Here is a 57,671-nt window from a genome sequence, read left to right as displayed (position 1 = left end):
CGTTTGGCCCTGTAATCAAAACACGTGCATCGGTAGGGGCCACTTTTTCGATAGCCTGCTTTACGCGGCCAAGCGCAGGAGAAGAGCCAACCATTTCGTAGGTTTTGGAGATCTTCTTCTTCAGTATCTTGGTCTCCGTCACCAGGTTCGATTTATCCAGCGCGTTGCGCACCGTTACCAGCAGGCGGTTCAGGTCCGGGGGTTTCTGCAGGAAATCGTAGGCGCCTTTTTTAGTGGCCTCCACGGCGGTATCAATTGTGCCATGTGCAGAAATCATGATAAAAGGGGAGTCTGGGGTTATTTCCATGGCCTTTTCCAGCACCTCAATGCCATCCATTCCGGGCATTTTAATGTCGCAGAGCACCACATCGTACTTGCTTTTGCTCAGCTGCTGCAGTCCTTTTTCTCCGTCCTCGGCTTCGTCTACAGTATAATTCTCAAACTCCAGAATTTCTTTTAACGTGCTACGGATGGCCCTCTCGTCGTCTATAATCAGAATTTTGGGCATAGTTTTATTTTAATGTCAGGCTAAGTATATGAAATAAACAACCGCTTGTCAAGGCTGCGGCTGCTTTAGTATAGAATCTCAATTATAACTGGTTATAGGAAGGAGAGGTTGCGAGATTTATACTTTGAAAGGAATTGCCAAAGTATAAAGTATAGTTTGGGCTTTGCATTTCTTGCTCTTGCAAAGAAAATTAGGTGTAAACCGCTGCCATGCTTAACCACACTTATGCCCACGCTAAACTTGCGGCAAACGTGACGCACTACTAATGGCACTTCGCTGGCTTACTTTCTGTGTGGCGGGCACTTCTCCAGCATTTTTTCTACTTCTGGCATAGTATAACGTGGGTTATTGTTGCCGAAGTTGGTTTGGATGTAGTTGAGCAGGTTCGTGATCTGGTCTTCGCGCATGGTTTCTACGCCGGGCATAGGTTGGTTGTACTCTATGCCGTTCACAGTAATCGGACCTTCTATACCATGGCGGATAAGGCAAGCCAGTTCGTCGCGGTGCTTGTCGAGGTAATCGGCGCCGGCAATGGGTGGGATAACGCCACGCAAGCCGCTGCCGTCTTCCATGTGGCAGCTTTGGCAGTTGGCTTCGTAGAGGCGTTGGCCCTCGTTCTTTTTGTTAGTAAAGCATTGGGTAAGGGTAATAAGTAGAAGGCCGCTCAACGCCAATACTGCAAATTTATTTCTGGCCATTACCCTTCTCCTTCAGCAGCACCGGAATATCGTTTATCAGGCGGTCTACCTGCGCAGGGTCGGTTCCGTCATAAATTCCACGGATGCGACGGTTTTCATCTACAAGTACAAAGGCGCCGCTGTGTACAAACCCACCTGCTTCCTGCTCGTCTTCCATGGCCGTAACCATGTACTTCAGGGCTACATCATAAATGCTGTCTTTGTCGCCGGTTACAAACTGCCATTTGTCTGTCTGCACATTCAGGCGCTCTGCATAATCTTTAAGCACGGCTACAGTATCGTGTTGCGGGTCTATAGTATGCGATAGCAGCACCAGGTTTGGCTCGTCTTTATACTGCTCGTACACGCGCAGCATCTGGCTTTTCATTTTCGGACAGATAGTAGGGCAGGTGGTAAAGAAAAAGTCTGTAACGTATATCTTCCCGGCGAAGGTTTGCTGGGTAACGCGCTGGCTGTCCTGGTTTACGAAAGCAAAATCGGGTACCTGGTGGTAAAGCGTGTCTACAACAGTTTTTCCATCTACAACACGCTCAACGGCTTGGCGCTCACCAAGTATAGGCAATGTTTTTTCAGTAGCTTCGCTGTGGTTGCAGGCCGGGAAGTAGCCCAAACATAAGGCCGCAGCCAGGGACAATGTATACTTTTTTACAGCTGATTTATTTATCCTGATCATAGGTGTTATAAGTTGAACGGGCAGCATTTATAGTGCTGTCCATAATAGTTTGTACCTTCTCGATTTTAATTTTTTCCTGCTCCAGATATTCCATGGCTTGCTCATGAGGCATGTCTTCAGCCGGTGCTTTGTACTGGCGCATCCAGCCCATCATCACCTCATCAGCGCGGTTTAGCAGCTGAATGTGTGTTTGCAGGCTTTTTAATACAGCAGAATCCGGCTGTAGCTGGGTTTCCAGGGTATCGCGGAGTATGCGCAGGTTTTTACGGAGCCGGAAAATATCCTCCATTTTAGCCATGGCCGTATCGTGTACAGCCAGCACATTTTGCTCCAGCGCCTCTTTCTGCTCTTCGGGGCTTTGGGTTTGGCTGCAGCTGCAAAGTATGGCAAGTGCAAAGCTTAAGGTTAGAAGAAGATATTTCATGTTTTTAGGATATAGGAGAGGCTATGGATTTTATACTTTGAAACGTCAGAAAGAACTTATTTTAGGGCTTTACAAAAGTATAAAGTTCGGCAACCCGTTGCTTAGGGTAAGTATAGCCCTGCCACTTCTGATATATTATTTATACTTAAGACAAGGACCTTACTGCGCCACATACTGCAAAGGTACAGTTGCAAGGTGGGATGTGCAAAAGAGTTGGAAGGAGATTAGGTGTTAACAATCAATCAGGTTAAAAAGTACTGGCACTACAAATGCTGCTCCAGCACCTTTCTGAAGTTCTCTCTGCTGCCAGCTAGGTTAATGATGCTGCTGTAGTAACTCTCCGACACAGGTTCGAAATGATCAGCTTCCCAGGCCTCAGTCCAGGCGCGTTTTAATTGCACAATGGCGTCAGGGTTTTTCTCGTGGGCAAGCAGTAGTACCTTCAGCAGTTTTTTCTGTTGCTTGGCTGGCATAGTAGCTTTGCAAACCACCGGCCCCTGCGGTATGCCTCCCGACTCCCAAAGTACAGTCACATCACCCGCTTTCAGGTTCCCGTTTAAAAGTTGTTTTTCATACTCGCCGGTGCCAAGCGCCGCTACATCCGAACTACCGCTTATTACCTCCTGCAAGGCGGTAGAGTGGCTGTTCAGGAAATCCACCTGCCCGAACTGCTCCTCCGGGTTATGGATGCCCAAAGAACTCAAGTACAGCCTCGGGATCAGGTTACCGGAAGTTGAGTGCTTTCCGGCAAACACCAATGATAAAGTCTGTGGCTTCTGCTGAAGCTGCTCTACGCTTGCAATGCCAGACGCTTTGCTGGCGATAAGGCACGAAGTATAAGCGTCCATGGCATCTGCAGGCACCTCTAAAGCAGCAAGCGGCACCACCGAAGGGTTTGGGTCGGTTTGCAGCAGCAGGTAGCCAAAGGTATTCATCACAGCCACATCAGCTTCGCCCCGGCGCATTGCCTCCACCAGCTCGCCAACAGTAGGGTAGCTTTTTAAACGCAACTCAGCACGCAGCGCTTTAGCCATCTGCAATGCAATTGGCTGTATGTTAGCCAAGCGGTCGTTGTCGCCATAAGTATAAGTGGCAACAGTAAGCTGCTTTTTGGGTTTAGGTGCAAAGGCGTGTGCATTGGTTGCCACAAGTATAAACAGCAGGAAGAGCAGCAGGAATGGTTTTTTCATAGTGGAATGCCTATAGGGTGGTTTTCGTGATCGCCTTCAAATATAAACGCTTAAGGTCCGATTTCAGACATATACTGGTAGCAGATTCTAAGTATGTTTTTAGCAGGTAGGGAAAGCGCGTTATTTAGCTGGCTATGCTGCTAATGGGTCATACTTACAAGACTATTCAATCAAAGTTAAAAGGCCCGACAAACGTCAGACCCTGCTTGTTTTTTAAGTTTTGCCTTAGCTTAAGGGTACTGTGATTTCTGAATGAAGTGCCTGTGCTATTTGCTTATACTGACCTTCGGAAATACGCTCGCGCAAAAACGACATCACATCCTGGAAAGCATAAAACACGTGGTCCAGCGTAGGAAAATCGGCTTCAGCTGCAAAGGCATCTTTAGAGCGGATAAACTCCAGCCATTCATCTTCGTGCCGTATACGTACCGGGCTGTGCACATGGAAACCATCATAATACACACCCTTCCAAAGTATAGGTAACTGCGCACCAAAATGAATTGCTTCGGCAGTAGGAATGCGGTCGCGGATGGCATGAAGTACCGCCCTGAAAATCCTGTTTGCCTTGTTCTCATCCTCAATGCCAAGGTGGGAGCAGAGTTCATGCGTCCAGGTTTTTGCGTCTTTTAGATAGTTCTCAAAGTTCATCGCCATACTAACCTCCTTTTTTAGTTTAAAACACATGCTATCTAGCTGAACGCGACACCGATAGGAGAGTTATTATTAATAGGGAAGCGTGCTGGGTATGTAGTGAATGATTACTGCAAGCTGGGTAAAACACCTCTTAGTTTAACATAAGAAGGTGATGAAATATACTTGAGTTTGATAGCAGGGGAGCTGTTTAAAAAAAGCGGAAACGAACCTGCAAAGCTGTTAAATATTGTATTACAGTTTACTTCTGAGCCCTGCGAATTTAACTGGCTGTACATTTATTTTAAGTCATGTTATTACCCAAAAGTCATACTCTAAACCAGCGCCAAATCCTCCTGCGAGATTGCCTGTAAATAGCCTGCCGTTTTTTGTGTTATTTATAGGTATTGCTGGTGTTTTGCGGCACTATCAGGGGCAGTAATTTGTTTATTATTAGTCGGTTGTAATGCAGCCGAATTTGGTTGAGGGCATTTAATGCGTTTAGGGCTTAATTATGGCCTTTAAAAGTATAGCATAAACCAAATAAAAATGCTAGTTTTACCTATTCAATCTACCCTAATACACATGAGTGAAGTGGAAGAAAAACAATTGCACAATAATTATTCAGCAGATAGTATTCAGGTACTCGAAGGGCTAGAAGCAGTACGTAAGCGCCCTGCCATGTACATTGGCGACATTGGTATTAAAGGTTTGCACCACCTGGTTTGGGAGGTAGTAGACAACTCAATAGACGAAGCGCTTGCCGGCCATTGCGATACCATCAATGTAACCATCAATCCAGATAATTCCATCACGGTGTCGGACAACGGCCGTGGTATTCCAACGGATTTTCACCAGAAAGAAGGCCGCTCTGCCCTGGAGGTAGTAATGACGGTGCTGCATGCCGGGGGTAAGTTCGATAAAGACACATACAAAGTATCCGGTGGTTTGCACGGTGTGGGTGTATCCTGCGTTAACGCACTATCCACAGACCTGCACGTAACGGTGCATCGCAACGGTAAAGTGTTTGAGCAGCATTACAACATTGGAGCCCCAGCTTACCCTGTGCGCGAAATTGGTACAACCGATAGAACAGGTACAACAGTACAGTTCACGCCGGATGCCTCTATCTTTACCACCACAGAGTATAAATACGATACGATTGCCAGCCGTTTACGCGAGCTTGCTTTCCTTAACAAAGGCATTCGAATCAACCTGCAGGATCTGCGCGAACTAGACGAGCAAGGACAGCCGTTGCAGGCGGAGTCGTTCTACTCGGAAGGCGGCTTGAAAGAGTTTGTAGCCTACCTGGATGAGACGCGTGAAAACCTGATACCGGAGCCAATTCATATTGAGAGCGAGAAAAACGGTGTTCCCGTAGAAATTGCGCTTCAGTACAACACATCTTACACCGAGAACATCTTCTCGTATGTAAACAACATTAATACCATAGAAGGTGGTACGCACGTTGGTGGCTTCCGTCGCGCGCTTACACGTACCCTGAAGGCTTACGCAGATAAATCTGGTATGCTGGATAAGGTGAAGATAGACATTGCCGGTGATGACTTTAGAGAAGGTTTAACAGCTGTAATTTCTGTAAAAGTGCAGGAGCCACAGTTTGAGGGCCAGACCAAAACCAAATTAGGTAACTCTGATGTAGGTGGTGCTGTGGATGTGGCTGTAGGCGAAATGCTAAACCAGTACCTGGAGGAAAACCCGAAAGAGGCGCGCATGATTGTGCAGAAGGTTATACTTGCCGCACAAGCCCGTAACGCTGCCCGCAAGGCCCGCGAAATGGTGCAGCGTAAGAGTGTACTTTCAAGCACAAGCTTACCTGGTAAACTAGCCGACTGCTCCGACAGCGAACCTGCAAACTGCGAAATATACCTGGTGGAGGGTGACTCTGCTGGTGGCTCTGCCAAGCAAGGCCGTAACCGCCGTTTCCAGGCTATACTTCCGCTTCGCGGTAAAATCCTGAACGTGGAGAAGGCACAGGAGCACCGCATCTACGAGAACGAAGAGATCAAGAACATGATCACGGCCTTTGGCGTTAGCTTCGGTACTGCAGATGGTGAGAAAGCCCTGAACATGGAGAAGCTTCGTTACCACAAGATCATTATCATGACGGATGCTGACGTGGACGGATCGCATATTCGTACACTTATACTTACGTTCTTCTTCCGCTACATGAAGGAGCTGATCGAGAACGGTTATATTTACATTGCATTGCCTCCGCTGTACCTTGTTAAAAAAGGTAAAGAAGAGCGTTATTGCTGGAGCGAACAAGACCGTTTAAATGCAATTGCTGAGCTTGGTAAAGGCAGGGAAGAGAGCGTTAACGTGCAGCGTTACAAAGGTCTTGGTGAGATGAACCCGGAGCAGCTTTGGACTACCACCATGAACCCGGATGTAAGAAGCTTGAAGCAAGTAACCATTGAGTCGGCAGCAGAGGCAGACCACCTGTTCTCGATGCTGATGGGTGACGAAGTTGGCCCACGCCGCGACTTTATCGAACGCAACGCCAAGTATGCACGCGTAGACGTGTAATACAACGTATAAAATTTATACTTCAGAGAGAGGCCAGCTATACCAGCTGGCCTTTTTTGTTCAGGATTATCTGTTCTGTGTTGCTACACTAAATTTAGAAAAACCAGAACCTAAATGTACACGATTTGTTATCCTATGAGAGCCAGTTTTGGAAGATGATTCTGTTCAATTGTTTTATCCTGAGAAGCTCCGAAGAATAACAGAAAATACTATGGATGCTAAACAGTTGCTTGTAAATTTACTGCAACAGTTAGTGTTAAACACAAAAGTTAAAACCTAAATGATAACAACAGATATATGCATCGTAGGGGCAGGTCCGGTGGGCTTGTTTGCCGTGTTCGAGGCTGGTTTGCTGAAGATGCGCTGCCACGTAGTGGATGCCCTTCCGGTAGTAGGCGGCCAGCTGGCCGAGATATACCCTAAAAAACCGATTTATGATATACCAGGCTTTCCAAGTATACTTGCCGGCGAACTGGTAGATAACCTGATGAAGCAGATTGAGCCCTTCCACCCGACTTTTACGCTTGGCGAGCGCGTAGAGCAGTTGGACAAGCAGGAAGATGGTTCTTTTATAGTAACAACCTCTGAAGGTACCCAGATTGCCTGTAAAGTAGTAGCGATTGCCGGCGGTTTAGGTTCTTTTGAACCACGCAAGCCTGCTATAGAGAGCCTGGAGACGTTTGAAGGCAAAGGCGTTACGTACATGGTGCGCGACCCGGAAGTTTTCCGCAGTAAACGCATTGTAGTGGCCGGTGGCGGCGACTCTGCCCTGGACTGGACTATTTACCTGGCAGGGCTGGCAGAAGAACTGACGCTTGTGCATCGTGGCTCAACGTTCAGAGGCGCACCAGAGTCTGCAGAAAAAGTGCTAAGTATGGCTGAGGAAGGGCATATCAAGCTGCTGCTCAAGTCTAATGTTACGGATGTGCACGGCAATGGCAAACTGGATTCTGTTACCGTACTCATCGATAACAACACACCGCACAAGATAGAGGCCGATTACTTTATACCTTTATTCGGATTGGTGCCAAAGCTGGGGCCGCTGGAAAACTGGGGGCTGGAACTGGAGAAAGGCGCGATTGTAGTTAACACGTTTGACTACTCTACAAACATAGAAGGCGTTTTTGCCATCGGCGATGTGAATACCTATCCCGGCAAGCTGAAGCTTATACTTTGCGGTTTTCATGAGGCGGCACTTATGGCACAAAGCGCTTACAACATTATCTACCCGGATAAAAAGTTTGTGCTGAAGTATACTACCGTTAACGGCATACAAGAGCTAAGCTAATGGAGGACATGATAAACATACACGTTGAGCTGGAAGACGGTTCTCGTGTAACGCTTGAGGCGCCTACCGATATGGGCCTGTCGGTGATGGAAGTGATGAAGGCGAATGAACTGGATGTACCTGCAATTTGCGGCGGCATGGCCATTTGCGCCACCTGCCACGTAGAGGTGCTGGAAAGCGGCGAACTACCTGAACCCGGCGACGATGAGGCCTACATGCTGGAAACGCTGCCGCATGCCACCGCTACCAGCCGCCTGTCGTGCCAGTTACGGGTAAACCCGGAGCTGGACGGTTTAGTTGTTAAGCTCATGCCTGAAGCATAAGTATAAAATTAAATAGATTATAGAAAGCCATACTTCGCTGAGAAGTATGGCTTTTTTGTTTTTGTACCAAACATGGTATGTAACTATTTTATACTATATTAGACTTTTATAATAGAATCAGAAGTAAATTTATACTTAGCGTCATCTCGCTAAATCTACACCTTACATGAAAACAAGACTTATCTTTTTAGCCATTTCAGCGCTCAGCTTCGGTGCATCAGCCCAGTCCTTAGAAACTTTAGAACCCACAGGTTTGGCAAGCATGACCAAACTGGAGGTAGGGTTACAGGGAATAGGAGTAGGCTACGAAATACCTTTAAGCAAGAAGTTATCTGTAAACTTAAGCGCTGGATTGGGCGGTGGCTACTCCATTGATCAGAACGACTTTGCCAATGGCTTTAATAGCAGACTAATAATTGATGAACCGGTTGCATACTTCAGGTCGGAGGTAAAGTATACTTACAACCGGGAAAAGAGGCTGGCAAAAGGAAAGCCGATGTGGAGCAATGCCGGCAATTACGTGGCCTACCAGGCAAAGTATACAACAAGGCGTGTGTTTGATGGTGTAGATACTGGTACTCCTTTAAATAAAACCCTATTGAATGAAGTGCATTGGGGCATACAAAGGCCGCTTGGGCAAAAGTTTATATTTAACACGCATGTTGGCTTGGGCTACGCGGCAGACTTCGACTTTAAAAACAGCCAACTTTACCCCGCAGCGGGTGCGCAATTCTCCTACATCATCTCGAAGAGCAGGAGGTTATTTTAACGAGTGGTAGCATCTGCAAAACAGTTTTAAATTTGGCCTATACTATTTTGAGGTACAAAATTGCGTTAAACACCCAGCCATATAAATCCTATGAAGAAAATTATCCTGCTCCTGTGTCTGCTCCACGGCATCACAGCCTTTGCTAAACCTGAACTCACAGAAAACCAAAAGCTGGAGAGCCTTGCCAAAGTGTGGGGCTTCCTGAAGTATTATCACCCAGAAGTGGCAAAAGGAAAAGAAGACTGGGATGCTGAGCTTATGGCCAAAATAATCGAAGTAAAAAAAGCAGAAGATCAGCACGCTTTAAATATAATTTACAGTAGTTGGCTTAAGAAGCTGGGTAAAGTAAAGAAGTGTAACCGCTGCGACAACAACGTGCCCGACAGTCTGATGCGTAATGTTACATTCGAGTGGCTTTACGATTCTACTACTTTTACTCCGGAGCTTATCCAACAACTTGACTACATCCGGAAAAACCGCAACCAAGGCAAAAACCATTATGTGCAGCGCAGGTATCCTGTTTTTAAAGTACAGGCATATTTCAAGAACGAAAAACCTTACACCAACTTAGAGGATCTCCCTTCTGAAGAGTACCGGTTGCTGGGTTTGTTCCGGTACTGGAACATTATCAATTATTATTTTCCTTATAAATATGCCATCGGCCAGAGTTGGGACAGTATCCTGGCTGATATGGTGCCTAAATTCCGGAATGCGGCAGATCCGGTTGCCTACCACCTGGCGATGCAGGAGTTAACCGCGAGCATAAACGACGGCCATTCATACTTTGGATCTACCAAACATACCTGGAAATACTTTGGCGGCTCTTACGTTCCTTTCAAAAGCACAATTATTGATGGCAAGGCAGTAGTTACTGGCTTTTATCACGAAGGGTTTGCTAAAGCAGCAGGTATAAACTACGGTGATGTAATCACTAAAATTGAGGGCAAACCTATTATGGAGGTGCTGGAGCCTAAGCTAAAGTATATGTCGGGTTCTAACGAGGCTTATAAACTGAAAATGGCCCGCAATATACTTTTTAACGGGAATAAACCTACTGTTAATGTTACCGTTGAGCGAGATGGAAAAGAGCAGGAACTGACCATCAGCAGATATCCATTTAGCCGTTTTGGTTATAAGCCTGAGGCAATTCAGGAAAAACCGTGGATGATGCTTAACAGCGACGTGGGCTACGTAGACTTGAGCAGGCTGCAGCCGAAAGAGATCAAAACAGCCATGCAGGAGATCTGGAACTCGAAAGGTATTGTAATAGACTTAAGAGAATATCCTACTAAACCAGTAAGCCATGCGGTAGCATCATATCTAAAGTCTGAAAACACCGTCCACGCTGTCATGACTTATCCTGATTTGAAGTACCCAGGCGTTTTCAGGCCTAACACACCTTGGAGAACAGGCGTTAGAGACAAGAAAGGTTACTACAAAGGCAAAGTAGTAGTATTGGTAAATGAGGGGACTATAAGTGCAGGAGAGTTTGGTACTATGGCGCTGCAAACAGCTCCTGATGTAACAGTAATAGGCAGCCAGACAGCAGGCGCTGACGGAAACATTGTTAAAATTGTTTTTCCTGGTGGAATTGAAACGCAAATGTCTGGCCTGGGTGTGTATTACCCGGATGGGCGTGAAACGCAGCGCATCGGAATAGTGCCGGATATAGAAGTTAAGCCTACAATTGCCGGCATACAGAACAGGGAGGATGAACTGCTAGACAGGGCCATACTTCATATCCTGTCTAACCATAACGTTGAGTAAAATAAACCTGCTTTTTTACTGTACCATATCCTTAATCAAGTTTTGTAACTATGGAAATCACATCAATTAAATCCTTTCTCGATTACTACGAGCGCATAAGAGAGCGCACCAATAAGGTGATAAGCGTAATACCACCTGATATGATGGAGTGGACTTACAGGGCAGGCAAGTTCACGATTGCTGATGTGGTAAGGCATATTGCAGCCATAGAGCGTTACATGTATGCAGAGAACGTGGCCGGCAGGCCCAGCAGCTACAAAGGTTGCGGTAGTGAACTTGCCGATGGGTATGAAGAAGTGCTTTTATACTTCAACGAGATGCACCGGCAGGCGATGGAGATTTTTGGAAGCTTAAGTGACGTAGATCTGCAACGCAAATGCAAAACACCTGCGGGCGGAGAAATTACCACCTGGAAGTGGCTGCGGGCAATGGTAGAGCACGAGATTCATCATCGGGCGCAACTGTATATTTACCTGAACATACTGGGTGTTAAAACGCCACCTATCTTTGGCTTAACCGCAGAGCAGGTACAGGAAAATTATCTTAAAGGATGAGCTATAATTCTTCAAGCGGAATCGTTCGGAGTTCCTGTACCGGCCACCCCGCCAGCTGCGCACCAGCAATATAGGCGCTCTCCAGGAAATTCAGTAATTCTTCTCGTGGGTTATCCATCTTGCGTAACTCTTCATAATTGAGCAAGGCCATGGGGCTGCCATTTGAGTTTGCCCATTGCGCTTGTTTAGGCTGCAGCGACTCCAGTTCAATGCCATCCGGAGAGGGAAACGTATACGAGTAAAATGCCGGGAAAGGCACTTTGTCATCGCCCGGCCAAAACCCGAAACTGATTACCTCATGCGAATAAGCGTCTTTCTCTACTGTGCTTCCATTAACAGGCACGGGCACGCTTTTGCCAGAGAAACGGGTAAGGGTTAAATCCAGGTGGTGCCAGTACAGGTGCACGGGGCAGGTTTTGCCATAAAAGCGGCCGCTAAACTCCTTCAGCACCTGGTCTATTGTTACCATAGCCCGCCAGTAACGGTTTACCTGCTCCGGATTATAGGTAGCATGCTCGTGGTCTTCAGCAAAAGGTATGGTGCTTTTGTTATCGTAAGGCCTGGCAAGTATTTCAACGTTTATTCCTAATACCAGCAGGGCTTTCATTACCGAAGTATAAAACTGCGAAACGCTAAGGCCATTCTGTAAAGTAATGTCTTCTGATAATCCTGTGCTGGTTCTTAGCTGTAACTGGTGGTCAATAAAGTCAAAATCAATCTCGAAGGTATAGTGCTTGTAGGGGATGGGGCCTGTGCCTATGCCACGCGAAGTTACGTACAGCGTTACATTCCACCAATGGTTGCGGCGCGGCATCAACGTTAACCGAATCTTGCCTATCACCTGAAAGTATAGGTGCAGGGTGTCTTTGGTTGCCTCCCAATCTTGCAGCGGCATTGCCGGAAAATCAGGATTTTTAACTGTATTTGCTTCTTCGGTTATCATAGTTGTACCTAAGTGCCTGTGCCTTTATGGTACGAGATAAAGTATACTTTGTGTTTTATGGTTTACTGATCAAGCGGGTGTAGAGGTTTACCAGCGTACGCTGGCCATACTTCCAATTACCAGCAGCTACGTATACTTTAGCCGGCCTTCTAAGCTATACTACATAAAGTTATCGATGTGTAGATGAGGGTGGAGTTAGTTAGTATAAAGTAGCTAAAATTTAGCAACAGTAGCGAGATTTAAATATTACCGTAAATATGATGGAATAGCTATACTTTCTCGTTATATTTTGAGTTTAGTGCGTAACTTAGTCTTTCATACGTTTACCAATAGCCCTAACAAATAGGAAACATGCTTATCAATAAGGTTTCTGACCAGATAAAGAAAAGTAAGTACATTAGCCGCGACCTAAGCTGGCTGCGTTTTAATTACCGCGTGCTCGACCAGGCGCGTGATACAAACAAGAGTTTTTTCGACAGGCTGAAGTTCCTGGCCATCACATCTTCCAACCTCGACGAGTTTTTCATGATCAGGGTGGGCAGTTTGTACAATTACCTCGACTATGGCAAAGAGCGCCTCGACTATTCCGGCCTGCGCGAACTGCCCTTCCGGAAAAAGCTGCTGGACTACGCACACCGCTTTGTAAACGACCAGTACCTTACGTTTAACAGCGAGATAAAACCGCTCTGCGAGAAGCACGGTTTTGAAATACCCAAGATCAGCGAACTCACAGAGATAGAGCAGAAGAAGGTAGACTCGTTTTTTAAGAACACTATTTACCCGCTGCTTACCCCCATGGTATTTGATAATTACCATGGCTTCCCGTTGCTGATGAACCAGTTGCTTACATTTGGCGTGGTTACCAGAACAACAGAAGAGCAGAAGGCGCAGGACAGGGTAACGTTTGTGCAGATACCGCAAAACCTGGCCCGCTTTTACGAGCTAAACCGCAAGGATAAAATTGTGTTTGTGCCGATTGAGGAAATCATCCGCTGGAAGATCAAAAAGCTTTTCCGCAACGTGGAGATTGTATCGGTTAATTTGTTCCGGATAACCCGCAACGGCGACTTTACCCTGGAAGAGTCTGACGACCTGGAAGCCGACTTTGTGCAGGAGATTAAATCAAAGCTAAAGACAAGAAAGAAAGGCCGTGTGGTGCGGCTGGAGATAGAGCGCAATCCATCGCTGTTTATGCTAAAGGTGCTGAAAGAGCGCTGGACGATTGACAATGCGAACATCTTCACGATAAACAACCTGATAGACCTGCGCAGCCTGTGGCAGATTATAAACCACCGCCAGTTCAGGGATAAGGGATTTAAGCAGCCATCGTCGGTGCCGCCGCTTAGTTTGCCAAGCGATGGCGTGGATATGTTTGAGTACCTGAAAGAGCACGACGTGCTGCTGCACCACCCTTACAATAGCATGGAGCCGGTGGTAAGTTTGCTGGAGCGCGCCGCCGAAGATCCTTCTGTGCTGGGTATTAAGCAAACCATTTACCGCCTGGCAGATCAATCAAGGGTGACAGCAGCATTGCTTAAAGCCGCTGAAAACGGAAAGCACGTTTCGGTGCTGTTTGAGGTAAAGGCCAGGTTTGATGAAGAGCGTAATCTGCGCGAGGGCGAGAGACTGGAGAAAGCAGGCTGCTTCGTAATCTATGGCATCAGCAAGTATAAAACGCATACCAAAATGATGATGATCATCCGGAAGGAAGGGGAGAAGGTAACGCGTTACATACACATTGGCAGCGGTAACTACAACGAGCAAACGGCCAGGCTGTACACCGACGTGAGCTTACTTACAACCGACGAAGTTTACGCCCACGATGTATCAGAGTTTTTTAACGTAATTACAGGCCACTCCAGGCCAAACGATTACAAGTACCTGATGACCTCGCCAAAAGACATGCGTCACGACCTGATAGAGCTTATCCGGCATGAGGCCAAGAACGCGAAGAAGGGACTTAAGAGCGGCATCGTGATCAAGATAAATTCCTTAGAGGACAAGGAGGTGATTGACGAAATGTACAAAGCCTCTAAAGCCGGCGTGCAAATAAAGCTGATCGTGCGTGGCATCTGCTGTCTGCGTCCGGGCCGTGAAGACCTGAGCGAGAACATCACGGTTAAAAGTATAGTGGGCGAGTACCTGGAGCACGCGCGTCTATATTACTTCCATAACAACGGCGACCCAAAAGTATACGGCGGCAGCGCCGATTGCATGGTGCGTAGCTTTGACCGTAGGATAGAGGCTCTCTTCCTTATTGCAAACGAAGAGCTGAAACGTGAGGCCATCAATATTTTATACTATAACCTGCTCGATAACCAGAACTCCTACATTATGCGGGAAGATGGCACCTACGTTAAAAAACGAGCCTTAGCCAACGAGGAGGTGGTAGACGTGCACAAACTCTTTTACCATAAAAGCTACGCCGAAACTACTTTTTCAGAATTGGTGTAGGTAGCAAAAAGTATGAATCAGAAGCCGGGGCAAGCATACGTTTGCTCCGGCTTCTGCTTTTAGGGCGGCAGTAAAGCATTATACTTGTGACCGGCCATCCTTATAAGGGCTTAGGGCGAAGTTGTAATTACCATCGATTTAGTGTTTGTACGCTTAAACAGGAGCAGACAGATTTTAACCCAAACTCTCCAGCATTTCTGCGTATATTTACAAGCACATCATTAACGCAAAACCCCGGATTATTGAAGTTAGCTGCTATAGACATCGGTTCTAATGCTGTCAGATGCCAGATCTCGAGCGTACTGAACCAGAACGGAAATGTGATTTTCAAGAAGATTGAATATATCCGCTACGCCATTCGCTTTGGCGAGGATGTATTTAATACAGGCTACATCAGCGAGTATAAAATAGAGAAATTCGTAAAGCTGCTTCGCGCCTTGCAGCTACTGCTTGATGTGCACGATGTAAACCACTACATGATCTGCGCCACTTCTGCCATGCGAAACTCCCTGAACGCTCCCGAGATACTGGAGCGCGTATTCCAGGAAACAGGCATGAACATAGATGTGATTGATGGAGTTGCCGAGGCGGAGCTGATAAACAAAGTGATCCTTAATTTTCTGGATGAGCGCAATTACCTGCACATTGATGTTGGCGGGGGCAGCACCGAGTTCAATATTTACGTGAACCGTGAGAAAATGGCTTCTCACTCTTTTGAGCAAGGCACGATCCGGCACATGCACGGCCACGACTCTGAAGAACTCTGGAACAACATGCGCAACTGGATTGAGTCAAATGCCCGCAAGTACCAGTTATCGCGCGCCATTGGTACAGGTGGTAACATCAATAAAATTTATGAGATAGCGGGCAAAGCAGGAGGCAAGCCTATTTTCAGGAAACAAATAGAAGAGGTGGCAGCCCAGATTGCAAGTATGAGTATGGATGAACGCATCAACGGCATGCTCCTGAACCCTGACAGGGCCGACGTTATACTTCCTGCCGCTGAAATTTACTTGTCTGCCATGAAATGGGCTAAGCTTGAAAGTATGGTGGTGCCTGCGGTAGGCTTAAAAGACGGTATACTGCACGCGCTTTACGAACGCCACCACCCGGGGCAGTTCGTTATCAGCGATATAAATTAGACTACGGGAGGCGCGCTAATAGTGCGCTTTTATCTTTCCCCAAGTTCTCGGCCATCTTGCACCCAGCCCAAAGTGCCATTTTCCGCCTGCACAAAAGTATAGCCATTAAAGCTACCCAAAACAGCTATACTGGTTCCGGCTCCCAAACTGTCCTTAGCAGGGGCGTTTATACTTGCATCTTCCAGTAAATCTGTAGAGGTGGCAAGTCGCTCATACTTTATAGGTTTGGTGGTAGCTTCTACTAAGCTGCTGGCTATGTAGGCATCTGCGCCGTTTGGCAGCGTAACACGGTACCAGCTGGCAGCGGCGCCAGTAACCATTAAAGGCGTATGCTGCGGCAGTTGCCGGTATACTTTGGATTTAATGGAGGGTTGCTGGCGCACATTTGCCGCTTTAGCCACTACACGCACCCAATTCCCGATTTTGCCGGCATCTACTTGTACTGGGGGCACCGGGGCGTTACTGGCGTGCAGGTATGGATAAGGGTTAGTAGCGCCATGGCCATAGCGGTAAATGCCAAAGTGCAGGTGCGGGTTAGTGCCTTTCGCGTTTCCGGTATTTCCTATAAAGCCAATTGTATCGCCTGTTTGGATGCGCTGGCCTGCTGTTACAGCCTGGCTGTCGAGGTGGGCGTAGTATAAATTCTGGCGGCGGTTATAATCTGCTAACCAAACCACCTTGCCTCCTCGGGGCGTTGTATTTACCCTGGATACAATGCCTGCACTTGAAGCCAGCACAGGCGTTCCGCGCTTTGCAAATATATCAATGCCTTCGTGAGAGCGGGCCCCATTGTCGCGAGGGTCGCCCCAGATGCTGGAAATGTTGCGGCTGGTCTTACCCTCTACAGGAAAAGCTAGTGTAGGCTCAGTTTTTATTGTTAGGGTATACTGGCCGCTGCGCAAAAGCTCCGGCTGTACACGCAGCACATGCACTTTGTCATCTTCTATTTCATAAACTAAGTAACTGCCGGTAGTATCTGAAGAAGCAAGGTGTTTAGGGGCAGCATCTGTTTCTTCAAACATATCCATAAACACCTGCATGGCTTGTCGTGCTTTTACTTCCAGGTTTACCACAAGGCGCTCACCCCGCTTCGCATCAATTCTATAGCCTAAAGCCTTTGGTTTATCCGCAGAAAAATAGCCTGTTTCCTTATAGGGCAGCGTAATTGTGATAGAATCCTGTAAAGCTTTCTCACCAGCCTGCAGCCAGTCCTGGCCAAGTGCGGTTTGGTCTAATTTGGCATCTTTAAGTTTAGCTGCATAGCTCTCGTATGGTGTCTGTTCTTTAAATACGCTTCGCAGGGTTTGGGGGGCGCCGCAGCTGGCGGCAAACACCAGCAACAAAAAGTAAAATAAGAAGTTAAGTCTGTTTCTTTTTATAGGAATCATGTTAAGCGGTTGTTCTAGATTATTGATTTACAAACCAAATACGCAAAAATGGTGCCTTGTATACATTTAAAGAGCTGTAAGCCGGTGGTGCGGCAGTTAACTTAACCGAACAGGCACGCCTGCGTAAAAAGGGAAGTACAATACAATTTTAGTGTATGAGAAAGCCCCGGTTAAGATATATGAGAAGAAGGTTGGCAAAAGGTGTTTTACCACTATTTGCTCCCTTGGTGCTTGCACCCATCGTAACACCTGTTGGTGCTAGCTCTTCGACTCCGACAAACGATGTGAAGCGCATCAAAAACCGCATTTCCAATTTAAAGGTGATGAAGTTTAACCAGGTAGCCTACAGCCTCTATAACCAAATGGCCCTGCAGCAGACCGGACTGAGGTTCGAGGTTTTTGACAAAGCGCTTACCGGCTACTACAACATGAAGCACAAACAGGAAGTTTCTGATAAGCCTGTTCTAACTATTGTGGACTTCACAAAATCATCGAACGAGAAACGGCTGTGGGTAGTAGATCTTGAAAAGAAGGAAGTGCTGTTTAACACATACGTATCCCATGGGCGCAATTCCGGGGATGAGTACGCTGAAAACTTCTCTAACCAGGAAAAGTCCTTTATGAGCAGCATCGGCTTTTACGTTACCGAAAACACCTACTACGGCAAGCATGGCCTTTCGCTTAAACTGGAAGGACTGGATAAGGAGTTTAATAACAACGCAAAAGACCGCTGCATTGTAATGCATGGAGCAGAATATGCCACGGAAGAATTTATTGCACAGGCAGGCAGGTTAGGCCGTAGCTTAGGTTGCCCGGCAATTCCTATGGATGAGCACGAAGATATTATCAAAACCGTAGTGGGAGGCACAGCCCTGTACATACATGCTGCCCATGATGCCTACACATCGCAGTACCTGGACCATGTCACAGCTATGGCAGAGCTAGTAAACGAAAATCAAAAAGACGTTCCGCCTACTCCCGCCACTTAATTCCGCATCCTACGCTTGGCTGCTGGTGCTCCTGCGCCGGCATTTGGTTAAGCAGAAGATCCAGCGCCTGCTTCAGGTCCTGCCCTGTAACGGGCGTGTTGCTGTTAGGTCTGGAGTTGTCAAATTGCCCGTGGTACGCCAGGCGCTTATTGCCGTCATACACGAAAAACTCAGGGGTGCACTCAGCCATGTAATGGCGCGCTACCATTTGCGTCTGGTCGTAAAGGTACGGGAACGGAAACTGCAATTCATCTGCCAGCATCTTCATCTCTTCGGGGCCGTCCTGCGGCTGCAGCTGCACATCGTTAGAGCTGATGGCTACAAAACTTACTCCTTTCTGCTTATACTCCTCGGCTACCTGCACCAGCTGTGGCAAAATATGCCTTACATAAGGGCAATGGTTGCAGATAAACATAATTACCGTTGCCTTAGACGAAGCCACGTCGTTAAGCGATACCAGTTGGTCTGAAATAGTATCTAACAATGCGAAGTGATGAGCTTTGGATCCTAACTCAATCTGGGTGGTGGACTGTGCCATAGTTTTAGAGTCTTAAGATGGATGTACTGCTTGCGTAAGTAATTACTCACTCTAAAGTATGTTTTTAAATCCACATTCCCAACCTCACACTCATAGATTATTGATGCTGATCTTTTCGGTGTCGCAACGGCCATACAAAGCCGTTATCTCGTGCAGGTGCTTTACCTGCTGCGTAGCAAACTGGCCTTTTTTCAGGCGCCATTCCCAATTGCCCTTCGACGTGGACGGCACGTTCATCATAGCGTCTATCCCGAGCCTTAAAACATCCTGCACCGGAAGTATAGCCAGTTGTGCAACAGATCCTAAAGCCAGGTGCATCATTACATCCGCTACATTGTCTTTGTTTAGTTTATGATTGCTGTACTCGCTCAGGCGGCGCTTATCCTCGGTGCTGGCGGTTTTTTCGTACCAGCCTTTTACCGTGCTGTTATCGTGGGTGCCGGTATACACCACGCTGTTCACGCTATGGTTGTGGGGCGCATACGGATTAGTTGAAATATCCTCCCCGAAAGCAAAAAGCAATACCAGCATGCCAGGCAAATCAAATTGCTGCATCAGGTCGCGCACCGGCTGGTCTATCTCGCCCAGGTCTTCGGCGATAATGGGCATAGGGTGGTGCTTCTGCTTTATGGCTTTTAAAATAGCTGCTCCCGGGCTTTTAACCCATTTGCCGTTTATAGCCGTTTTTTCGTCGGCTGGCACTTCCCAATATGCCGAAAATGCTCTGAAGTGATCGAGGCGCAATAGCCCGAAGAGTTTCAGGTTATGCTCAATACGCTGTATCCACCAGTCGTAGTCTTGTTTACCCATGGCTTCCCAATCAAAAACGGGAGTACCCCACAACTGGCCGGTTTCGCTGAAGTAATCCGGTGGCACACCAGATACGGCAGTAGGTTTACCGTCTTTATCCAGTTTAAAGTACTTTGGGTGCGACCATACATCGGCGCTGTCGTGGCTCACGTAAAAGGGCATGTCGCCTAAAAAGGTAATGCCTTTCTCGGTGCAGTAGTCGGTTAACAATTGCCATTGCCTGTAAAACAGAAACTGCAGGTACTCTTCAAACGCTATCTCGTCTTCCAGCTGCTGCTCCAGTTTCTGCATAGCGTTTTTATCGCGGGTTTTTATCTCATCAGGCCACTCTACCCAGCTTTTGTGAGAAAAATACTGCTTAAATGCTACAAATCTCGAAAAGTCTGGCAGCCAGCTGCGGTGCGTTTTCTGAAACTGCGTAAATTCTTTCCACATCTTGTCCGGAAGCTCTGCCTTGAAAAAGTCGTAGGATTCCTTCAACAGCTTTATTTTATACTTTGCCACCGCCTTGTAATCAACCTTCTCTTCTGTGAAAGTATGATCGATTTTAAGATGCTTTGCCTGAAGCAAACCGTCCTGGAGCAATAGCTCAGGGCTTATGAGCAAAGGGTTTCCGGCAAAGGCGGAGTGGCTGCTGTAAGGTGAGTTGCCATACTCGTGCTCGGTAGGGTTCAGGGGCAGTATCTGCCAGTAACGCTGGCCTGTTTCTGCTAATATATCGCAAAACGTATATGCTTCCGGGCCCAGGTCTCCGATACCGAACTTTGATGGGAGTGATGTAATATGAAGCAATAGTCCGCTACTGCGCTTAGGTATGATCATGATGCTGATGCTGTTAAAAATACAACCGGAAATGTCTTGAAAGCCTCTGCCAAAGGTAAAGTATCGGCACCCTGCCAGGCATCGCCTCCAAATACATGGCTCCATTGCACAGGTGCACCCTCGGGTAATGCGATGGCTGTGTCTTCCCATACTTCGGGGCCCAGCGGAAGGTTGTCTTCAGTAACCAGCTTTGTGATTAAAAGCGGTACTGCTACAATGGCCCATTGCTGCTTGTGTTGCCTGGCAAATGCAAGCACATGGTTTTTGTACTTACCCTTCATCGTTAAAGGAATATACTCGCCGCTGGCAAACAGTTGCTGTAAACTACGGCGTGCGTTAAGAGCTTTGTAAATAAGGTATAATTTAACCTGGCCGTCTTCCCAGTTCTGTAGCAGTTCGCGGTGCAGCTCCGAGGTGCTCTGGTTTTCTTTTTGCCTGATGCGAAGTAGGTAGTGCTGCCGCAGGCGGTAATCTACGGGGCGGCGATTGTCAGGGTCTACCAAGCTCAGGTCCCAGAGTTCGGTGCCCTGGTAAATATCCGGCACGCCAGGGCAGGTTATTTTAAGTAAAGTTTGGCAAAGGGCATAAATCCAGCCGTAGTGCGCCACTTTCCGGAAGAATGGCTGAAACGACTGCATAAATTCCTGGTCTTCCTGCAGCAGTTGCTTTATCAGGTCTTTTACAGCTGCTTCGTAAGGCTCGTTTGGCTCTGCCCAATCAGTCTTGACTTTTGCTTCACGCAAGGCTTTTTCGAGGTACTCCTGCAGGCGCTCTACCAGCTTATAACCAGGCTCCCCTTCGGGAGGAAGTACACCAAGTATGGTCTGGAAAATAAAGTATAAATCGTTGGCGGTTGGCTTTGACGTATACTTTCTGCTGATCTCGATCCACTTTGTAACATGCGTTTCCCATTCTTCGGGTAGCTCGCTGAGCACGTTCAGGCGCATGCGCGCGCCCTCGCCTCGTTTGGTATCGTGGGTGGCGGTGGCATTTAGCGAGTGAGGGTATACCCGCTGCCGGTACAGCATGCGCTCATGAAACGCATCATCCTCCAGGTGAAAAATATCCGGGCTATTGCCCACTTCATTCAGCGAAATCAGGCGGTTATAATTATAGAACGTGGTATCCTCTACGCCTTTGGCTGCCAATGGGCCGGTAAACTGCTGACTGCGCATCACAAAGTATAGCTTGTGGTGCTTTTTGTCTTCAGTATCTTCGGGGCTTAGCGTAAACAACGAATGCAGGTGCTGTAACTGTTGCTGCAGGTTAGGCGCTTGCTTATGTGCTTCTTCAAAGGCCTTGTCAATTACTTCCATCTCTTCTGCAGATAAGGGCAGGCGGTTACCGTAAATACAATAGATCGGAAAAGCCGCCAGAAGTATAGCCAATGCTTCACGCCATTTGTCAGTATCATCTGCAGGTATAAGGTGCCTTTCCTGTAGTATGCGCAGCAGGTTGTCGAGCTCACCCTGCATGTAGTTTTTAAGGATAAACATCTTCTTGTTAAACACCAGTTGCTCGTAATTGGTAGGAGCGTCGGGCACCAGGCGGCGGTAAACTTCGGTAAGCTTGCGGCGGCCGTTTCCGGAAGTATAAAGGTTGCTTACCCATGCCAGAAAATCATAGCCGCTGTTGCCCTGTATCGGCCAGCGTTCAGGCAATTGCTCTTCGCCTTCCAGGATTTTTTCAACGATGATATACTTATCCGGGCCGGCAAGATCGCGGAGGCGCTTCAGGTAAGTGCTCGGATCAAAAAGGCCGTCCACATGGTCTACACGCAGGCCCTGTACAGTATCGTTCTGGCAGAGCTGTTTTATATACTGGTGGTATTGCTCAAAAACATCCTTGTTTTCCATGCGCAGGCAGATAAGATCGTTAACCGTAAAAAAGCGACGGAAGTTGATCTTTTTTTCAGTTTCCTGCCAATGGCAAAGTATAAAATGCTGCTTGTGCAGTAGCTGTCTTAGTTGCTCCTGGTCTTCGTTTATTTGATTGATGAGAGCCTCCAATGGGTCTTTTAACGCATCCGAAGTATAGAGCTTCTTTTTAAAGTTTGACCAGCCTGCTGGGTTGATGGTCTCTTCTTCCTCAAATCGCTGCAGCTCCTCCAGAAACTGTCTGACAAGGGGTGTCACTCCCGGTTCTCCTGAGTTTTTCAGGGCCTGCTCCAGCAATAAACGATAACTGGGAAGGCTTAGGGGGTAGGCATTATCAAAATATTTTACTTGTAACCCCGCCTCCGATAAATCAATCTGCAGTTGTCCTTCTTCCAGTACTTTATCCAGCGTATCACCTAAAAAAGGCACCATTACCTGGCCATCAAAATCAGGGTGCTTAAAATCAATATCGAAGAAAGTATAAAAAGAGGATTGAGGTCCTTTCTCCAGCACATCCATCAACCAGGTGTTGTCCGGGTGAAAGGCCATGTGGTTCGGCACAATATCCTGTAGCCAGCTCATGCCGCTGCTCTTAAGTTCTTCTGTGATCCGGGCTAATTCCTGTTGCGTGCCAAGTTCAGGGTTTACATCATAGGGGGCTGTTACATCGTAGCCATGCTCGCTGCCGGGCTTGGCGCGAAAAATGGGGGCTGCATACACCGTACTGATGCCGAGCTCTTGTAAATATGGCACCAGGTGTAGTGTTTGCGTCAGCGTAAAATTTGGCGATACCTGCACTCTGTAGGTTGCCGAAGGAATATGTGCCATGTTATACTTTCAAGTTGAGATTATTATAAAGTTTGTCGAACTGCTGGCACCAGGCTTCAGCTTCTTCGTCTCCGTTTTTGCTGCGTTGCTTTTGCTCCTGATACCCATTCTGCAGCATGTAAAAAGCAATGTTTTGTGCTTGCCAGTAATCTGCCTCCAACCTGGACCCATCCAGTACTTGCAGCAGGCTGGTCAGCAGTTTTACCATGTTCATGTTATCTGGTTGCTCCTGAATCTGCTTCATCAGCGCATCCACACGGTTGGTTACGGCAAATTCCAACTGGGTATAGTTAAGCCTTACCCGCATGCGCTTTACTTCTTCCAGCATGCGTTTAATCTCTACAGGATTCGGGTTTTCGCTTTCAAACTCTCGTAACAGCCTGTTATTTACTATAAAATCAACTGTTGTCTGTAGGGGGCGCGGCAGTTTCATGCCGATAGTCCGCATAGCCGAGATGAGAGGATAGTTATTGTCGTAGATTTGTTGTAGGTCGTTTTCGACGCGCTGCATGGTATTTTCGAGCACCTGGTCGAGTATCTTTTTCTGATCATCTTTAAACAAATGCCAGAAAGAGTAGCTGTGCGATTCAAAGTGCTTATCCAGCAGCATGATAACCTCGCTTACATTGCCTTTGTCAAAGGCCGCTCTAAGTTCTGATTTTAGCTTATCGTAGCGTTCTGCGCTCAGGAACTCACGCACCCCCCCAAACAGTTGGTGGTCACCGAGGTGCAGGGCAGCGTAGGTTATGGTCACTTCTTCCCAGGTAATGTATGATTTGATACTGGCGCGGCCAATAACCAGCTTTTGTTTGCCGGCTTCGTATAAATCGTAAGCCTGAGACGTTGCCCTGAAGCTGTAGAGTTTTAATTCGCTTGCATAGGTTTCGAAAAGCGATGCGACAGCATAGTGCGCTCCTACGCGCAGCAAGTCCAGTATAGTGGGTTTTACTGTTTTCCTGAATACACTTGCCGCATCCTGCAACTCCTTTTGGTTGCTTTTTGCCTGTGCCAGCAGCTCCAGGAAAGGTTCTTCGTAATCGTTGCCGCTTATATCTTTGGCTAACTGTATTGCCCTTGCTGCATACAGTACATCCTGCATCGTTTCGATGCCTGTAACTTCGTCAAAAAACCAGCCGCAACTTGTGTAAATCAGCAGCGTGTGGTACTGCATTTCCATCAGCTTCAGAAAACGTACTTCTTCTTGCCGGCTTAGCTGGCGTGTAGTATGAGTGGCTATAAAATTAGCGACGTTTTCCTCAGACCGATCCAGAATAACCTGGATGTATGCATTTCTGGTATCCCACGGGTTTGCACCCAGCACATGCATTTCTTGTTCGTAGAGCGGTATGAGCTGGTCGCGTAACCAATCAAAACCCTGGCGAAGCGGCTTTCGCCATTCCTGGTTCCAGGTGGGGTTGCCCCCGGTATTGCAGCCGCAATTGCTGCGCCAGCGTTCTACGCCATGGGCACAGCTCCAGGAGCTTTCCTCTATAATTTCGGCCTCATACGTTGGCGGGAAATTTTCGAGATACTCCCCATAAACAGTTATTTTAGCCAGGTTTTCCTCTTCAATGTGGTGCAGCGCATACGATAGGGCCATTTCTCCGAAGCGATGGTGGTGGCCATAGGTTTCTCCGTCGGTGGCAATATGCATGAGTTGGGGCTCTTTGCTCTTTTCCTCAAAAGCTCCCACCAGCCTGTTAGCAAATGTCTCTCCGCTGTTAAGCAGGCGCTCAAAGGCAATGCCCTGCGATACTGGCGCATCGTAAAAGAAGAGAACTATTTGTTTGCCTGAGGGTAACTTGCACAAGTAGGGCCTGCGCGGGTCAATGTTGGCACCGGCTGCACTATGCCATTCCTTCTCTCCGATTTTGCGGTACTGCTTTGCCTGGTAAGGCGATAGTATGGTGAATTTGATTCCATGTTCAGCCAGCACCTCCAGGGTAGGCGTGTCGGCGGCGGTTTCTGCAAGCCACATGCCTTCCGGGTTGCGGCCAAATCGCTTCTTAAAATCAACTATTCCCCAGATAACCTGCGTGTGCTTGTCCTGGGTATTTGCCAGGGGCATGATAATGTGGTTGTATACCTGGGCCAAAGCAGAACCATGGCCAGAGAAGCGTTTTATACTTTGCTTGTCAGCCTCTAGTATAGCCTGGTAGGTGTCAGGTGCCTTGCGCTCCATCCAGTCCAGCAGGGTAGGGCCAAAGTTAAAGCTGATGTTGCTGTAGTTGTTGGTGATATCCACTATTTTACCTTGCCCATTTAAAATACGGGAGGCGGAGTTTCGGGCATAGCACTCATCATTTATGCGTTCGTTCCAATCGTGATAAGGGGCTGCCGACTCCTGCAACTCCACCTCGTTTAGCCAGGGGTTTTCGCGGGGCGGCTGGTAAAAGTGCCCATGTATACAGATATAGCGGCTCATACTAAGTTTGTTGTTGAAGTACAAGTACAGATGCTGCAGGTAGTGTTATTTCCTCATTTCCCTGTAACTCCTGCGGTAACTCATGGCCCGGCCCGCTCCATTGCGCATCCGTAGAAGAGAGCAAGACCACCCAGTTTTTTGTACTGTTGTGTTGGGAGAGACTTACTTTTTGCGGTGCCTTATTTATGTTAAATAAGCAATAGATGTTCGGTGACTTTGATGCATGGATGAGGTGCAGTACTTTTGTCTGGTCATCCATCTGTGCCACCAATTTATTTTTATCCGGGGCCGCAAAGGCAGGAGAGGACTTCCGGAGCAGGATCAGGCGCTTGTAAAACTCCCGCAGGTGCAGCTGCTTTTGGTTTGAAGTATAACTGTGCTGAAGCTTAGACTGCGTAAAGGTATCCTCACTCTGCGGATCGGGTGCTTCGCCCTGCCAGGAAAATGCAGCGAACTCATCACGGCGACCCTTGCGGACTGCCTCTATCAACTCTTTATCGCTGTGGCTTACAAAGTATAAAAATGGGTTTTGCTCTCCATACTCCTCACCCATAAACAGCATGGGCACATAAGGCGAAAGTATAACCAGTCCTGCCACCACCTTCAGCATTTCGTAATCTACGAGTTGTGTCAGGCGTTCGCCGAGCATGCGGTTGCCCACCTGGTCGTGGTTCTGCGAACAAACCACGAACTGGTGTGCCGGGTTGTTTGCCGCTGAGTTGCCAAAGGTGCGCTTACGGTGTTCTGAGTATAAGCCATCGTACACAAAAGCGCTGGTCATCACTTTTGTAAGTTGCTCCGCAGTCCCGAAGCCAACATAGTAGCCTTCCTGCTCACCGGTTACCATGGCATGCACTACATGATGAAAGTCGTCGCTCCATTGCGCTGCCAGGCCATATCCGCCACGGTCCATCGGGTTTATCAGGCGCACATCGTTCAGGTCGCTTTCAGCAATAAGTATAAAATGCCTTCCTTCCTGCTCTTCCAGTTCGTTTACCTGCTCTTGTAACTCCTGCAGAAAATGCTTTGCTCCGTTGTCGAAAATGGCATGTACGGCATCCAGGCGCAGAGCATCTATGTGATAATCCCTTAACCACATCAGGGCATTCTGGAAAAAGAAATTGCGTACAGGGTCTGCGTGTGCATCGTCGTAATTAATGGCCTCGCCCCAGGGTGTGTTATACTTGTTCGTGAAGTATGGCCCAAAGTCGCGGAGGTAATTGCCTTCAGGGCCCATATGGTTATACACTACATCCAGCACCACGGCTATACCTTGTTTATGGCAGGCATCCACTAACCTTTTTAATCCTTCGGGGCCGCCATACGAGTTTTGGACCGCAAACGGAAAAACGCCATCGTAGCCCCAGTTGCGGTTGCCCGGAAACTGTGCTACGGGCATTATCTCTATTGCTGAAATACCAAGGTTCTTTAGCTGCGGCAATTTTTCGATAACACCGTCAAAAGTGCCCTCTTCAGAAAAAGTGCCTACATGCAGTTCGTAGATGATGTACTGCTGCAGCGGAACGCCTTTCCATTTTTTATCAGACCAGTTAAAGCTGTTATGGTCTACGACCTCAGACGGTTTGTGCACGCCCTCCGGCTGAAAGTGTGAAGCTGGGTCCGGGCGGTCTTTTTCCTCATCCAGCACAAAAGTATAGCGGGTACCGGGTTTAGCCTGTGCCGCCAGTACGGTCCAGTATCCAAATGCCTCGCGCTGCATGGGCAGCAACTGCTGCTCCGGCAGGTGTAGTTTAACCTTTACATCTTTCGCCTCCGGCGCCCATACTGTAAATACTGTTCCTTCGCCAGAATTATACTTCGCTCCGATCTCTCTTTTTATAGACATAAGTGTTATGAATTTATAGCAGGTATTAACTGGCTTTAAGGGTAATTAGTTGCTGTTTTTTAGGAAAGCATAAGGTATGACTAGTGTATACAAATAAGCGTGTTAACTAAGGCATGCGGTTTAATTACGTACGATCAGGTATGATTCAGAATATTGCCCGAAACATATTTTTATGACTACAGTAACTACACTAGTTAAAGCAGAACTTATTACATGGAAGGACTACAAGGAACCAAACGTGTTGTTATTGAAAATGTAAAGCCCCAGATAAATTGTGGTAAATATCCAGCCAAACGGGTAGTAGGCGAGAGCCTGACCGTAACAGCCGATGTATTCGCAGATGGGCATGATGAGGTAAAGGCGCAGTTTATTTACAGGCACACCCGCAGGAAGAAATGGGAAGAAGTGCCCATGACCTTTTTAGGCAACGACCGGTGGCAGGCCACTTTTACACCTGATGCCATGGGCCGTTACGAGTATAGCGTACAAGGGTGGATAGATCATTTTTATACTTGGCAAAAAGGCCTGAAGAAGAAATTTGAGGCCAACCAGGACATAAGCGTGGAGTTGCTGATAGGGGCGCAGCACCTTGAGAATGCCGCGGCAACAGCCAAACCCGGCCAGCAGAAGCGCCTGTATAAATGGGCGGAGCAACTCAAAAACGTAACTTCAGTTGCCGATGCCGTAGCGCTTGCCACCGGCACCGATGTAAGCGAACTGATGCATGCCTGCTGCGAACGCCAGAATATCAGCACATACGACAAGCTGCTTCAATTAGACGTAGAGAGACAGAAAGCCTTATTCAGTACCTGGTATGAGTTCTTTCCGAGGTCTGCGGCACAGGAGGGTGGCCGCCATGGTACCTTTAAAGATTGCGAACGTTTGCTGCCACGTATCGCCGAAATGGGCTTCGATACCATTTATCTGCCACCCATACATCCTATAGGCAGAGCTTTCAGGAAAGGGAAAAACAATGCCGTAACCTCTGAACCGGGAGAACCTGGATCGCCGTGGGCTATAGGTGCTGAAGAAGGAGGACATGATGCCATACTTTCAGAACTTGGCACTTTAGAAGATTTCAGGGAGTTTGTGCACCAGGCAAGAGAGCACGGTATTGAGGTGGCCCTGGATTTCGCGATACAATGCTCGCCAGACCACCCTTATGTAAAAGAGCATCCGCAATGGTTTAAATGGCGCCCTGACGGTACGGTGCAGTATGCGGAGAACCCACCCAAAAAGTATCAGGACGTACTGCCGGTAAACTTTGAAACAGAAGACTGGCAAAACCTTTGGAAGGAGCTGAGACGGGTGCTGCAGCATTGGATTGACCAGGGTGTGTTTATCTTCAGAGTTGATAACCCCCATACTAAGGCCTTTGCTTTCTGGGAGTGGGTAATTGCTGATATACACCGGAACCATCCGCAGGTGATTTTCTTATCAGAAGCTTTTACAAGACCTCGTGTAATGGAGCGCCTTGCCAAGATTGGTTTTACACAAACGTATACTTACTACACCTGGCGCAACTCTGCCGAAGAGTTAAGGCAGTACATGACCGAGCTTACCCAAACGGATTTGCGCGAATACTACCGACCAAACTTCTGGCCGAACACGCCTGATATTAACCCTGTGGCGCTGCAGGAAGGTGGAGAGGCCGCACATATTACCCGTGTGGTTATGGCGGCTACTATGTCGTCTAACTACGGTTTGTACGGGCCAGTATACGAGTTTGGTATTGCAACTCCTGTGCCCGGCAAAGAAGAGTACCTCGACTCTGAGAAGTATGAAATTAAGCATTGGGATTGGGGCAAACTCACGAAGATACGCGAGGTGATTACACTCATCAATAAAATCAGAAAGGTTAACCCCGCGCTTCAAACTACATGGAACATTGCCTTTGGCGAGACAGATAACCCAAGTATACTTTGCTATGCCAAATGGAGCGATGACTTTAAAAACAAGCTGCTGATGGTAGTGAACCTGGACCCGCACAACACGCAGGCTGGTTGGGTAAAAGTGCCGCTGTGGCAGCTTAAAATGACCGAGGGGCAGCAATACATGGTGCACGACCTGCTTACAGAGCGTAAGTATACCTGGCACGACGAGTGGAATTTTGTGGAGTTGCGGCCTCACGAGATGCCTGTTCACGTATTTCGCATTGAAGTAGCGCCCTCTGGCATGGGCCACGATAATTTAGACGATAACTGGTTACCATCCGATCACCATACAAACGAATAGACAAACCACCCTGTACCTATATTATGGCAGACGAAAAATTCGAACTAGACGACAACATCCATTGGTATAAAGACGCCATTATTTACGAGTTGCACATCAAAGCTTTCAAAGATGGCAGCGGAGACGGCATCGGCGATTTTAAAGGCCTGATGCAAAAACTGGACTACCTGGAGGACCTGGGTGTTACCGCCATCTGGCTTTTACCTTTTTACCCATCGCCACTCCGCGACGATGGTTATGACATTGCCGATTACCTGAGCATTAACCCGAACTACGGCAACATGCAGGACTTTAAAGCCTTTGTGCGTGAAGCACATAAGCGAGGTTTGAAGGTAATCACAGAGTTGGTTATTAACCATACTTCCGATCAGCACCCGTGGTTCCAGCGTGCCCGCCGTGCCAAAAAAGGCTCTAAGTACAGGGATTGGTATGTATGGTCAGATGACCCTACCAAGTATAAAGATGTGCGCATTATTTTTACGGATACCGAGCAAAGCAACTGGAGTTGGGACCCTGTGGCGGAGCAATATTACTGGCACCGCTTTTTCTCTCACCAGCCTGACCTGAACTATGATAACCCGGCTGTGCAGAAGGAGGTGTTTAAGGTATTGGACTATTGGTTTGACCTGGGGGTGGATGGTTTCCGTTTGGATGCTGTGCCATACTTGTTTGAGCGCGAAGGCACTAACGGAGAAAACCTGCCTGAAACGCATGATTTCCTGAAAAAGCTGCGCGCGCACGTAGACCAGAAATACACAGGCAAGCTGTTGCTGGCAGAGGCAAACATGTGGCCTGAGGATTCAGCTGCATACTTCGGAAATGGCGATGAGTGCCACATGAACTATCACTTCCCGATAATGCCGCGCCTGTTCATGTCGTTAAAGATGGAGGACCGCTATCCTATAATTGACATCTTTAACCAGACGCCTGCCATACCCGAAAGCTGCCAATGGGCGATGTTCCTGCGCAACCACGACGAGCTTACCCTTGAAATGGTAACCGACGAGGAGCGTGACTACATGTATAAAGTATACACAAAAGACCCGCAGGCCCGCATTAACCTGGGTATACGCCACCGCCTTGCCCCGCTGTTGGGCAACGACAGGGCTAAAATAGAACTGATGAACATCCTGCTGTTCTCGATGCGCGGAACACCGGTGGTATACTATGGCGATGAAATTGGCATGGGCGATAACTACTACCTTGGCGACAGAGACGGGGTACGCACGCCTATGCAATGGAATGACAACCGTAATGCAGGTTTCTCAGAAGCAAACCCGCAGAAGCTATACTTGCCTGTGATCATCGACCCAGAGTACAAGTATGAATCGGTTAACGTGGATACGCAAAACCACAATGCCAACTCGCTGCTTTGGTGGATGCGCCGCACCATCAACATGCGGAAGCGATACAAAGCCTTTGGCCGCGGAAGTATAAAGTTTCTGTCTCCAAGCAACTCTAAAGTACTGGCCTTTATACGAGAGTATGAAGATGAGACCATACTTGTAATCGCCAACCTGTCGCGTTTTCCGGAGGCTGTAGAACTGGACCTGAACGAGTACAAAGGGCATGTGCCGGTGGAGGTGTTCAGCAAAAACAAATTCCCGGCCATCAAAGACAATGCCTACCTGTTCACGGTGGGTGGCCACGGCTACTACTGGATGGAGCTAAAGCCACAGGAGGCACCGCAGGAAACTACAGAACAACAACGCAGACCAGCTATACAGCTAAGTTCATTAAAGCAACCGCTGGGTAACCAGGCTGTAAAACAGTTAGAAAGCCGCCTGCTACCACCCTACATTTTGCAGCGCCGTTGGTTTGGCGGCAAAGCCCGTACGGTGCAGCGCATGCAGGTTGTCAGAAACATACCAATGCCTTTCGGGCGACAGGCTGCTTCGCTGCTGCTGATAGAGGTTAGCTATAACGAAGGGTTGCCAGAGCTTTACCAGCTGCCAGTTGCCTTTGCTACCGGCGAGCAGGCTGATGAGCTAAGTACGGAGAGCCCAACAAGTATAATCGGGCGTGTAACCCAGGATGGAAAAGAAGGGGTGCTGTACGATGCCCTTTTCAACGAAGAGTTCAGGCAGATGCTGCTGCAGCTTATCTCAAAGCGCAAACGCATTAAAATAGATGAGGCAGAACTAATAGGTCAGAGCCATCGTGCTGTGGGATCGATGATAAGCGAGGCTGGAGGCAACCTTTCATCCAAAATATTGTCTGCAGAGCAAAGCAACACCTCGATTGTATACGACAACACGTTCTTTCTGAAGATTTACCGAAAACTGGACCGCATTATCAACCCGGATGTAGAGGTGGTGCAAATGCTAAGCGATACAGTTGGGTTTGAGTATGTACCGCGCTTTTTAGGAGCCGTAGAGGAGCACGAGCCGGGCCAGGCACCCATGGTGCTGATGATGTTGCAGGAACTGGTGCCAAATCAGGGAGATGCTTGGAGTTATGTAGGAGATTCTCTGAAGCGTATGTTCGAGCGAATCCGCACCCAAACAGAGCGTGTAAAGGTTAAACCATCCTTAGCTTCGCTTTCGCGGCCGTTGGCGTTTTCTGATATTCCTGAAGATATACAGATGCAGATTGGAGGGGCCTATGTGGAAAGGGTAGAGCTTTTGGGCCAGCGCACCGCCGAAATGCACCTTGCTCTCAGTAACATACATGATAACAAGGATTTTGCACCTGAGAATTTCTCGTTGCACTATCAACGTTCGCTCTATTCCTCGCTTATATCGCTGGTGCGGGTAAATTTTGACAATTTATCCAAGCACCTGCCTAACCTGCCAGAGCACATACGCCCGGAGGCAGAAGAGGTACTGCAGATGCGTGGCGAAATACTGGATAGACTGAAGCTCATCTTCTCCCGCAAAATCGACACGCTCAAGATCAGAACACATGGCGACTACCACCTGGGGCAGGTGTTATTTACAGGTAAGGATTTCTACATTATAGATTTTGAAGGTGAGCCGGCGCGGTCGTTTAGTGAGCGCAGGTTAAAACGCTCTGCGCTGCGCGATGTGGCAGGTATGATCCGCTCTTTCCATTACGCAGCTTATAGCGCATATTTTCAGCAGGAGGGGCTTCGTAAAGAGGAGTCTGAGTACCTGGAGGCATGGGCAGAGCAATGGTACGACTACGCCAGCAATTTCTTTATGTACAACTACCTGGGCAAAACCATGGGTACAGGCGTAGTGCCTCCTAACGAAGAAGACTTTGAGGTGCTCATCCAGACATTTTTGCTGGAGAAGGCAATCTATGAGTTGGGGTATGAATTAAATAACCGTCCGGATTGGGTGCTCATCCCGATCAGAGGCATTAAATACAACATGAGGAAGTATAGGAATGGCTAAGAAAAAGATAGACACCACAACCGAAACAGGAAGTATAGATGCAGCTGCGGGGGCAGGTTCAAGAGCTAAGCCTAAAGCGGCACCCAAAAGCACAGGAAAGAAAACGGATGTACCGTCTGCTGAGATGGGAGCCCCTGGTACAGATGCAGTAACAACAGCAGCTAAGGGGAAAACTGCCTCAAAGTCGAAAGCTGCATCTGCAAAAAGCAGTAAAAAGACTACTACCGAAAAAGAAGTGATTGTGCCTGTTGCTGAAGCAGGTGGTGTGCAGGAGCTTGTGAAGATGGTACCAGCTGGTGCCTCTACAACTAAAACCAGTAGAGCCAAGAAAAGTACAGGTGCCACCGGTACAAGTAAGGCAACCCGAAAAAAAGAATCGGTGCCAGCTACAGCCTTGCCAGAGGAGGTAGTACCGGCTCAGCCGCAGGCACAGGAGGAGTTGCAGGAGCAACGCGCAGTATACCCGGTAAGCAGGCTATCAGACTTTGATGTTTACCTTTTTAAAGAAGGAAAGCATTTTTTGCTTTATGATAAACTGGGCTCGCACCCGATGGAGCATGCAGGCCGAAAAGGCACCTACTTCGCCGTTTGGGCGCCAAATGCAGCACAGGTATCAGTAATGGGAGACTTTAACCATTGGAGCAGAGACAGCCATCAGTTGTATGTGCGCCATGATGGTTCTGGTATTTGGGAGGGTTTTATACCTGAGGTGGAAAAGGGCATGCTCTACAAGTACCACATAAAATCAAATTACCATTTATACCATGTAGAGAAAAGCGACCCGTTTGCTTTTGCACGCGAAGTGCCGCCACAAACAGCCTCGGTTGTTTGTAACCTGCAGTACGAGTGGCAAGACCAGGACTGGATGGAAAAACGCAAAAGTATGGCAGGACAGCCACAGCCTTACAGCGTTTACGAATTGCACATTGGCTCCTGGCGTCGTAAAGCAGAGGATAACAACCGCCCCTTAACCTACCGTGAGTTAGCAGAAGAATTGCCAGCTTATGTGCAAAGTATGGGCTTTACGCACGTAGAGCTGATGCCGGTTATGTTTCACCCGTTCCAGGGGTCGTGGGGTTACCAGATTACAGGTTACTTTGCTGCTGCCAGTACCTATGGCTCTCCGCACGACCTGATGCACCTGATAGACAAATTGCACCAGCATGGCATTGGCGTTATACTAGACTGGGTGCCTTCGCATTTTCCATCAGACGAACACGGCCTGGCATATTTCGACGGTACACACCTGTACGAGCATGCTGATCCGCGCAAAGGCTACCACCCGGACTGGAACAGCTACATATTTAATTATGGCCGCAACGAGGTACGCTCTTTCCTGATTAGTAATGCGCTATTCTGGTTAGAGAAATATCATATTGATGGACTGCGGGTTGATGCGGTGGCGTCTATGTTATATCTGGACTATAGCCGAAAAGAAGGGGAGTGGATACCAAACGAACATGGCGGACGCGAGAACCTTGAGGCTATCTCTTTGCTGAAAGACTTTAACGAGGCCGTTCACACCAACTTCCCGGATGTGATAACGGTGGCAGAGGAATCTACTGCATGGCCAGCCGTAACTGGTGCTGTAAGCAACGGAGGCTTGGGCTTTAACATGAAGTGGATGATGGGGTGGATGCATGATACCCTCGATTATTTTTCTAAAGACCCCGTATACCGTCGCCACCACCAGGGCGAAATTACTTTCAGTCTGGTGTATGCCTTTTCTGAGAGGTTTATGTTGCCGCTGTCGCATGACGAGGTGGTGCACGGAAAAGGAGCCTTGCTGCGAAAGATGCCTGGAGATGAGTGGCAGCAGTTTGCTAACCTGCGTGCACTATACGCTTACATGTATGCACACCCGGGTGCTAAGTTACTTTTTATGGGTGGCGAACTGGGGCAAACCCGAGAGTGGAACCACGACAGCAGCCTTGACTGGCATTTACTGGATTATGGCTTCCACCAGGGCATACAAAACTCACTTCGTGATCTGAATAATATTTACAAGTCCGAACCCGCCCTATATGCCCGTGCCTTTGAGCCAGAAGGCTTTGAATGGGTTGATTTTAACGATGCCCATAACTCAGTCCTAAGCTTTATAAGGAAGGGAAACTCACCGATGGAAGAGATACTGGTAGTTTGCAACCTGACGCCTGTAGTGCATGAGCATTATAAAATTGGGGTGCCGCACTTGGGCGAATGGGTACAGATATTTAACAGCGACGATGGCCGGTACGGCGGAAGCAACGTGCAAAATACAGCGCCGATACAAGCCGTGCCAGAGCCGTTCCATGGCCGCCAAAGTTCTGTTACGTTAAAGCTGCCTCCGCTGGCAGTAGTATATTTCAGGTTTAGAGGGTAACATAGTTAGATCTAAAAAAGCAGCGAGGGAAAGTATAGCAGTTTATACTTTCCCTCGCTGCTTTTTAATTATTTTATCTTAACCCTGCCAAAGGTTTAGCTATACGTTATACTTTGGCTGAACTTGCGTAAAGTATAATTTCCTGTAATATGTATCTGCTAGCGCAGGAAGAAAGTTGATAGCCTTTCTCACATAAAGCCACAAATGCGTTACTGCTGAACTTGTGGCTGTAAACAAAGCTCCCAGATTTTTAAAGCAGCTTATTTGCCTTTGCGCAACGGAAACAACCTGCGGAAGTCCAGCAGGCGGCGCGCCTCTTCCTGCGGTAAATCAAGTTCTGAAACTGAGCGGACATCTTCGATAGAGTAAAACGCCTGTGGGTTGTAATCCCGTATAATGCCGATCACCTCATCGAGCTTCTTTCGCTTTACGATCAGGAAGAGCAGGTTTACTTTGCCACGGGTGCCACGTGCATCAATGCAGGTTAAACGATACCCTCGCCCTTTCAGGCGGTCTATCAGTTTATCGGCTGGCTCTACGGTAATAACACGCACCACCATTTGCCCTAATGCCAGTTTTTGCTCTACGCGCAAGCCCAGAAAGTTACCTGTTGCAAAACCACCTGCCCAAGCCAGGTAAGAAGCCACATTATTCAGGTTTTCCATTACCTGAGTAATGGCCACGAGCCAGATAAGTACCTCTAAGAAACCAAGCAGCGGCGCAATAATCTTGTCGCCTTTGGATATGAAAACTATGCGTAATGTGCCCAAGGTTACATCGCAGATACGGGCCAGGAAGATAAGGAGCGGAATAAAAACCCAGTCAACAAGGGTGGGGTCTATGCCTTCAAAAAGATTCATGTATTCAGGTTAGCGGTATAAGGGTGATTATACTTCAAGTTAAGGATGTTTCGGTAAAGATGGCAAACCTGCGCCTGTTAATTCTGTTCGGAGCTTTGGCAAGGCCTCTGGGTAATTCTGCTGTATAAACTGCACCAGCTTTTCGCGCACATGGCAACGCAGGTCCCAGGCAATACCAGAGCCGCTGGCACTCATTAAAGCCCGTAACTCTAACGTATGCTCTTTTGAGTCGGTTACCTGCAGCACAGAAACCTGCTTATTCCAGAGGTCGGTATGGGCAAGTATGTTTTCAAACTCTTTCCGGACGGCTTCTACCGGAATTGTGTAGTCAGTATACAAGTAAACAGTAGCCAGTATATCGGAGCCAGTACGAGTCCAGTTCTGGAAGGGTTTGTCTATAAAGTAGTTCAGGGGTAGTATCAGCCGGCGGTTATCCCAGAGTTTAAGTACAACATAAGTCAGGGTAATTTCTTCAACGCGCCCAAACTCGTTTTCCAGCACCAGCACATCATCTAACCTGATAGGTTGCGTAAACGCTATTTGCAGGCCCGCGAGCAGATTAGCAATAGACTTCTGGGCGGCAACACCCAACACAATGCCCAACACACCAGCCGAGGTTAGCAAACCTGTGCCTAGTTTTCGGACCGCATCAAAGCTTAGCAGAATCATAGAAATTGCGATAAATGAAATCATCATGATCGTGAGCTTGCGAATAAACTGCAGCTGTGTAAAGAGTTTTCGCTCCCTGAAGTTATCAGATTTATCCAGCTGATGCTTTTTGCGAACCATGTCCCGTGCTACGTTTGTAAGCTTAATCAGAGCCCAGGCAAAAACTAAAATATCCAGCACCTCCACCACACGCTTTAAGGCATAAATTGTTTTAGCCGAATAAGGCAGAAAAGGAATGGCAATCGATACGAAGAGCAGCGGGATCAGGAAGGAGAGAGGCCGGTTTAAATGCTCTGAAAGCGAACGCACCAGCAGCGGGTTATCGCTTCGGTTATAGATACTTAACAGTTTAAAAAGTATGAACTTGAGAAGTGTGCCTGTGATAACAGCTGCAAATAAAATCACAAGGCCAAGAGCAAAATCATCAAGGTGATAAAAATAATCTTTAATTCTATGCATGCATTAACCTGGTTAAATAGGTTATACTTCAATTTCCTGGTCAGAGGCTATCCGGAAGCTATAAATCAGCGTATTCGTACTCCTGTAAGGGCTTTGGAGTTGTGTTTCTGGTAAAACCTTATGTTATGAATGTTGGGTAGGTTATATTTATAGTAAAACATCTATATATAGAAAACGCTTGCATAGTCCTTTGCGTACACAATGTAAGTTATCAACTAAAACGAAAGATAATTTTACAGCATTGTTTAACAGTTTGCCACACTCTAACTGTTTAAGCTGCCTGTTTCAATTAATTAGCTTACATGGCAAAACTGATCATCGTATCAAACAGACTTCCTGTTAAACTCCAGGAAACGGAAGGCGAACTACAATATAAAACCAGCGAAGGTGGTCTGGCTACTGGCTTAGGTTCTATTTACAAAGAGGGAGACAATTTGTGGATAGGCTGGCCTGGCCAGGTAGTGGAGGATGCAGAAAAACAAAAGCAGGTAATCGCTGAATTGCAAAAGGAAAGCATGTATCCTGTTTTTTTAACTGAAGCGGAAATTAAGGAGTATTATGAGGGCTTCAGTAACGAAACCCTGTGGCCTACCTTTCATTATTTTTCTCAGTACGCTGTATACGACCAGCAATTCTGGGATACCTATGTGCAGGCAAACCAAAAGTTCTGCGATGAGGTGGTAAAGCAGGCCGACCCTGATGATACCATCTGGGTACACGATTACCAGCTGCTGCTGTTGCCATCAATGCTGCGCGAGAAGCTGCCCGATTGTACCATTGGTTTCTTTCAGCATATACCGTTCCCGAGTTATGAGGTTTTCCGGTTGCTGCCGTGGCGTAAAAAGCTGCTGGAGGGCATGCTGGGCTCTGACCTTGTCGGCTTCCATACTTACGACGATATGCGCCACTTCCTTAGCTCTGTAAACCGATTGGTGGGCTACGGAAGTATGCACGGCTGGATAAACACAGGCAACCGGTCTTTGCTGGTGGACTCTTTCCCGATGGGAATAGATTATGAGAAATATTCCCAGACTGCTGTTTCGGAAGAGGTGGCCAAACGTGAGGCAATTTACCGGAGCAATCTAAAAGCAGATAAACTTATTATCTCTATTGATAGGCTGGACTACTCGAAAGGTATACCCAAGCGGCTCGAAGCTTTTGAAAAGTTTCTGGAGAAATACCCAGAATTTCATGACAGGGTAACGCTGGTTATGCTGGTGGTGCCAAGCCGCGATGAGGTAGAAAAGTATAAAGAGCTGAAAGAAGAGGTAGACGAGATGGTGGGCCGCATCAACGGCAAGTATAGCCACATCGACTGGAACCCAATACAGTATTTTTACCGCTCTTACCCCTTAGAAACACTTTCTGCATTTTACCGCATGGCTGATGTGGCGCTGGTAACCCCAATGCGCGACGGCATGAACCTGGTTTGTAAAGAGTATGTGGCCAGCAAACCCGACCAGACTGGCGTACTTATACTTAGCGAGATGGCCGGTGCCTCCAAAGAGTTATCAGATGCCATACTTATCAACCCGAACGATACGAACCAAATGGTAGAGGCGCTTTACCAGGCTTTAACGATGCCCGTGGAAGAGCAGAAGGTGCATATGACAAGTATGCAGGAGTCGATTAAACGCTACAACATACACCATTGGGTATCCATGTTTATGGATAGGTTGTCTTATGTGAAGATAAAGCAGCTTTCTATGGCTACAAGTTACCTGGATACTGCTACGTTCCAGGAGCTTACCTATTCTTATACTGCTGCCAGCTCACGTTTATTCTTCCTGGAGTACGATGGCGCGCTGATAGACTACAAAAACAGGCCGTTAATGGCTAACCCATCCGATGAACTGATAGAATTGCTGCATAAATTAGGAAGCGACCCTAAAAACAAGGTGGTAGTTGTGAGTAGCCGTGATAAAGATAACATGGAAGATTGGCTGGGCGACCTGAACATTGATATTATAGCGGAGCACGGCGTTTGGATAAAACAGAAAAGCGCTGGCTGGCAAACGGTACTCAGCTTAATGGACGACTGGAAAAGTGATATCCGGCTTATACTAGAGCTGTACGTAGACCGCACTCCCGGCTCGTTTATCGAAGAAAAGGATTACTCGCTGGTATGGCATTACCGTAAAGTAGAAACTGGTTTAGGCGATTTACGTGCCCGTGAGTTAGTAAGCCATCTTAATTTTTTGGCAACAAACAGCAACCTTCAGGTGCTGGATGGGCAAATGGCTGTAGAAGTAAAAGCCCAGGAAATAAACAAAGGAAAAGCCGCCAGCTATTGGCTAGGAAAATACCCGCATGAATTCGTGCTGGCCATTGGCGATGATTGGGGAGATGAAGACATTTTCAAGGCCATGCCCCGGGAGGCCTATACCGTTAAAATAGGCAACGGCAGCTCTATAGCAAAATACCACCTGGATACCTGCCAGGAAGCACGCTGGATGTTGTCTAAGTTACTGCGACTTTCAAATTCGGAGCAAGCGTCGGATGCGATGATGACAGGCTGATACGTTGATTTGTAAGTATAACTTAACGTATAAAAGCCGCTGCACAATTTTTTGCAGCGGCTTTTATACGTTAGCATCAGGTGTTTTATACTGTATCTCTATCAGGCTAACTTTTAGCAAGCCTGCCATACTTTGGCGCAGTATTAAAAGAGCGTGTTGCCTCCCGGCGCAGGCTTTGCGTCTGCTGCTTTGGCTGGGGCTTCACAGTTTTCTTCGTTAAAAACCTGGTCTATGGCTTTTTCGGCTTTGCGCAGTTTTTCCTTACAAAGCTTAATCAGCTGCGATGATCGCTGTACTTTCTGTGTAAGCTCATCCACATCCACGGCATCGTTTTCAATGGCACGTAAAATTTCTTCCAACTCCTGCGTTGCTTCCCGGTAAGTCATTTCGTTCAGGTCCTTATTCATTTGTGTCGATGTTTACTATGGTGCTGTGGAGGGTGCCGTCCTGCATTCTGGTCTCCACGATATCTCCGTCTTTTACCTCTTTTATACTTTTGATGATCCGCCCGTTTAGCAAAGTTAAAGTATAACCTCGTAAAAGCAGCCTTTCAGGGTTATTAGCCTCAATGCTCATTTCCAGGAGCTTCAGGCGGTGGTTTTCCTGTTGCAGTTTTTTTTGTGTACCGTATTCAAGCTTATCGCTATACTTGGTGTAGGCAATCTGGTTTTGCTGCAGCTTGTCCTTAGCCTCTGTTTCGAGGCAATGCACCAGGTGGTTTAGTTCGTGTTCCTTCATGTGCAGGTAGCGCTGGCTTTTGCCTTCTACACAAACAGAGAGTTCCTGCAGGTGCTTCTCACGCTCGTGCAACAAGTCCTTGGTTTCGGAGTTTATGTCTTTTTCAAGATCGCTAATTAAGTGCCTTTGCTGCTCCAGGTAAGATTTTGGTTTCAGGAGTAAACCACGCGATAGTTGCTCCAGCCTGTCTTTGTTGGTTTGCAACAGTTGCTTTGTTGTGTTGTTGTAGCGCAGGTTAAGGCGTTCCAGTTTATCTGCTGTTAACTTTAGTTGCTGCGCCGAAAACATCCTGATCCTGTCAAAAAGATCCTCAGCCAGTTCCTCAGCTTCCCGTAACCTGTCAATCAGGAAACCTGCCACGGCTGTGGGCGTTTTTAAGCGGGTGTGGGCAACCAGGTCAGCTATACTTTCGTCGCGTTCGTGGCCGATACCTGTAAGCACAGGCAAGGGCGCGTTGCCAATGGCGGCTGCTATTTTATAATCGTCAAAGCAACTTAAATCTGTTTGAGAGCCGCCACCGCGTATAAGTATAATAGCATCAAAGTTAGAACTATACTTGGCCACTTTTGCAAAAGCCGCTGCCACAGAGGCCGGCGCTTCATTGCCCTGCACTACTGCCGGGAAAAGTGTAGTCTCGAAAGTATAGCCGTAGCTGTTGCTTTGCAGCTGGTGTATAAAATCCTGGTACCCTGCCGCTGTAGCCGATGAAATAACAGCCAGGCGCTGTGGCACCAGAGGTAAGTCAATCTCTTTGTTTGCGTCTAGCAAGCCCTCAGCACCAAGGCGCTTCAGGGTTTCCTGTCGCTGCCTTGCCAGGTCTCCGATAGTGTAGTTGGGGTCAATGTTTGAGATGTCGAGGCTGAGACCGTAAAGCTCATGAAAACGAATGGAGGCTTGCATAAGCACTTTTAGCCCAGCCCGAAGCGGTTGCCCGGTTTTCTCCTCAAAATAACGACTCAACATTTGGTAACGGGATGCCCAGATAGTGCCTTTAGCCTGTGCCAGCATCTGGCGCGCATCGTCGCCTTTATCCACCAATGTAAGGTAGCAATGGCCCTTGCGCCGGTCCACGTTTACCTGTGCAAGTTCTGCCACCACCCAGTAACTCTCCGGAAAAGCCATTTCCAGCTCCTCCCTGATCTGCTGGTGCAGCTCAAAAAGCGACAGCGGCGCGTTCAGCTCCTCGTGGGTTATAGTTTGTCTAAAAAAAATCTGGGACATGGCAACAACGTGTTCTTCTCCTGCAATGCCGGTAAGCACCGGCTCCTCCGATTCGAAGATAGGATTTTTTAGATTATCAGGCTAAATGAGAACGCGATTTTATTGTGGAAGGCAGGGGTAGGGTAGGCTACAGGCAGTTTATACTTGCGCCATCTTTTTAGCTGGATAGCGGCAACCAAAGACTGTGATGGGCCATACTTTAAAGCATAGTTCTGCCGAAGTTAAAATGCACCGGTAAGGCCTGCTCCGTATAAGCTTCTAAATTAATGCAACAGCAAGGCCTGCTACTTACGCTCTCCGATTAGTTTATTTATGGTTTCTGTAACTTGTTCCTGCCACAGCTGCTTTTCAAGTATAGTTGGCGGTGCGGCACGTTCCAGGCAATCGGGGGCAGGGCAACGTTCGCAGGTTTCGTTTACGAGCCGGTTAAGCACAGCAGGGTCGTTTAAGAAGCGTACTTTGTTTTTCAGGTTCTCGTTGATGAGCAGGCCGATGCTGACGGTGCCGTTTCGGTTCTCGGTTGGTTGCGCTAAGGCTAGTACAAGGTATTCATTGTCAGAATTGATGTAGGCAGAACGCTGTAAACCTACTAAAGTATCCCCGGGCTTTTTGTCGCTTTCAATCAGGTCAAAAAGGGTGAGCGAGATCCAACGGCGACAGTAATGCTCGTTTAAAAACGAAGCGTGTGGGTTGTGCAGCCCGGATAAGTGCAGCTCTTTTGTGAGAAAGAAACTGTGGGTTTCCGGTTGCCTGTGAAAGCGGAGAAAGAACAACTGTTTTATGCCGAAGAACTTTGGCAGCAGCGAAGTAAGGCGGTGCAGCAACGTTTCAGGAGAGGTATTATACTTCTCCATTAACTGCAGCAAAAGCGCTGGGCTCCATTTATCATGGGCAAAAAACTGCTGTATGTCTTCTACCAGCCTGTCCTGGTTAAGCAAAAGCGCACCGGCAAAGTAAGAAGCCTTAAAATTGTTGAGCACCTCCTCAAAAGAGCCAACCTTAACCCACGTGGAAGTATAAGGCCGCTCCTGCAGTTGCAGGTATTGGAAACCGATTTCACGGGCTAATGCAAACGTTTTTTGCTGTGCTGTCAGGCTTGGGTTAAGCAGCAATTGTGGGGCAGCACCCGGTACAAAAACAGAACGCAGCGAGGCCAGCTCAGGGTGGGCATTAAATGGCCCTGTTTGTATACTTATGTTGTACTGGCTCTGAAGCAGGTCTGCCAGTACCTCATAAGTAGGTGTTGCTTCCGCCTCCAGCTGGTATTGCTCTACAAATCTTTCTGCATCCTGTTCAATGTCATCAAAATAGTTGTCGTGCAGCTCTTGGTAAGATCGGAGTGATGAGAAGTAAAACTGCTCTACCCGTAGATCAAACGCCCTCGAAATTTCCAGCAGCGTGTTTACAAAAGCACTTAGTTTGGCCGGAGCAGTAGCAAAAAGGTCCAGTACCCGGCTCATATCCAGTCCAAAGTGCTCCAGCGGCAACTCCGAAAGTATGTTAGACTGCAAAAGCTCACCGACTGGCTGTAGCCGCTTATTCATCTTCAGCGATACCAGGTAGTCATAGCCTACACCAAGTGCATCGGCAATTACGGCAGTCTTGCTGGGCTTTGGGTGTTTTTTGCCTTTCTCGATTTCGTTCAGGTACGATACAGATATACCGGTCATGGCAGCAAGGTCGGTTAGCGATATGCCTTTGTCATTTCGTAACTGCTTTACTTTCAGTCCAAATATCAATCTGATAACGTCTTCCTGGAGTTTCATACTTAGTTAAATCTGTAAATATAATCTAATTAAGAGCTTTTTGCGATAATCTCCTAAAAAACGAAAAATATTATTTAGCGAAAATTCGCCAAAAATAAATTCTTCGCGTATAATCCGATTATAAGATGAGAAAGTTCTGAAAATTAAAGCGCAAAGTACCATGGTTTTAGAAAACACAGCCACAGTAAAAGGTAAAGCACAGGATGGAGTAGATGAAATCCTGACTACAGAAGCTCTGGACTTTTTGGAGATGCTACATAATAAGTTTAACAGCAGGAGAGAAGAGCTTCTGGAGCTTCGAAAGCAACGCCAGCAAAAACTGGATGCCGGAGAAACGCTTGATTTCCTGTCAGAAACAAAGCAGGTGCGCGAAAGCGATTGGAAAGTAGGAAGCACCCCCCATGACCTGCAGCTACGCCGGGTAGAGATTACCGGCCCCGTGGACAGAAAAATGGTGATCAATGCGCTGAACTGTGGCGCGAATGTGTTTATGGCTGATTTTGAGGATGCTAATTCGCCTACCTGGGAGAACGTAGTGCAAGGGCAGATTAACCTGCGAGACGCCATCCGGAGAGACATTGACTTTACGGTGCAGAACGGAAAGACCTACCGCCTAAACAAGGAGGTGGCCGTGCTGAAAGTGCGGCCTAGAGGCTGGCATTTGACCGAAAAGCATATGTGTTTCGGTGATGTTCCTGTTTCTGCCTCGCTTTTTGATTTTGGTTTATACTTCTTCCATAATGCAAAAGAGCTGATTGCAAGAGGTACGGGGCCCTATTTTTACCTGCCAAAGCTGGAGAGCCACCTAGAGGCCAAGCTGTGGAATGATGTTTTTGTGGCTGCACAGGAAGCGTTGGATATTCCGGTTGGCACTATCAAAGCAACAGTACTTATAGAGACCATCACGGCTGCTTTTGAGATGGATGAGATACTGTATGCGTTACGCGACCACATCGTTGGCCTTAACGCTGGCCGCTGGGATTATATTTTCAGCGCCATCAAGAAATTTAAGAAACACGAAAACGTAATCTTCCCTGACAGGACTGATGTGACGATGCAAGTGCCCTTTATGCGTGCTTATACTAACCTGCTTGTAGCAACCTGCCACAAACGCGGTGCACACGCCATGGGAGGGATGGCAGCCTTTATACCTAGCAGAAAAGACCCTGCTGTAAACGAAAACGCTTTTAAAAAAGTGAAAGCAGACAAAGCCTTTGAAGCCAGCAATGGCTTTGACGGTACCTGGGTGGCCCACCCAGATCTGGTGCAAGTAGCACGCGAGGAATTTGATAAGGTGCTGGGAGATAAGCCGCATCAGAAAGAGGTACTGCGTGAGGACGTGCAAGTATTGGCCAGAGATTTGACAAACTTCACTATCAAGGAAGGAAAGATAACGGAGAACGGCCTGCGCCTGAACATCAACGTGGGTATCATGTACATCGGCAACTGGTTGTGCGGTACAGGTGCTGCTGCCATTCATAACCTGATGGAGGATGCTGCCACAGCCGAAATATCCAGAGCCCAGGTATGGCAATGGCTGCACCACCCACATACTAAAACAGCTGATGGCATCGAAATTACCGAAGAGCGTGTGCTGCAGCTGATAAAGGAGGAAACCGAAAATATTAAAGAGGAAGTAGGGCTGGCAATGTTCAAGAACTGCCATTTTGAAAAAGCTTCTCAGTTGTTCTCCGAGCTTGTTTTATCTAAATGCTTTGTTGATTTCCTTACCCTGCCTGCATACAAGTATATTGATTAACCTCTACTGCCAGGTTACAGATAAGCCTTAAAACCATCACTCATAACTAAAAACAACCCGCCATGAATAAGAAAGACAGAATACAGAAAATTGAAAGGGACTGGATTGAAAACCCACGCTGGGCAGGAATACAACGCCCATACTGCGCCGATGAAGTTGTTAAACTGCAGGGCTCGGTGCAGATAGAGTATACGTTGGCCCGAAACGGGGCTGAAAAGCTTTGGAGGCTGCTGCACTCAGAGCCTTATGTGGCAGGCTTAGGGGCGCTAACAGGCAACCAGGCGGTGCAGGAGGTGCAGGCAGGGCTAAATGCCATTTACCTGAGTGGCTGGCAAGTGGCAGCAGATGCCAACCTGGCAGGCCAAATGTATCCGGACCAGAGCTTATACCCTGCCGATTCTGTGCCGAATGTAGTAAAGAAAATAAACAACTCGCTGCTGCGCGCTGACCAGATACAAAGCGTGAACGGCGATGGCGAAACAGACTTTATGGTGCCGATTGTAGCAGATGCTGAAGCCGGTTTTGGCGGCAACCTGAATGCTTTCGAGTTGATGAAGATGATGATAGAGGCCGGTGCGGCAGGCGTTCATTTCGAGGACCAGCTGTCGTCGGCTAAGAAGTGCGGACACCTGGGTGGTAAGGTGCTGGTGCCAACGCAGGAGGCAATAAACAAACTGGTTGCTGCACGCCTGGCCGCTGACGTGATGGGTGTGCCAACCTTGCTGGTAGCTCGTACTGATGCTGATGCCGCTAACCTGATTACCAGCGACATAGACCCTCGTGACCATGAGTTTATACTTAACGAGCCACGCACCAGCGAGGGTTTCTACAAAGTGCGCAACGGAATAGAGCAGGGAATTGCACGCGGTTTAGCTTATGCGCCTTATGCCGATCTTATCTGGATGGAAACCTCGCACCCTGACTTGGAGCAGGCACGGCAGTTTGCAGCGGCCATACATGCATCCTACCCGGGCAAACTGCTGGCTTATAACTGCTCCCCTTCCTTTAACTGGGCCTCCAAACTCAGTGTAGAGCAGATGGAAAGCTTTAGAGAGGAGCTGGCTAATATGGGATACAAATTCCAGTTTATAACATTGGCAGGTTTCCATGCACTAAACACAAGTATGTTTGAACTGGCTAAAGCTTACAAAGAGCGTGGCATGGCAGGTTACTCAGAGTTACAGCAACGTGAATTCGCTTTAACCAAGGATGGCTTCACCGCCGTGAAACACCAGTCGTTTGTGGGTACAGGCTATTTTGATGCGGTGCAGCATACCGTTACCTCGGGTAATGCTTCTACAGCTGCTTTGGTAGGCTCCACAGAAGAAGAGCAGTTTCATTAAGTATAAATAAGCCTTAAAGTATAAACCCGGCTGCAAGTATGTTTTGCAGCCGGGTTTATACTTTAAGGCTCTGTAGCCTTGCTGTTACTCCGTTTTAAAGCCCATGCGCTTTACTCTTTTCTCCCAGTTGCTTTTTGCCCATTCCTGCAAATCCGGGATCTGGTCCATCTCATCTATTATTTCCATACCAAGCAGGGTTTCCACAATATCCTCCATACTTATAATGCCTGCAGTTCCGCCATACTCATCCACTACCAACGCAATGTGGTCCTGCTTTTCCATTAATCGGCTGAACAGAGTGGGTATGGGCATGTGTTCCGGAACCACCTGTATAGGGCGGGCAATTGAGTTCAGTTTTCTTTCTCCTTCATTATCGATGAGTTTATACATCACTTCATCTTTCAGCACATAACCGCTTATGTCATCAAGGTTGTTGTCATAAATCGGGATCCGTGAGAAACGCAGGTCAGGCAAACTTTTAAAGAAGGCTTTAATTGTCATGTCTTGTTGCGCGCTCACAATTACAGTACGCGGCGTCATGATGTGGCGCACCAGGATATTATTAAACCGCAGGATGTTCTGGATAATCTGTGATTCGCCTTTTTTGAAGATACCTTCTTTTATGCCTAGCTCAGCCATAGCCGTGAAATCAGCGCGACTTAACACGCTTCGGTTTTTTTCTGATTTTAGGCGACTGGTGATAAACTGAGAGAATATGATAATAGGGTAAAGCGGCGAGTAGATCATCACTTTAAGCGTGCGGACTGTAAAAGGAGTAAGCTGCCTCCAGAAGTTAGCTCCCAGCGTTTTAGGGATTATTTCGGTAAGTATAAGTATGATAATAGTAAGCACCACCGAAACCACGGTCAGGTATTCGTCGCCCCAGATAAGTTGCGCTTGTGCACCAACCCCCGCCGCACCAATAGTGTGGGCAAAGGTATTCAGGGTAAGTATGGCAGCCAGGGGCCTGTCTATGTTTTCTTTAAAATGCTGAAGGTCTTTACCTAGCGCAGGGTTTTGTTTGCTTACTATGCTAACATGAGAGGGGGTTATACTTAGCAGCGAAGCTTCCAGTAGAGAGCACAGAAACGAGAACAAAAGAGCAACAGCAAGGTATAGTAATAATAAAGCCATTTAAGACAAGTGTTTATTTATAAGTACGCAATATGCGCAAATTAATGGACTACCCGAAGTACTGGCTCCTCTAACTGCTGGTGAGTTTCGAGGTCTACGGTAAAATAACCTACCATACTTGGTCCGTAACCCAGGTTTACTTCCACAAATTTATTTCGTTCGGGTAGCATTTCAATCACCTCTTGTTGCAGTTGCCTGTAGCGTTGCATCAGGTTCTCCATTTGCTTTTGGTGCTGCCCCAGTTCTGTCTCTTCCTGGCCAATGTCACCCCAAGTCTCACTTTGTTCCGGCTCGTCGGCGCTGCCAACTTTATTTTGTAACGTGAGTATCTTCACCTCCAACAGCCTTATTTCTTTTTCAGCTTCCAGGTATTCCTGTACTTTTTTTTCCAGCGGAACCAGCGATTCGTCCAGGTAAGAGATCAGATTTTCCATAGAGCCTGTACATTGTTGTTTATTTGCCCTGTATACGGTAGCCGGTTGTTTTTATATGCATTTATTGCCTCAGCAATATATTAGCGTGTATCTTTAACGATATACTGCACATGTGGCAAACCAAGTGCACCGCTTTTGAGTAGATGCAGGAGTTAATTTGTATATTTGAAGTATAGCCGCCTTGCGGTGCAAGCTTCAGAAACCCTACAACATGAAAATAATTGAGTGCCCACGCGATGCCATGCAAGGCATTAAGGCGTTTATACCCACAGAGCAGAAGATAGCCTACCTGAACACCCTGCTGCAAGTTGGATTCGACACCCTGGACTTTGGGAGCTTTGTATCGCCTAAGGCTATTCCGCAAATGAGTGACACGGCCGAGGTACTGGCCAACCTGGAGCTAAACACCACAGCCACTAAATTGCTTGCCATTATCGCTAACGTGCGGGGTGCCGAAGATGCGGCACAGCATAAGCAGATAAGTTACCTTGGTTTTCCACTTTCGGTGTCAGAAACATTTCAGCAGCGCAATACAAATAAAAGTATAGCCGAGGCAATGGAGCAGCTGGCCCAGATACAGGATATCTGCCACAAGCACGGCAAAACATTGGTAACCTACATTTCTATGGGCTTTGGCAACCCTTACAACGACCCCTGGAACGCCGAAACTGTAATTCAGTTTGTAGAGGAGCTGCACAAGCTGGAGGTAAAAATCATATCGCTTTCCGATACCATTGGCGTGTCTAACCCTGAAAACATAAGCTATTTATTTGAAAGCCTGATCCCTGCCTTCAAGAGCATTGAATTTGGGGCGCACCTGCACACCACTCCAACCACCTGGCAAGAAAAAGTAGAGGCTGCCTATAGTGCCGGCTGCAGAAGGTTTGACGGAGCCTTACGTGGGTATGGCGGCTGCCCAATGGCTAAAGACGAACTGGTAGGCAACATGGCCACCGAAAATTTAGTCGCATACTTCGAAAAGATTGGTTTAAATTTGAATCTCAATAAAGCAGCATTCCATGCCGCGCTGGCAGAGTCGGGTGCTGTGTTCTCTTAATTATGGCAAAAAGAATAATCGTAGATATTTTTATACCTTGCTTCGTAGATCAGCTTTTTCCGGAAACAGCTATGAACATGGTAAAAGTGCTCGAAAAGGTAGGATGCGAGGTAAACTATAATCCAAACCAAACCTGCTGCGGACAGCCAGCCTTTAACGCCGGTTTTTTTGATGAGGCGCGCGAAGTGGCAACTAAATTCCTGAATGATTTCTCGAACGAGACGTCACATTATATTGTAGCGCCTTCTGCTTCTTGCGTGGGTATGGTGCGCAATGCTTACCAGGATATTTTCGTAAAATCGTCTAATTTGGTAAAGTACCGCTCCATGCAGAAAAAGGTGTATGAGCTAACAGAGTTTTTGACAGATGTGCTGGGGGTTACAAGTATAGATGGTGCCGCTTTGCAAGGCCGGTTTACGTACCACGACTCGTGCAGCGCTTTGCGTGAGTGCGGTATTAAGGCAGGGCCTCGTGCGCTGCTGAGCAATGTGCGGGGGCTGGAGCTGGTTGAGATGGAGGACAACGAAACTTGCTGCGGTTTTGGCGGTACATTTGCAGTTAAATTCGAGGCAATTTCGTCTGCAATGGCCGAGCAGAAAGTAGACAATGCCATTGCTACTGGTGCCGATTATATAATCTCTACAGACAGCAGCTGCCTGATGCATCTGGAGGCTTACATTCAAAAACAAAACAAGCCGATCAAAACCATGCACATTGCCGATGTGCTGGCAAGTGGCTGGTAAGTATAGACTGCATCAATAAAAAGCCTGTGCAAGTATAAACTGCACAGGCTTTTTTTTTGTCACTTTGATTTTAATCAGAAATAAAAGCTTAAACCAATAGAAGATGAGCTACTTGTTAAATTCAACCCGAAATTGCTTGTGGTACTATTGTCTTCAGTCTCAGACTCAAAGTATGGTTCACTAACTTCATAATTTATACTTCTCTTGGAATGAGTATATCCTAATACGCCATAAGTAACATTGAGGCTTAGTTTTCTTGATAGCATTAACATCAGTCCAGGCTGTAGAGAAGCAAAATAATATTCATATGACTCTTTAGTCTTATAACTACTTTTAGTATGTGTAGAAGTGTTTAATGAGGTTTCCGTAGTAGAATGTATTTTAGTATCTAATTGTCCATATAAAGCAAAGTTATCAGTTAAGAATTTATAATATCGTGTGTATAATCCACCATCTTTAATCTTACTGCTAGATTGAAATACGGTAATGGGGCCATTCAGAAAATAATTTATTCTTTTGTTATTCGATTCTGAATACCCTCCAATTATACCTACTTCAAAATTATCTTTAATAAAATATCCAATAGAAGGTTTGAATGAAAAGCTCGTATTTCTATTCTTTGTAGGAAAGTCTTTAGATTTGCTATTGCTATTACTGTATGAAGCTGCGCCTGTTAAAGACCAGGTGCCGCTTTGGAGTTGAGCATTGCAAATCTGTGCTAATATTATAGCAAGTACCGTTAAAGTTAATTTTTTCATTTCTATATTAATTAACGGTTAAGAAAGTACATTATGCCTATAGTAATTGTGCCAGGAGACAGGTTAATGGCAAATTGGTTAGAAGTACTCTTGTAATCTTTTGGGGATGAAATAGCTGTATGATTACTATTCTGATAGCTAATATCACCGATGCTAGCTGTTAAACCTATCTTAGATGTCGCAAAATAGGTTAGACCCGGAGTAACTGAAATATAAAGGCCGGAGCTTTTCCCTGTTAGTTTATCATCTAAGTCTGGATTTTTATGGCGCGTATGTAAGTATCCAGCGTCACCGGAAGCGGTAAAGTAAAGTCTTTCAGTTAAATTAAGATATTTTGTGATGTTAACTCCAATACTATAGGAATTTGAGACAGCATTTGATTTAATATCATTATCCTTATTGCTATACTCCCCATGGTTAATTCCTAATCCTGCATTAAGACCTACTGATAATCTATCTTTAACAAAATAGCTAATACTGGGATAGATATTAATATTTAAGCTCTTGTTACTAAAGTTGTTGTCATCAGTAGAGTATGTGTTCAATCCTACTGATCCACCAATTGATATGGAACCTTGAGTTGTTTGTGCTATTGCACCGGCGCTAATTATTGCCAGCAAACCTGATAATAGAAGTTTTTTCATGCTTGTTTTCATTTAAAATTAAAGATTTTATTTCAGATACTTAGCAAGTATTATACCAATATTTATATATGTTAATGTTTATTAGCTTAAAAAATGATGTAATCCGTGTTTATACTTAAAAGCTTTGCGGTAATAGCTTAATTGTTTGCATTAAGGCTTATTTACAAGGCTTTAGCTACACTTTAAACAGATGCAAGCGTATGATCTATTACTAGCAGCATGCAGGTATTTAGCTTTGGTTGGTTAAGCTATTTTTTCTTTTTAGGGATATTCAAACCTGCCTCTTGCACAGAAATCGGGATACTATCTTTTATGGGTGCTGAGGGTAGTTTTCCATTTCTATTCCTCTCAACTCTAACACTTGAAAATAATTTTTTTAAAGCTTGTACGCTTAGCTGAGGTACGGCTTCTATAACCGGTTAAATTGATCCATCAATTTTGTGCAATAAAATAAATGACTTTGTGCACAATTGCATAGCCCAATTTCAGGATTAAACGTTTTATATAGTATAACTCTGTAAATCATGTAGTTATATGGTGCAAATGCGGGCGCAAAATTTTTGATAAACTTTGATTTAACAGGCGTATGGAATGAACTACTACACTCATATTACGTTTATAGTGCAAGTAATTGTTAAATTAATAGTGTATAATAATGTCTAGAGATTTTCAGAATAACCGAATTCCCTTCGATCCATATGAATTGGATTATGATTCAGGCTATAGCGGACAAACGAACGAGTACAAGGAGCTGTACAATCCTTACAAAAGTGTATGGGCAAAAGCCGTAAAAGGCAGAACCCCTCATTCGCAGGACAGAAGCAAACAAACTTTTTACTCCTCAGGAAGCACGCACAGGTTTGAGCCCAACGAAGGCCGAGGCTACAAAGTAAATACCGGAGAAGCTGGGCAGCAAGGGTTAAAGCAGCCTGCAACAAATAATCTAGCTGCAAATCAGAGGCAGGCTAACGAAGAAATTTTTGACTCTGGCTACAACGTAACCAGACGAAACACCTATGGTTACAGAACAACTGGCTATGGCCCGCGTGATTAGTGTTAATTACCTGAAAGCTAAATAGACTATTGTTCACTAAAACAGAAAAGCCCGGTTTGCCGGGCTTTTCTGTTTTAGTGCCATTCTCATTAAACTTAAACAGATAGAAGCCTGCTTCGTTAAAATACCCAGAACTAAAGCGACAGAATAGCTTTGGAAAGAAATTACAAAGGCTACCATGAAAACAACAGAAGGTTTTTTGACGAAGGTAGGAGAGGCTATAGGCAGGAGAGAAATGGCATAGACTACAGCAATGATTTTGAAAGCCGCTACCAGGAAGAACCTAACCGCTGGGCCTACGAGCCGCCCCACCGTTATCGCAACCAGGACTATGAAATGGAGCGAAACTACCACAACAACGAAGGTAGCGGCCAGCAAAGCATGCGTAATATGAGGCAAGAGTATGAAATACCACAATTTAATAGCGCATCTCACGGCCACAGCCCGTTACACGACATGGAGCGGGAGCCAAGAGATCAGCGGAAGCAAGGGTACGGCTCGGGGCGCATGAGCGGCTACAGCGGCTCTGCTTTCGGAGGGGCTAACTACAGCTCGCATGGTGGTTTTGGGGGAGCAGACCGATACGGTGCGATGAGTGGATACGGAGGTAATGCAGCTAACTATGTATCTTCTTCGGGATACGGAGGAGGTGGAAACGGGCCGCATCCGGAAAGAGGCTTTGATTACCCAAATACAGACGCACCTTACTTTGAACGCAGAAGACCGCAGAAATGGAGATAGATTAAGTCCCACAGGTTGATCGACCCTTCGTAAATCGGAGCGAGGGTTGGTCAATCAAATTTCAGAAGTGTCCTGGCCATTGTTCAAAAGTTTCAGCGCCTCTTCCTCCGACTGGGTTATAAGTATAATCTTCTCGATACCAAGTATGGTAAACACATTTTTTATTTTAGGCTGAAGCCCGCAGAAAGCTATTTTAATCTTGTTTTGGTTGCAGGCATGAAGCGATGAAAGTATAACTCCCAAACCGGCGGAAGAAATATATTGTAGCTCTGAGCAATCCACCACGATGGCATTGCCTGGGGTGCTAGCTATAGCTTCCTGAAGGGCATCATCAGCTGCCACGGCTGTATTTGCATCCAGTTCCCCAACCAGCCTTACAGCCACTATGTTCCCCAATTGATCTATTGTCGCTTTAAACCTCTCCATAGCTGCCGTGGTCTTACATTGCTGTCATGCTTGTTGGTTCTAAGATTATACTGTAAAATTTAACACCTGATGTACAGATGTTTATGAGTTGTATTTATAAATATAAGTATAATATTTATACGCCATGTTGATTAAGTAAAATTTTTTAATTCTATAAACCAAAACCCTATTTATAAGCTGTAAATGCCAGTTTCCAAGTATACTTTCTGGCTGTATTATTTTTTGTGCGGTTTACCTTCTTGCCTAATTCAGTCAAATCATTTTATGTGGCATTCAGATTAAAAATGAGCTTTTGGATACAAAAACAATCAACTGGAAATAAAAGGTATGAATCGAGTATGGGGACAAATTTTTACAAGTGAAAGTCGAAAACGTACTTTAAAATTAACTTTCTAACAGAAAAAAAATTATCCTGCAGCAGGTGGTGCCATGTACAGGAAAAGAAAAAGGCCTGCTAAACGTTTGTGTTCAGCAGGCCTTCTGTATTCTAAGTATGACTATTTAATTGTAGAGGGGCAAACAGCATTAGTTCTAGGGATATTAGTTTTAGAGATGGCTCCATAACCGCCCTGCACATCTACCAACTTCTCAAAACCACGTGCTTTAAGTATAGATGCCGCGATCATAGACCGGTAACCACCTGCACAATGGATGTAAAGTGTTTCATCGGTTGGCAGGCTTGAGAAATTATCATAAATAAAATCAAGCGGGCTGCTGCAGGCCGTTTCAATATGCTCGGCCTGGTACTCTCCCGGCTTGCGTACATCAACCACTTTTATACTTGGGTCATGGGTATATTGTGCTGTAAACTCTTCGGCAAGTATCGATTTAATCGTATCAACTGGTTTACCGGCTTTTTCCCAGGCAGCAAAACCGCCTTCTAGGTAGCCAATCGTGTTGTCATATCCCACTCTGGCCAACCTTGTCACTACTTCCTCTTCGCGGCCTGCATCAGCTATAAAGAGTATAGGCTGTTTCAGGTCAAGTATAAGTGCGCCAACCCACGGGGCAAAGCCGCCATCGATGCCAATAAATAGTGCGTTTGGGATAAATCCTTGTGCAAAAGCTTGTGGTTTACGCGTATCCAGTATAAGTGCGCCTGTTTCGGTGGCGGCAGCCTCAAAAGCGTCCGGAGACAAAGCGTTAAGGCCCCTTTCCAGAATATTGCTGATGCTGTTATAGCCCTCTTTGTTTAGTTGCACATTAAACGGGAAGTAATTTGGCGGAGGCATTAAACCATCTGTTACCTCACATACGAATTCCTCTTTCGTCATATCAACACGCAGGGCATAGTTTGTTTTTTTCTGGTTACCCAGCGTGTCGTATGTTTCTTTGCTCATGTTTTTGCCACAGGCAGATCCTGCACCGTGTGCCGGGTACACCAGTACCTCATCAGCCAGCGGCATTATTTTGTTGCGTAGTGAGTCGTATAGATGGCCAGCCAATTGTTCCTGCGTCAGGTCAGATTTTGCGGCCAGGTCAGGGCGGCCCACATCGCCTATAAACAAAGTATCGCCTGTGAAAATCGCAAAATCTTCGCCGTTTTCATCCTTTAAAAGGTAAGTAGTGGACTCCATGGTATGGCCCGGCGTGTGCAGCACTTTTAGCGTGAGTTTACCTACCTGCAGCTCTTCTCCGTCGGTGGCAATATGCGCTTTAAATGTGGGAGCAGCATTGGGTCCGAAAACAATTGGTGCGCCTGTAGCTGTTGCTAAATCCAGGTGTCCTGAAACAAAATCAGCATGAAAATGCGTCTCGAGTACATATTTAATCCGGGCTCCACTATCTGCTGCTTTAGCCAGGTATGGCTTTACCTCGCGAAGCGGATCAATTATGGCAGCCTCGCCATCACTTTCGATGTAGTAGGCACCTTGAGCAAGGCAGCCAGTATAAATCTGTTCTACTCTCATATCAGTATATAGGTATGTCGGTGTAAATATCTGCCTTAAAATTACAAATAATGATGACTTATGTCATCATCTGCAAAACTGTATGTTACAAAAACGTATATAACTAACCTTTTTTAAGGCGATACTTTGGGGTGTAAGTGCAAATAATGGTTGCGGGTTTTCTCTGATTTCAGGTTTTGCTGTTCACCCATTCGTAAGGCAAGGTGCTTCAGGCTAAGCTGGTAAGTATCAAAGTATAAAATTAGAAGCATAAAAGCTTTGAGGATATAGCAAAATTCATTTATTTAAAGTTTCTGACCAATAACCGGCAAAAACATGCAAAAGTGCTCCGTCTCTTTTTACCTTTTAGCAGTACTGGCTTTTATCCAGGTATCTTGTGTTACCCAGAAACAACCAGCAGTTACCGCTGAAACGTATGGACCTGCCACTATTCTGCAGCGCGTACAGGAGTCTGAGAAAAAAGTAAACCGTTTTGTGGGTTTTGCGCTGTACGATCCGGAACTAGGGCAGATGGTGGTAGAGCATAACGCTGATAAATACTTTGTACCGGCCTCTAACACAAAGCTGTTTACCTTTTATGCCAGTCTTAAAATGCTGGGCGATACCATTCCGGCACTTAAGTATAAGATCAGCGGAGACTCGTTGCTATTTTGGGGTACCGGTGATCCTACATTTACGCACATGGACCTGAAAAACTCTATTGCTTTTGACTTTCTGAAGAACCGGAAAGAGAAGTTATACTACATAGAGGCCCCTTTCACAAGCACTCCCTTTGCCACCAACTGGAGCTGGGACGATTACAATTATTATTACCAACCAGAGCGAAACGTTTTCCCGATACACGGCAACATTGTAAAGTTCTACCGTAAAGAGAACAGCCCATATACTACATCGCCAGCCCATTTTAAAGCGTCTGTAAAAGCAGATACTGCCAAGTTGCAGCCACAAGGCGACTCGTTTGTAAGAGGATGGCGCACAAACAACATCACGTTTTACCCGAAGGTAGCTAATACCAGTTTTTCTGTGGAAGTGCCCTTCATCACCTCACCGGAAATGACGGTGCAACTTTTGGCTGATACTTTAAAGCGCGAAGTAAAACTGCTGAAACGGACTATACCTGAAACGGCAACTATTTTACCCGGGCTACCATCAGACAGCGTGTTAAAACGTATGTTGCAGGTAAGTGATAACTTGTTGGCAGAGCAGCTGATGGTGCTTTGCACGGGCACAATCTCTGACACCTTATCAGTAGAGAAAAGCATAAAGTATGTACTGGAAAACTACCTTCAGGACCTGCCGGATAAGCCGGTTTGGGTTGATGGTTCGGGCTTGTCCAGCATGAACATGTTTACGCCTCGCACCATTATAGCTTTGTTGCAAAAGCTGCAGCAGGAGCGACCTGCAGAAAAGCTGTTGCCCATGCTGGCAGTAGGAGGCAGGCCGGGTACTTTCCGTAATATTTACAAAGCTGATGTTCCTTTTGTATTCGGAAAATCAGGTACGCTGGCACATGTGCACAACCAGAGTGGTTACATTAAAACTAAAAGCGGTAAGCTGCTGCTGTTCAGTTTTATGAATAATAATTTCAAGGAGTCGTCAGCAGAAATTCGCGAAGAAATGGTGCAGATTATGACCGAAGTTCACGAAAAGTATTAAAAACTTATCACAAATCAGAATCACCTAAACATACCATACTATGAAGTTAACGATCCGATCTTTTGCCCTGCCTTTGCGGCATACTTTCACCATTTCATATGACTCCCGCGACGTGCAGGACACGCTGATTGTTGAGCTTCAGGATGGCGAGTACAAGGGCTACGGCGAGGCTACCAGCAACCCATACTATGGCCAGACCATAGAGGCCATGACGCAGAACCTGGAAAATATCCGCGAGCAGATCGAGGCAACTGATATAACAGACCCTGCGGCTTTCTGGGAACAGGTGCGGCCAGCGCTACAGCATAGCTCCTTTACACAATGCGCTTTAGACATGGCTACAAATGATCTGTATGCTAAGAAGTTAGGCAAGCCGCTATACCAGTTATGG

At 46.8% G+C, this 57,671-nt stretch carries 46 protein-coding genes (2 of these 46 cut by a window edge); 21 read left to right on the top strand and 25 right to left on the bottom strand.

From position 1 onward, the window contains the following. The 6 genes from Q1A23_RS11205 to Q1A23_RS11180 all read right to left on the bottom strand — a co-directional run. Window positions 1-508, bottom strand: the 5' portion of a protein-coding gene (locus tag Q1A23_RS11205) for a sigma-54 dependent transcriptional regulator (protein ID WP_299823316.1). It extends 659 nt beyond the left edge of the window; only the first 508 of its 1,167 coding nucleotides appear in the window; its start codon is at window positions 506-508; its stop codon lies off the left edge, out of view. 281 nt (window positions 509-789) lie between these two features. Then, window positions 790-1,206 (bottom strand): cytochrome c, encoded by a 417-nt coding sequence (locus tag Q1A23_RS11200; RefSeq protein ID WP_299823313.1) that lies wholly within the window; start codon window positions 1,204-1,206, stop codon window positions 790-792. Next, a complete protein-coding gene (locus Q1A23_RS11195; protein ID WP_299823311.1) occupies window positions 1,193-1,879 on the bottom strand; it encodes an SCO family protein in 687 nt (228 codons plus the stop codon). Before Q1A23_RS11195 ends, Q1A23_RS11200 begins: the two co-directional genes overlap by 14 nt. Then, window positions 1,863-2,303 (bottom strand): hypothetical protein, encoded by a 441-nt coding sequence (locus tag Q1A23_RS11190; protein WP_299823308.1) that lies wholly within the window; start codon window positions 2,301-2,303, stop codon window positions 1,863-1,865. The genes Q1A23_RS11195 and Q1A23_RS11190 overlap by 17 nt, the downstream gene beginning before the upstream one ends. 263 nt (window positions 2,304-2,566) lie before the next feature. Further along, a complete protein-coding gene (gene phnD, locus Q1A23_RS11185) occupies window positions 2,567-3,493 on the bottom strand; it encodes a phosphate/phosphite/phosphonate ABC transporter substrate-binding protein (RefSeq protein WP_299823305.1) in 927 nt (308 codons plus the stop codon). 225 nt (window positions 3,494-3,718) lie between these two features. Then, entirely contained in the window at window positions 3,719-4,147 is a 429-nt protein-coding gene (locus Q1A23_RS11180) for a DUF2267 domain-containing protein (RefSeq protein ID WP_299823303.1), read from the bottom strand. A 561-nt stretch (window positions 4,148-4,708) separates the two neighbouring features. Here Q1A23_RS11180 and gyrB point away from each other — a divergent pair. From gyrB to Q1A23_RS11150, 6 genes are all read left to right on the top strand, one after another. Then, complete coding sequence (gene gyrB, locus Q1A23_RS11175; protein ID WP_299823301.1) at window positions 4,709-6,670, top strand: DNA topoisomerase (ATP-hydrolyzing) subunit B; 1,962 nt, start codon at window positions 4,709-4,711, stop codon at window positions 6,668-6,670. A 280-nt stretch (window positions 6,671-6,950) separates the two neighbouring features. Next, window positions 6,951-7,958 (top strand): NAD(P)/FAD-dependent oxidoreductase, encoded by a 1,008-nt coding sequence (locus tag Q1A23_RS11170; protein WP_299823298.1) that lies wholly within the window; start codon window positions 6,951-6,953, stop codon window positions 7,956-7,958. Beyond that, complete coding sequence (locus Q1A23_RS11165) at window positions 7,958-8,281, top strand: 2Fe-2S iron-sulfur cluster-binding protein (RefSeq protein WP_299823295.1); 324 nt, start codon at window positions 7,958-7,960, stop codon at window positions 8,279-8,281. The genes Q1A23_RS11170 and Q1A23_RS11165 overlap by 1 nt, the downstream gene beginning before the upstream one ends. Window positions 8,282-8,447: 166 nt before the next feature. Continuing rightward, window positions 8,448-9,050 (top strand): hypothetical protein, encoded by a 603-nt coding sequence (locus Q1A23_RS11160; protein ID WP_299823292.1) that lies wholly within the window; start codon window positions 8,448-8,450, stop codon window positions 9,048-9,050. Between the two features lie 90 nt (window positions 9,051-9,140). Then, window positions 9,141-10,817: a S41 family peptidase gene (locus Q1A23_RS11155; RefSeq protein ID WP_299823290.1), complete on the top strand. Its 1,677-nt coding sequence runs from the start codon at window positions 9,141-9,143 to the stop codon at window positions 10,815-10,817. Window positions 10,818-10,867: 50 nt separating this feature from the next. After that, a complete protein-coding gene (locus Q1A23_RS11150; protein WP_299823287.1) occupies window positions 10,868-11,371 on the top strand; it encodes a DinB family protein in 504 nt (167 codons plus the stop codon). A gap of 1 nt (window position 11,372) precedes the next feature. Here Q1A23_RS11150 and Q1A23_RS11145 read toward each other — a convergent pair whose 3' ends face one another. Beyond that, entirely contained in the window at window positions 11,373-12,314 is a 942-nt protein-coding gene (locus Q1A23_RS11145; protein WP_299823285.1) for a DUF5996 family protein, read from the bottom strand. Between the two features lie 351 nt (window positions 12,315-12,665). Here Q1A23_RS11145 and ppk1 point away from each other — a divergent pair, with 351 nt between their 5' ends. Together ppk1 and Q1A23_RS11135 are read left to right on the top strand one after the other, a co-directional pair. Continuing rightward, window positions 12,666-14,768 (top strand): polyphosphate kinase 1, encoded by a 2,103-nt coding sequence (ppk1, locus tag Q1A23_RS11140; protein WP_299823282.1) that lies wholly within the window; start codon window positions 12,666-12,668, stop codon window positions 14,766-14,768. A gap of 242 nt (window positions 14,769-15,010) precedes the next feature. Then, on the top strand, window positions 15,011-15,910 hold the full coding sequence (locus Q1A23_RS11135) for a phosphatase (protein ID WP_299823280.1): 900 nt from the start codon (window positions 15,011-15,013) through the stop codon (window positions 15,908-15,910). A 29-nt stretch (window positions 15,911-15,939) separates the two neighbouring features. Here the strand turns inward: Q1A23_RS11135 and Q1A23_RS11130 are convergent, their stop codons facing one another. Continuing rightward, a complete protein-coding gene (locus tag Q1A23_RS11130; RefSeq protein WP_299823279.1) occupies window positions 15,940-17,298 on the bottom strand; it encodes a M23 family metallopeptidase in 1,359 nt (452 codons plus the stop codon). A 179-nt stretch (window positions 17,299-17,477) separates the two neighbouring features. Between Q1A23_RS11130 and Q1A23_RS11125 the strand changes: the two genes are divergently transcribed. Continuing rightward, the gene (locus Q1A23_RS11125) at window positions 17,478-18,287 is read left to right on the top strand and encodes a murein L,D-transpeptidase catalytic domain family protein (protein WP_299823276.1); all 810 of its coding nucleotides are present in this window, start codon (window positions 17,478-17,480) and stop codon (window positions 18,285-18,287) included. On the opposite strand, the gene Q1A23_RS11120 is transcribed toward Q1A23_RS11125, so the two are convergent. The 5 genes from Q1A23_RS11120 to treZ form a co-directional block, all read right to left on the bottom strand. Continuing rightward, window positions 18,271-18,825, bottom strand: coding sequence for a thioredoxin family protein (locus Q1A23_RS11120; protein WP_299823274.1), 555 nt, complete (start codon window positions 18,823-18,825; stop codon window positions 18,271-18,273). The two genes, Q1A23_RS11125 and Q1A23_RS11120, sit on opposite strands and share 17 nt — an antisense overlap. Before the next feature lie 90 nt (window positions 18,826-18,915). Then, window positions 18,916-20,457: a 4-alpha-glucanotransferase gene (malQ, locus tag Q1A23_RS11115; protein ID WP_299823273.1), complete on the bottom strand. Its 1,542-nt coding sequence runs from the start codon at window positions 20,455-20,457 to the stop codon at window positions 18,916-18,918. Continuing rightward, entirely contained in the window at window positions 20,454-23,162 is a 2,709-nt protein-coding gene (gene treY / locus Q1A23_RS11110) for a malto-oligosyltrehalose synthase (RefSeq protein WP_299823270.1), read from the bottom strand. Before treY ends, malQ begins: the two co-directional genes overlap by 4 nt. A gap of 1 nt (window position 23,163) precedes the next feature. Next, a complete protein-coding gene (locus tag Q1A23_RS11105; RefSeq protein WP_299823267.1) occupies window positions 23,164-25,587 on the bottom strand; it encodes a DUF3536 domain-containing protein in 2,424 nt (807 codons plus the stop codon). Between the two features lies 1 nt (window position 25,588). Further along, window positions 25,589-27,433: a malto-oligosyltrehalose trehalohydrolase gene (gene treZ, locus Q1A23_RS11100; protein WP_299823264.1), complete on the bottom strand. Its 1,845-nt coding sequence runs from the start codon at window positions 27,431-27,433 to the stop codon at window positions 25,589-25,591. A 213-nt stretch (window positions 27,434-27,646) separates the two neighbouring features. Here treZ and Q1A23_RS11095 point away from each other — a divergent pair, with 213 nt between their 5' ends. The 3 genes from Q1A23_RS11095 to glgB are packed head-to-tail and all read left to right on the top strand — an operon-like array spanning window position 27,647 to window position 35,389. Further along, window positions 27,647-29,668, top strand: a complete 2,022-nt coding sequence (locus Q1A23_RS11095; protein ID WP_299823261.1) for an alpha-1,4-glucan--maltose-1-phosphate maltosyltransferase — start codon at window positions 27,647-27,649, stop codon at window positions 29,666-29,668. A gap of 23 nt (window positions 29,669-29,691) precedes the next feature. Continuing rightward, window positions 29,692-33,027, top strand: coding sequence for a maltose alpha-D-glucosyltransferase (gene treS / locus Q1A23_RS11090; RefSeq protein ID WP_299823245.1), 3,336 nt, complete (start codon window positions 29,692-29,694; stop codon window positions 33,025-33,027). Continuing rightward, window positions 33,020-35,389, top strand: a complete 2,370-nt coding sequence (gene glgB, locus Q1A23_RS11085) for a 1,4-alpha-glucan branching protein GlgB (protein WP_299823243.1) — start codon at window positions 33,020-33,022, stop codon at window positions 35,387-35,389. The genes treS and glgB overlap by 8 nt, the downstream gene beginning before the upstream one ends. A gap of 260 nt (window positions 35,390-35,649) precedes the next feature. Here the strand turns inward: glgB and Q1A23_RS11080 are convergent, their stop codons facing one another. Further along, entirely contained in the window at window positions 35,650-36,249 is a 600-nt protein-coding gene (locus Q1A23_RS11080; protein ID WP_299823241.1) for a DUF2179 domain-containing protein, read from the bottom strand. A 39-nt stretch (window positions 36,250-36,288) separates the two neighbouring features. Further along, window positions 36,289-37,377, bottom strand: coding sequence for a mechanosensitive ion channel domain-containing protein (locus Q1A23_RS11075; RefSeq protein ID WP_299823238.1), 1,089 nt, complete (start codon window positions 37,375-37,377; stop codon window positions 36,289-36,291). 302 nt (window positions 37,378-37,679) lie between these two features. On the opposite strand from Q1A23_RS11075, the gene Q1A23_RS11070 reads away from it, so the two are divergent. Then, window positions 37,680-39,896, top strand: a complete 2,217-nt coding sequence (locus Q1A23_RS11070) for a bifunctional alpha,alpha-trehalose-phosphate synthase (UDP-forming)/trehalose-phosphatase (RefSeq protein ID WP_299823235.1) — start codon at window positions 37,680-37,682, stop codon at window positions 39,894-39,896. A 143-nt stretch (window positions 39,897-40,039) separates the two neighbouring features. Here Q1A23_RS11070 and xseB read toward each other — a convergent pair whose 3' ends face one another. From xseB to Q1A23_RS11055, 3 genes are all read right to left on the bottom strand, one after another. Then, window positions 40,040-40,303 (bottom strand): exodeoxyribonuclease VII small subunit, encoded by a 264-nt coding sequence (gene xseB / locus Q1A23_RS11065; RefSeq protein ID WP_299823232.1) that lies wholly within the window; start codon window positions 40,301-40,303, stop codon window positions 40,040-40,042. Further along, window positions 40,296-41,855, bottom strand: coding sequence for an exodeoxyribonuclease VII large subunit (gene xseA / locus Q1A23_RS11060; protein ID WP_299823229.1), 1,560 nt, complete (start codon window positions 41,853-41,855; stop codon window positions 40,296-40,298). The genes xseB and xseA overlap by 8 nt, the downstream gene beginning before the upstream one ends. Window positions 41,856-42,139: 284 nt before the next feature. Next, the gene (locus Q1A23_RS11055; protein ID WP_299823226.1) at window positions 42,140-43,621 is read right to left on the bottom strand and encodes a helix-turn-helix transcriptional regulator; all 1,482 of its coding nucleotides are present in this window, start codon (window positions 43,619-43,621) and stop codon (window positions 42,140-42,142) included. Window positions 43,622-43,781: 160 nt separating this feature from the next. On the opposite strand from Q1A23_RS11055, the gene aceB reads away from it, so the two are divergent. Together aceB and aceA are read left to right on the top strand one after the other, a co-directional pair. Continuing rightward, window positions 43,782-45,380: a malate synthase A gene (aceB, locus tag Q1A23_RS11050; protein ID WP_299823223.1), complete on the top strand. Its 1,599-nt coding sequence runs from the start codon at window positions 43,782-43,784 to the stop codon at window positions 45,378-45,380. Between the two features lie 62 nt (window positions 45,381-45,442). Further along, window positions 45,443-46,723, top strand: a complete 1,281-nt coding sequence (aceA, locus tag Q1A23_RS11045; protein ID WP_299823221.1) for an isocitrate lyase — start codon at window positions 45,443-45,445, stop codon at window positions 46,721-46,723. A gap of 84 nt (window positions 46,724-46,807) precedes the next feature. Here aceA and Q1A23_RS11040 read toward each other — a convergent pair whose 3' ends face one another. Continuing rightward, entirely contained in the window at window positions 46,808-47,857 is a 1,050-nt protein-coding gene (locus tag Q1A23_RS11040; protein ID WP_299823218.1) for a CNNM domain-containing protein, read from the bottom strand. A 41-nt stretch (window positions 47,858-47,898) separates the two neighbouring features. Further along, complete coding sequence (locus Q1A23_RS11035) at window positions 47,899-48,291, bottom strand: hypothetical protein (protein WP_299823215.1); 393 nt, start codon at window positions 48,289-48,291, stop codon at window positions 47,899-47,901. 211 nt (window positions 48,292-48,502) lie between these two features. On the opposite strand from Q1A23_RS11035, the gene Q1A23_RS11030 reads away from it, so the two are divergent. Both Q1A23_RS11030 and Q1A23_RS11025 read left to right on the top strand, forming a co-directional pair. Next, window positions 48,503-49,348, top strand: coding sequence for a hydroxymethylglutaryl-CoA lyase (locus Q1A23_RS11030; RefSeq protein WP_299823212.1), 846 nt, complete (start codon window positions 48,503-48,505; stop codon window positions 49,346-49,348). A 2-nt stretch (window positions 49,349-49,350) separates the two neighbouring features. Then, window positions 49,351-50,091 (top strand): (Fe-S)-binding protein, encoded by a 741-nt coding sequence (locus tag Q1A23_RS11025; protein ID WP_299823210.1) that lies wholly within the window; start codon window positions 49,351-49,353, stop codon window positions 50,089-50,091. 74 nt (window positions 50,092-50,165) lie between these two features. On the opposite strand, the gene Q1A23_RS11020 is transcribed toward Q1A23_RS11025, so the two are convergent. Further along, window positions 50,166-50,849: a hypothetical protein gene (locus Q1A23_RS11020; RefSeq protein ID WP_299823208.1), complete on the bottom strand. Its 684-nt coding sequence runs from the start codon at window positions 50,847-50,849 to the stop codon at window positions 50,166-50,168. Between the two features lie 11 nt (window positions 50,850-50,860). After that, window positions 50,861-51,493, bottom strand: coding sequence for an outer membrane beta-barrel protein (locus Q1A23_RS11015; protein WP_299823206.1), 633 nt, complete (start codon window positions 51,491-51,493; stop codon window positions 50,861-50,863). Between the two features lie 655 nt (window positions 51,494-52,148). Between Q1A23_RS11015 and Q1A23_RS11010 the strand changes: the two genes are divergently transcribed. Continuing rightward, window positions 52,149-52,547: a hypothetical protein gene (locus Q1A23_RS11010; protein WP_299823203.1), complete on the top strand. Its 399-nt coding sequence runs from the start codon at window positions 52,149-52,151 to the stop codon at window positions 52,545-52,547. A 153-nt stretch (window positions 52,548-52,700) separates the two neighbouring features. After that, a complete protein-coding gene (locus Q1A23_RS11005) occupies window positions 52,701-53,288 on the top strand; it encodes a hypothetical protein (protein WP_299823200.1) in 588 nt (195 codons plus the stop codon). A 54-nt stretch (window positions 53,289-53,342) separates the two neighbouring features. On the opposite strand, the gene Q1A23_RS11000 is transcribed toward Q1A23_RS11005, so the two are convergent. The 3 genes from Q1A23_RS11000 to Q1A23_RS10990 all read right to left on the bottom strand — a co-directional run bounded on the left by Q1A23_RS11000 (window position 53,343) and on the right by Q1A23_RS10990 (window position 55,875). Continuing rightward, window positions 53,343-53,714 carry an STAS domain-containing protein gene (locus Q1A23_RS11000; RefSeq protein WP_299823197.1) on the bottom strand — a complete coding sequence of 124 codons (372 nt, stop codon included), beginning with the start codon at window positions 53,712-53,714 and terminating at the stop codon, window positions 53,343-53,345. A gap of 497 nt (window positions 53,715-54,211) precedes the next feature. Then, window positions 54,212-55,624, bottom strand: a complete 1,413-nt coding sequence (locus Q1A23_RS10995; RefSeq protein ID WP_299823195.1) for an MBL fold metallo-hydrolase — start codon at window positions 55,622-55,624, stop codon at window positions 54,212-54,214. A gap of 113 nt (window positions 55,625-55,737) precedes the next feature. Continuing rightward, the gene (locus tag Q1A23_RS10990; protein ID WP_299823192.1) at window positions 55,738-55,875 is read right to left on the bottom strand and encodes a hypothetical protein; all 138 of its coding nucleotides are present in this window, start codon (window positions 55,873-55,875) and stop codon (window positions 55,738-55,740) included. A gap of 64 nt (window positions 55,876-55,939) precedes the next feature. On the opposite strand from Q1A23_RS10990, the gene dacB reads away from it, so the two are divergent. Continuing rightward, on the top strand, window positions 55,940-57,280 hold the full coding sequence (gene dacB, locus Q1A23_RS10985; RefSeq protein ID WP_299823189.1) for a D-alanyl-D-alanine carboxypeptidase/D-alanyl-D-alanine-endopeptidase: 1,341 nt from the start codon (window positions 55,940-55,942) through the stop codon (window positions 57,278-57,280). 40 nt (window positions 57,281-57,320) lie between these two features. Beyond that, a protein-coding gene (locus Q1A23_RS10980; RefSeq protein ID WP_299823186.1) for a dipeptide epimerase crosses the window boundary here: on the top strand, window positions 57,321-57,671 show its start. 678 nt of this gene lie beyond the right edge of the window; 351 of the gene's 1,029 nt are visible here — the first part of the coding sequence; the start codon lies at window positions 57,321-57,323; the stop codon falls past the right edge of the window.

This window comes from uncultured Pontibacter sp., assembly GCF_947492645.1.
Classification (GTDB): Bacteria; Bacteroidota; Bacteroidia; order Cytophagales; family Hymenobacteraceae; genus Pontibacter.
Note: the sequence above shows the minus strand (reverse complement) of the source record. Positions and strands in the feature narration are given on the sequence as shown.

Excerpts from the sequence above, each read along its gene's own strand:
- Q1A23_RS11200 (WP_299823313.1), bottom strand. The coding sequence starts at position 1,206 with ATGGCCAGAAATAAATTTGCAGTATTGGCGTTGAGCGGCCTTCTACTT.
- Q1A23_RS11195 (WP_299823311.1), bottom strand. The coding sequence starts at position 1,879 with ATGATCAGGATAAATAAATCAGCTGTAAAAAAGTATACATTGTCCCTG.
- Q1A23_RS11190 (WP_299823308.1), bottom strand. The coding sequence starts at position 2,303 with ATGAAATATCTTCTTCTAACCTTAAGCTTTGCACTTGCCATACTTTGC.
- phnD (WP_299823305.1), bottom strand. The coding sequence starts at position 3,493 with ATGAAAAAACCATTCCTGCTGCTCTTCCTGCTGTTTATACTTGTGGCA.
- Q1A23_RS11180 (WP_299823303.1), bottom strand. The coding sequence starts at position 4,147 with ATGGCGATGAACTTTGAGAACTATCTAAAAGACGCAAAAACCTGGACG.
- gyrB (WP_299823301.1), top strand. The coding sequence starts at position 4,709 with ATGAGTGAAGTGGAAGAAAAACAATTGCACAATAATTATTCAGCAGAT.
- Q1A23_RS11170 (WP_299823298.1), top strand. The coding sequence starts at position 6,951 with ATGATAACAACAGATATATGCATCGTAGGGGCAGGTCCGGTGGGCTTG.
- Q1A23_RS11165 (WP_299823295.1), top strand. The coding sequence starts at position 7,958 with ATGGAGGACATGATAAACATACACGTTGAGCTGGAAGACGGTTCTCGT.
- Q1A23_RS11160 (WP_299823292.1), top strand. The coding sequence starts at position 8,448 with ATGAAAACAAGACTTATCTTTTTAGCCATTTCAGCGCTCAGCTTCGGT.
- Q1A23_RS11155 (WP_299823290.1), top strand. The coding sequence starts at position 9,141 with ATGAAGAAAATTATCCTGCTCCTGTGTCTGCTCCACGGCATCACAGCC.
- Q1A23_RS11150 (WP_299823287.1), top strand. The coding sequence starts at position 10,868 with ATGGAAATCACATCAATTAAATCCTTTCTCGATTACTACGAGCGCATA.
- Q1A23_RS11145 (WP_299823285.1), bottom strand. The coding sequence starts at position 12,314 with ATGATAACCGAAGAAGCAAATACAGTTAAAAATCCTGATTTTCCGGCA.
- ppk1 (WP_299823282.1), top strand. The coding sequence starts at position 12,666 with ATGCTTATCAATAAGGTTTCTGACCAGATAAAGAAAAGTAAGTACATT.
- Q1A23_RS11130 (WP_299823279.1), bottom strand. The coding sequence starts at position 17,298 with ATGATTCCTATAAAAAGAAACAGACTTAACTTCTTATTTTACTTTTTG.
- Q1A23_RS11125 (WP_299823276.1), top strand. The coding sequence starts at position 17,478 with ATGAGAAGAAGGTTGGCAAAAGGTGTTTTACCACTATTTGCTCCCTTG.
- Q1A23_RS11120 (WP_299823274.1), bottom strand. The coding sequence starts at position 18,825 with ATGGCACAGTCCACCACCCAGATTGAGTTAGGATCCAAAGCTCATCAC.
- malQ (WP_299823273.1), bottom strand. The coding sequence starts at position 20,457 with ATGATCATACCTAAGCGCAGTAGCGGACTATTGCTTCATATTACATCA.
- treY (WP_299823270.1), bottom strand. The coding sequence starts at position 23,162 with ATGGCACATATTCCTTCGGCAACCTACAGAGTGCAGGTATCGCCAAAT.
- Q1A23_RS11105 (WP_299823267.1), bottom strand. The coding sequence starts at position 25,587 with ATGAGCCGCTATATCTGTATACATGGGCACTTTTACCAGCCGCCCCGC.
- treZ (WP_299823264.1), bottom strand. The coding sequence starts at position 27,433 with ATGTCTATAAAAAGAGAGATCGGAGCGAAGTATAATTCTGGCGAAGGA.
- Q1A23_RS11095 (WP_299823261.1), top strand. The coding sequence starts at position 27,647 with ATGGAAGGACTACAAGGAACCAAACGTGTTGTTATTGAAAATGTAAAG.
- treS (WP_299823245.1), top strand. The coding sequence starts at position 29,692 with ATGGCAGACGAAAAATTCGAACTAGACGACAACATCCATTGGTATAAA.
- glgB (WP_299823243.1), top strand. The coding sequence starts at position 33,020 with ATGGCTAAGAAAAAGATAGACACCACAACCGAAACAGGAAGTATAGAT.
- Q1A23_RS11080 (WP_299823241.1), bottom strand. The coding sequence starts at position 36,249 with ATGAATCTTTTTGAAGGCATAGACCCCACCCTTGTTGACTGGGTTTTT.
- Q1A23_RS11075 (WP_299823238.1), bottom strand. The coding sequence starts at position 37,377 with ATGCATAGAATTAAAGATTATTTTTATCACCTTGATGATTTTGCTCTT.
- Q1A23_RS11070 (WP_299823235.1), top strand. The coding sequence starts at position 37,680 with ATGGCAAAACTGATCATCGTATCAAACAGACTTCCTGTTAAACTCCAG.
- xseB (WP_299823232.1), bottom strand. The coding sequence starts at position 40,303 with ATGAATAAGGACCTGAACGAAATGACTTACCGGGAAGCAACGCAGGAG.
- xseA (WP_299823229.1), bottom strand. The coding sequence starts at position 41,855 with ATGTCCCAGATTTTTTTTAGACAAACTATAACCCACGAGGAGCTGAAC.
- Q1A23_RS11055 (WP_299823226.1), bottom strand. The coding sequence starts at position 43,621 with ATGAAACTCCAGGAAGACGTTATCAGATTGATATTTGGACTGAAAGTA.
- aceB (WP_299823223.1), top strand. The coding sequence starts at position 43,782 with ATGGTTTTAGAAAACACAGCCACAGTAAAAGGTAAAGCACAGGATGGA.
- aceA (WP_299823221.1), top strand. The coding sequence starts at position 45,443 with ATGAATAAGAAAGACAGAATACAGAAAATTGAAAGGGACTGGATTGAA.
- Q1A23_RS11040 (WP_299823218.1), bottom strand. The coding sequence starts at position 47,857 with ATGGCTTTATTATTACTATACCTTGCTGTTGCTCTTTTGTTCTCGTTT.
- Q1A23_RS11035 (WP_299823215.1), bottom strand. The coding sequence starts at position 48,291 with ATGGAAAATCTGATCTCTTACCTGGACGAATCGCTGGTTCCGCTGGAA.
- Q1A23_RS11030 (WP_299823212.1), top strand. The coding sequence starts at position 48,503 with ATGAAAATAATTGAGTGCCCACGCGATGCCATGCAAGGCATTAAGGCG.
- Q1A23_RS11025 (WP_299823210.1), top strand. The coding sequence starts at position 49,351 with ATGGCAAAAAGAATAATCGTAGATATTTTTATACCTTGCTTCGTAGAT.
- Q1A23_RS11020 (WP_299823208.1), bottom strand. The coding sequence starts at position 50,849 with ATGAAAAAATTAACTTTAACGGTACTTGCTATAATATTAGCACAGATT.
- Q1A23_RS11015 (WP_299823206.1), bottom strand. The coding sequence starts at position 51,493 with ATGAAAAAACTTCTATTATCAGGTTTGCTGGCAATAATTAGCGCCGGT.
- Q1A23_RS11010 (WP_299823203.1), top strand. The coding sequence starts at position 52,149 with ATGTCTAGAGATTTTCAGAATAACCGAATTCCCTTCGATCCATATGAA.
- Q1A23_RS11000 (WP_299823197.1), bottom strand. The coding sequence starts at position 53,714 with ATGGAGAGGTTTAAAGCGACAATAGATCAATTGGGGAACATAGTGGCT.
- Q1A23_RS10995 (WP_299823195.1), bottom strand. The coding sequence starts at position 55,624 with ATGAGAGTAGAACAGATTTATACTGGCTGCCTTGCTCAAGGTGCCTAC.
- Q1A23_RS10990 (WP_299823192.1), bottom strand. The coding sequence starts at position 55,875 with ATGCTTCTAATTTTATACTTTGATACTTACCAGCTTAGCCTGAAGCAC.
- dacB (WP_299823189.1), top strand. The coding sequence starts at position 55,940 with ATGCAAAAGTGCTCCGTCTCTTTTTACCTTTTAGCAGTACTGGCTTTT.